The sequence below is a fragment of the Leptothrix toolikensis (SeqCode) genome (assembly GCF_057922285.1).
This window is the reverse complement of sequence record NZ_JBYSVC010000004.1, coordinates 1-57536: the sequence shown is the minus strand read 5'-3', so window position 1 is coordinate 57536 and position 57536 is coordinate 1. Positions and strand designations below refer to the sequence as shown.

54 protein-coding genes, 1 tRNA gene and 1 other RNA gene (1 of these 56 running past the window's edge) are annotated in these 57536 nt (G+C 56.6%); 27 read left to right on the top strand and 29 right to left on the bottom strand.

All coding sequences use genetic code 11. The features are described from left to right. Both AC3VI7_RS01475 and AC3VI7_RS01470 read right to left on the bottom strand, forming a co-directional pair. A protein-coding gene (locus AC3VI7_RS01475) for a c-type cytochrome (RefSeq protein ID WP_489668759.1) crosses the window boundary here: on the bottom strand, window positions 1-311 show its 5' end (the start). The gene continues 499 nt to the left of window position 1, outside the view; 311 of the gene's 810 nt are visible here — the first part of the coding sequence; its start codon is at window positions 309-311; its stop codon lies beyond the left edge, outside the window. A gap of 131 nt (window positions 312-442) precedes the next feature. Further along, window positions 443-1222 (bottom strand): c-type cytochrome, encoded by a 780-nt coding sequence (locus tag AC3VI7_RS01470; RefSeq protein WP_489668758.1) that lies wholly within the window; start codon window positions 1220-1222, stop codon window positions 443-445. 242 nt (window positions 1223-1464) lie between these two features. On the opposite strand from AC3VI7_RS01470, the gene AC3VI7_RS01465 reads away from it, so the two are divergent. After that, window positions 1465-2859: a hypothetical protein gene (locus AC3VI7_RS01465; RefSeq protein WP_489668757.1), complete on the top strand. Its 1395-nt coding sequence runs from the start codon at window positions 1465-1467 to the stop codon at window positions 2857-2859. 29 nt (window positions 2860-2888) lie between these two features. Further along, window positions 2889-3989, top strand: a complete 1101-nt coding sequence (gene nadA, locus AC3VI7_RS01460) for a quinolinate synthase NadA (RefSeq protein WP_489668756.1) — start codon at window positions 2889-2891, stop codon at window positions 3987-3989. 12 nt (window positions 3990-4001) lie between these two features. Here the strand turns inward: nadA and nadB are convergent, their stop codons facing one another. Next, window positions 4002-5681, bottom strand: a complete 1680-nt coding sequence (nadB, locus tag AC3VI7_RS01455; protein WP_489668768.1) for an L-aspartate oxidase — start codon at window positions 5679-5681, stop codon at window positions 4002-4004. A 108-nt stretch (window positions 5682-5789) separates the two neighbouring features. On the opposite strand from nadB, the gene AC3VI7_RS01450 reads away from it, so the two are divergent. Next, window positions 5790-7040, top strand: a complete 1251-nt coding sequence (locus AC3VI7_RS01450; protein WP_489668755.1) for a hypothetical protein — start codon at window positions 5790-5792, stop codon at window positions 7038-7040. A gap of 26 nt (window positions 7041-7066) precedes the next feature. Here AC3VI7_RS01450 and clpB read toward each other — a convergent pair whose 3' ends face one another. The 5 genes from clpB to AC3VI7_RS01425 are packed head-to-tail and all read right to left on the bottom strand — an operon-like array spanning window position 7067 to window position 13884. After that, a complete protein-coding gene (gene clpB, locus AC3VI7_RS01445; protein ID WP_489668754.1) occupies window positions 7067-9676 on the bottom strand; it encodes an ATP-dependent chaperone ClpB in 2610 nt (869 codons plus the stop codon). A 59-nt stretch (window positions 9677-9735) separates the two neighbouring features. After that, window positions 9736-10665, bottom strand: a complete 930-nt coding sequence (gene rocF / locus AC3VI7_RS01440) for an arginase (RefSeq protein WP_489668753.1) — start codon at window positions 10663-10665, stop codon at window positions 9736-9738. 12 nt (window positions 10666-10677) lie between these two features. Then, complete coding sequence (locus tag AC3VI7_RS01435) at window positions 10678-11619, bottom strand: LOG family protein (protein WP_489668752.1); 942 nt, start codon at window positions 11617-11619, stop codon at window positions 10678-10680. 31 nt (window positions 11620-11650) lie between these two features. After that, a complete protein-coding gene (locus AC3VI7_RS01430; protein WP_489668767.1) occupies window positions 11651-12403 on the bottom strand; it encodes a HesA/MoeB/ThiF family protein in 753 nt (250 codons plus the stop codon). A 20-nt stretch (window positions 12404-12423) separates the two neighbouring features. After that, entirely contained in the window at window positions 12424-13884 is a 1461-nt protein-coding gene (locus tag AC3VI7_RS01425) for a S41 family peptidase (protein WP_489668751.1), read from the bottom strand. 116 nt (window positions 13885-14000) lie between these two features. On the opposite strand from AC3VI7_RS01425, the gene mnmA reads away from it, so the two are divergent. Both mnmA and AC3VI7_RS01415 read left to right on the top strand, forming a co-directional pair. Beyond that, window positions 14001-15137 (top strand): tRNA 2-thiouridine(34) synthase MnmA, encoded by a 1137-nt coding sequence (gene mnmA, locus AC3VI7_RS01420; protein WP_489668750.1) that lies wholly within the window; start codon window positions 14001-14003, stop codon window positions 15135-15137. Between the two features lie 56 nt (window positions 15138-15193). Continuing rightward, a complete protein-coding gene (locus AC3VI7_RS01415; protein WP_489668749.1) occupies window positions 15194-17470 on the top strand; it encodes a helicase-related protein in 2277 nt (758 codons plus the stop codon). On the opposite strand, the gene AC3VI7_RS01410 is transcribed toward AC3VI7_RS01415, so the two are convergent. Continuing rightward, the gene (locus AC3VI7_RS01410) at window positions 17471-19474 is read right to left on the bottom strand and encodes a DNA topoisomerase IV subunit B (protein ID WP_489668748.1); all 2004 of its coding nucleotides are present in this window, start codon (window positions 19472-19474) and stop codon (window positions 17471-17473) included. A 132-nt stretch (window positions 19475-19606) separates the two neighbouring features. On the opposite strand from AC3VI7_RS01410, the gene AC3VI7_RS01405 reads away from it, so the two are divergent. Beyond that, window positions 19607-20329: a hypothetical protein gene (locus AC3VI7_RS01405; protein ID WP_489668747.1), complete on the top strand. Its 723-nt coding sequence runs from the start codon at window positions 19607-19609 to the stop codon at window positions 20327-20329. Between the two features lie 38 nt (window positions 20330-20367). On the opposite strand, the gene AC3VI7_RS01400 is transcribed toward AC3VI7_RS01405, so the two are convergent. Then, on the bottom strand, window positions 20368-21081 hold the full coding sequence (locus AC3VI7_RS01400; RefSeq protein WP_489668746.1) for a hypothetical protein: 714 nt from the start codon (window positions 21079-21081) through the stop codon (window positions 20368-20370). Window positions 21082-21224: 143 nt separating this feature from the next. Between AC3VI7_RS01400 and AC3VI7_RS01395 the strand changes: the two genes are divergently transcribed. The 4 genes from AC3VI7_RS01395 (at window position 21225) to bamC (ending at window position 24783) form a co-directional block, all read left to right on the top strand. Next, window positions 21225-22472 carry an MFS transporter gene (locus AC3VI7_RS01395; RefSeq protein ID WP_489668745.1) on the top strand — a complete coding sequence of 416 codons (1248 nt, stop codon included), beginning with the start codon at window positions 21225-21227 and terminating at the stop codon, window positions 22470-22472. Beyond that, a complete protein-coding gene (locus tag AC3VI7_RS01390; protein ID WP_489668744.1) occupies window positions 22469-22591 on the top strand; it encodes a hypothetical protein in 123 nt (40 codons plus the stop codon). The genes AC3VI7_RS01395 and AC3VI7_RS01390 overlap by 4 nt, the downstream gene beginning before the upstream one ends. Before the next feature lie 71 nt (window positions 22592-22662). Continuing rightward, window positions 22663-23553, top strand: a complete 891-nt coding sequence (gene dapA, locus AC3VI7_RS01385) for a 4-hydroxy-tetrahydrodipicolinate synthase (protein ID WP_489668743.1) — start codon at window positions 22663-22665, stop codon at window positions 23551-23553. A gap of 99 nt (window positions 23554-23652) precedes the next feature. Then, on the top strand, window positions 23653-24783 hold the full coding sequence (gene bamC, locus AC3VI7_RS01380; protein WP_489671370.1) for an NlpB/DapX family lipoprotein: 1131 nt from the start codon (window positions 23653-23655) through the stop codon (window positions 24781-24783). 104 nt (window positions 24784-24887) lie between these two features. Here the strand turns inward: bamC and AC3VI7_RS01375 are convergent, their stop codons facing one another. Both AC3VI7_RS01375 and AC3VI7_RS01370 read right to left on the bottom strand, forming a co-directional pair. Then, complete coding sequence (locus AC3VI7_RS01375) at window positions 24888-25094, bottom strand: hypothetical protein (RefSeq protein WP_489668741.1); 207 nt, start codon at window positions 25092-25094, stop codon at window positions 24888-24890. Between the two features lie 237 nt (window positions 25095-25331). After that, on the bottom strand, window positions 25332-26417 hold the full coding sequence (locus tag AC3VI7_RS01370) for a JmjC domain-containing protein (protein ID WP_489668740.1): 1086 nt from the start codon (window positions 26415-26417) through the stop codon (window positions 25332-25334). 173 nt (window positions 26418-26590) lie between these two features. Here AC3VI7_RS01370 and AC3VI7_RS01365 point away from each other — a divergent pair, with 173 nt between their 5' ends. Beyond that, the gene (locus AC3VI7_RS01365) at window positions 26591-27112 is read left to right on the top strand and encodes an FKBP-type peptidyl-prolyl cis-trans isomerase (protein ID WP_489668739.1); all 522 of its coding nucleotides are present in this window, start codon (window positions 26591-26593) and stop codon (window positions 27110-27112) included. A gap of 22 nt (window positions 27113-27134) precedes the next feature. Here AC3VI7_RS01365 and dut read toward each other — a convergent pair whose 3' ends face one another. The 3 genes from dut to clpS are packed head-to-tail and all read right to left on the bottom strand — an operon-like array spanning window position 27135 to window position 30158. Further along, window positions 27135-27587 carry a dUTP diphosphatase gene (gene dut / locus AC3VI7_RS01360; protein ID WP_489668738.1) on the bottom strand — a complete coding sequence of 151 codons (453 nt, stop codon included), beginning with the start codon at window positions 27585-27587 and terminating at the stop codon, window positions 27135-27137. A gap of 1 nt (window position 27588) precedes the next feature. Further along, entirely contained in the window at window positions 27589-29889 is a 2301-nt protein-coding gene (clpA, locus tag AC3VI7_RS01355) for an ATP-dependent Clp protease ATP-binding subunit ClpA (RefSeq protein WP_489668737.1), read from the bottom strand. Further along, on the bottom strand, window positions 29886-30158 hold the full coding sequence (gene clpS / locus AC3VI7_RS01350) for an ATP-dependent Clp protease adapter ClpS (protein ID WP_489668766.1): 273 nt from the start codon (window positions 30156-30158) through the stop codon (window positions 29886-29888). Before clpS ends, clpA begins: the two co-directional genes overlap by 4 nt. Window positions 30159-30456: 298 nt before the next feature. On the opposite strand from clpS, the gene AC3VI7_RS01345 reads away from it, so the two are divergent. After that, window positions 30457-30681, top strand: coding sequence for a cold-shock protein (locus AC3VI7_RS01345; RefSeq protein WP_489668736.1), 225 nt, complete (start codon window positions 30457-30459; stop codon window positions 30679-30681). A 55-nt stretch (window positions 30682-30736) separates the two neighbouring features. Here AC3VI7_RS01345 and icd read toward each other — a convergent pair whose 3' ends face one another. The 3 genes from icd to hemN all read right to left on the bottom strand — a co-directional run bounded on the left by icd (window position 30737) and on the right by hemN (window position 34351). Further along, on the bottom strand, window positions 30737-31990 hold the full coding sequence (icd, locus tag AC3VI7_RS01340) for an NADP-dependent isocitrate dehydrogenase (protein WP_489668735.1): 1254 nt from the start codon (window positions 31988-31990) through the stop codon (window positions 30737-30739). Between the two features lie 184 nt (window positions 31991-32174). After that, the gene (locus tag AC3VI7_RS01335) at window positions 32175-32951 is read right to left on the bottom strand and encodes a sulfite exporter TauE/SafE family protein (RefSeq protein WP_489668734.1); all 777 of its coding nucleotides are present in this window, start codon (window positions 32949-32951) and stop codon (window positions 32175-32177) included. Next, window positions 32951-34351 carry an oxygen-independent coproporphyrinogen III oxidase gene (hemN, locus tag AC3VI7_RS01330; protein WP_489668765.1) on the bottom strand — a complete coding sequence of 467 codons (1401 nt, stop codon included), beginning with the start codon at window positions 34349-34351 and terminating at the stop codon, window positions 32951-32953. Before hemN ends, AC3VI7_RS01335 begins: the two co-directional genes overlap by 1 nt. Before the next feature lie 212 nt (window positions 34352-34563). Between hemN and fnr the strand changes: the two genes are divergently transcribed. Continuing rightward, the gene (gene fnr / locus AC3VI7_RS01325; protein WP_489668733.1) at window positions 34564-35304 is read left to right on the top strand and encodes a fumarate/nitrate reduction transcriptional regulator Fnr; all 741 of its coding nucleotides are present in this window, start codon (window positions 34564-34566) and stop codon (window positions 35302-35304) included. Between the two features lie 54 nt (window positions 35305-35358). Here fnr and AC3VI7_RS01320 read toward each other — a convergent pair whose 3' ends face one another. From AC3VI7_RS01320 to AC3VI7_RS01285, 8 genes are all read right to left on the bottom strand, one after another. Then, window positions 35359-35640 carry a nitrogen fixation protein FixH gene (locus tag AC3VI7_RS01320; protein ID WP_489668732.1) on the bottom strand — a complete coding sequence of 94 codons (282 nt, stop codon included), beginning with the start codon at window positions 35638-35640 and terminating at the stop codon, window positions 35359-35361. A 43-nt stretch (window positions 35641-35683) separates the two neighbouring features. Continuing rightward, on the bottom strand, window positions 35684-37099 hold the full coding sequence (gene ccoG / locus AC3VI7_RS01315) for a cytochrome c oxidase accessory protein CcoG (RefSeq protein WP_489668731.1): 1416 nt from the start codon (window positions 37097-37099) through the stop codon (window positions 35684-35686). A gap of 117 nt (window positions 37100-37216) precedes the next feature. Further along, on the bottom strand, window positions 37217-38149 hold the full coding sequence (gene ccoP, locus AC3VI7_RS01310) for a cytochrome-c oxidase, cbb3-type subunit III (RefSeq protein ID WP_489668730.1): 933 nt from the start codon (window positions 38147-38149) through the stop codon (window positions 37217-37219). Next, complete coding sequence (locus AC3VI7_RS01305) at window positions 38142-38324, bottom strand: cbb3-type cytochrome oxidase subunit 3 (RefSeq protein WP_489668729.1); 183 nt, start codon at window positions 38322-38324, stop codon at window positions 38142-38144. The genes ccoP and AC3VI7_RS01305 overlap by 8 nt, the downstream gene beginning before the upstream one ends. 15 nt (window positions 38325-38339) lie before the next feature. Next, window positions 38340-38963, bottom strand: a complete 624-nt coding sequence (gene ccoO, locus AC3VI7_RS01300; protein ID WP_489668728.1) for a cytochrome-c oxidase, cbb3-type subunit II — start codon at window positions 38961-38963, stop codon at window positions 38340-38342. Window positions 38964-38982: 19 nt separating this feature from the next. Beyond that, a complete protein-coding gene (gene ccoN / locus AC3VI7_RS01295) occupies window positions 38983-40425 on the bottom strand; it encodes a cytochrome-c oxidase, cbb3-type subunit I (protein WP_489668727.1) in 1443 nt (480 codons plus the stop codon). A gap of 56 nt (window positions 40426-40481) precedes the next feature. Further along, entirely contained in the window at window positions 40482-40652 is a 171-nt protein-coding gene (gene ccoS / locus AC3VI7_RS01290; protein ID WP_489668726.1) for a cbb3-type cytochrome oxidase assembly protein CcoS, read from the bottom strand. Window positions 40653-40661: 9 nt separating this feature from the next. After that, entirely contained in the window at window positions 40662-43058 is a 2397-nt protein-coding gene (locus tag AC3VI7_RS01285) for a heavy metal translocating P-type ATPase (protein WP_489668725.1), read from the bottom strand. Between the two features lie 74 nt (window positions 43059-43132). On the opposite strand from AC3VI7_RS01285, the gene AC3VI7_RS01280 reads away from it, so the two are divergent. From AC3VI7_RS01280 to AC3VI7_RS01215, 14 genes are all read left to right on the top strand, one after another. Further along, window positions 43133-43606, top strand: coding sequence for a DUF192 domain-containing protein (locus tag AC3VI7_RS01280; RefSeq protein ID WP_489668724.1), 474 nt, complete (start codon window positions 43133-43135; stop codon window positions 43604-43606). Between the two features lie 83 nt (window positions 43607-43689). Then, window positions 43690-45423, top strand: a complete 1734-nt coding sequence (locus tag AC3VI7_RS01275) for a nitrite/sulfite reductase (protein WP_489668723.1) — start codon at window positions 43690-43692, stop codon at window positions 45421-45423. Next, on the top strand, window positions 45420-45947 hold the full coding sequence (locus tag AC3VI7_RS01270; RefSeq protein WP_489668722.1) for a DUF934 domain-containing protein: 528 nt from the start codon (window positions 45420-45422) through the stop codon (window positions 45945-45947). Before AC3VI7_RS01275 ends, AC3VI7_RS01270 begins: the two co-directional genes overlap by 4 nt. Further along, entirely contained in the window at window positions 45944-46669 is a 726-nt protein-coding gene (locus tag AC3VI7_RS01265) for a phosphoadenylyl-sulfate reductase (RefSeq protein ID WP_489668721.1), read from the top strand. Before AC3VI7_RS01270 ends, AC3VI7_RS01265 begins: the two co-directional genes overlap by 4 nt. 30 nt (window positions 46670-46699) lie before the next feature. Further along, the gene (gene cysD / locus AC3VI7_RS01260; protein ID WP_489668720.1) at window positions 46700-47671 is read left to right on the top strand and encodes a sulfate adenylyltransferase subunit CysD; all 972 of its coding nucleotides are present in this window, start codon (window positions 46700-46702) and stop codon (window positions 47669-47671) included. Window positions 47672-47682: 11 nt separating this feature from the next. Continuing rightward, entirely contained in the window at window positions 47683-48993 is a 1311-nt protein-coding gene (locus AC3VI7_RS01255; protein WP_489668719.1) for a sulfate adenylyltransferase subunit 1, read from the top strand. 112 nt (window positions 48994-49105) lie between these two features. Beyond that, entirely contained in the window at window positions 49106-49429 is a 324-nt protein-coding gene (fdxA, locus tag AC3VI7_RS01250; RefSeq protein WP_489668718.1) for a ferredoxin FdxA, read from the top strand. Window positions 49430-49444: 15 nt separating this feature from the next. Then, window positions 49445-50530: an NAD(P)/FAD-dependent oxidoreductase gene (locus AC3VI7_RS01245; RefSeq protein WP_489668717.1), complete on the top strand. Its 1086-nt coding sequence runs from the start codon at window positions 49445-49447 to the stop codon at window positions 50528-50530. 50 nt (window positions 50531-50580) lie between these two features. After that, window positions 50581-50656 (top strand) — tRNA-Asn (locus AC3VI7_RS01240). A gap of 81 nt (window positions 50657-50737) precedes the next feature. Then, window positions 50738-50836, top strand: an RNA gene (gene ffs, locus AC3VI7_RS01235) — signal recognition particle sRNA small type. A 191-nt stretch (window positions 50837-51027) separates the two neighbouring features. Continuing rightward, window positions 51028-51357, top strand: a complete 330-nt coding sequence (gene trxA / locus AC3VI7_RS01230; RefSeq protein ID WP_489668716.1) for a thioredoxin — start codon at window positions 51028-51030, stop codon at window positions 51355-51357. 154 nt (window positions 51358-51511) lie between these two features. After that, on the top strand, window positions 51512-52774 hold the full coding sequence (rho, locus tag AC3VI7_RS01225) for a transcription termination factor Rho (RefSeq protein WP_489668715.1): 1263 nt from the start codon (window positions 51512-51514) through the stop codon (window positions 52772-52774). 95 nt (window positions 52775-52869) lie between these two features. Next, window positions 52870-53130 (top strand): type B 50S ribosomal protein L31, encoded by a 261-nt coding sequence (locus AC3VI7_RS01220; protein ID WP_489668714.1) that lies wholly within the window; start codon window positions 52870-52872, stop codon window positions 53128-53130. A gap of 227 nt (window positions 53131-53357) precedes the next feature. Then, on the top strand, window positions 53358-54884 hold the full coding sequence (locus AC3VI7_RS01215) for a hypothetical protein (protein ID WP_489668713.1): 1527 nt from the start codon (window positions 53358-53360) through the stop codon (window positions 54882-54884). On the opposite strand, the gene AC3VI7_RS01210 is transcribed toward AC3VI7_RS01215, so the two are convergent. The 3 genes from AC3VI7_RS01210 to AC3VI7_RS01200 all read right to left on the bottom strand — a co-directional run. Beyond that, entirely contained in the window at window positions 54874-55782 is a 909-nt protein-coding gene (locus AC3VI7_RS01210; RefSeq protein WP_489668712.1) for a polysaccharide deacetylase family protein, read from the bottom strand. The two genes, AC3VI7_RS01215 and AC3VI7_RS01210, sit on opposite strands and share 11 nt — an antisense overlap. A 16-nt stretch (window positions 55783-55798) precedes the next feature. Then, window positions 55799-56842 carry a bifunctional UDP-4-keto-pentose/UDP-xylose synthase gene (locus tag AC3VI7_RS01205; protein ID WP_489668711.1) on the bottom strand — a complete coding sequence of 348 codons (1044 nt, stop codon included), beginning with the start codon at window positions 56840-56842 and terminating at the stop codon, window positions 55799-55801. Between the two features lie 12 nt (window positions 56843-56854). Beyond that, on the bottom strand, window positions 56855-57536 hold a 682-nt coding region (locus AC3VI7_RS01200), incomplete at its 5' end, for a formyltransferase family protein (RefSeq protein ID WP_489671369.1).

Sequence of the window (57536 nt, the reverse complement as noted above, 5' to 3'; positions counted from 1 at the left end):
GCCGCGATGAACGCAGCCACAGCGGTTAAGTCGGTGGCCGTCAAGGCCGTCAGATTGGGGCCGCGCATCACTGCGAACGAGGTGATCGCGTTCTGGAGCACGGCCGCACTGATGCCAAGTTGAATGCGACTGGCACCCGTCGCCGGCGATGCCCCATGGCACATCGCGCAATTGTTGGCGTAGAGCGTGGCCCCGGCTGGGGTCACAGTTTGTGCTTGAGACACCCCCACCCCACCGAGCCACAAGCCCACAGCAGAAAACCCAGCGGTCAGGGCACGGCGAGAAAAGGAGGGCGAGTTAAAAGGCAGCATGGTGGGCAGCTCGGGAAAAAATCAGCAAGAAGCAACAAAGGACAACGGGCCGAAGTGTCCATGCAGACTTCTTTTTTTTCCTGATTCTTCCCTTATGGGCCGCCGATAACTTGCTTACAGAAGATCCATGTTCACGCTTTGGTCGACCGCCGCAGACCCAGCACCCCAACGGCACCGGCCAGCATCAACAGCCACAGCGGGTCGGTGGGTTGGTCAGCGCGGCCCAGCGTGCAGCCGCCCGCCATCATGGCTTGTTCGCGGCTGAAACCACCCCGACCGCCGCCTTCGCCACCCCCATCACCGCCCCCACCTTCGCCATCACCGCCCGTGAACCCCGTCGTGACACCGACCCGTTGACTGCTGACGTAGGCCGCGATCTCTGAGGCCTGCGCGCTGCTCAGGCTCATACCGCGCATGGCTCCCACCCGCGCGATGGCATTCAAGATCGCTGAAGCGCTGGTGGCTTTGCCGATACCACTGCGGCCGCTGGCAGGGGTACCGTGGCAGCCTGAGCACATACCGTACAGCGCTTGGCCATTCGAAACGCCATTGGACGGCGCGGGGGTCGTGGTCGTGGGGGTGCTCCCGCCACCCGCCACATTGGCCGCGATGAAAGCGGCAAGGTCAGCGGCCTGGGTCGCACTCAAACTGATACCACGCATTGCCGCCACATTGAGCGTGGCGTTCTGGATGACCACCGCACTGGTGCCAAGCTGAATTTTGGCCGCCCCGGTCGCAGGTGTCGGACCATGGCAACCAGAACAGCTGGCATAAAGAGCTTGGCCGTTAGCGACGCTTTGCGCTGATGCCGTCCCACCCCATCCCGCCAAGATGGCCAAGGCCAAAGCGGCGGAGGCGGCTGAAGCGCTGGGAAAGTGGCGATGCCAAAAGGAAGCGGAAGATGCGCGCATGGATTTAGATGGGTGAGGATGGGGGCGGAGGGCATTCTTGCGTTCCAGCCATGAAGAATTCCTGAACGAGGGATGGTGGCGTCCCACCTTATCGGTACCATGGCGTCTTGTTGCCATCCTGTTGCCATCGAGCTGCTTTGATCCGTGGTGAGCTGGCAACGCTGAGAGGGCTTGAGCATTGATCGGCGGATCAAACGAGAGCCTCGCCTAGCGAGTTGGTCCTTTGCGTTGGAACCCCCGAGATGCTGCTGAAAACCCTGCTCTCTGAGCTCACCCCCAACAACCGCGAGCTACACCGCCCCTCCGTGGGCGAGGCGAGCGGTTTTGCGCCATCAGCCCCCCCGCCGGGGGGTTTGAGCAATGGCTCAGGCTACGCGTCGCAGTCCTTGGCGTCGGGTAGCGGATTTGCCAGCACCGCCATCCTTGAAGAAGCGGTGCGAGCGGTCCACGATGCCCCCGGTGGGGCGCAACCCCAACAGGTTTACGACCTGTTTGTCAGCGGCTCGCCCGCCCAAACCCTGCGCCTGCATCTGGCCCAAAGCCACGCTGAGCAAGCCCACCCCACCACTCAGCAACGCATGATCACGCTGTTTGATCCGGCGCGGGTCTGGGCTGGAGCGGTGGTGCGCACGCTTTCAGACGCCACCGGCCAGCCCGTGGACCGAATGCATGTGCGCGACCAAGGCACCTTCAAGTCGCTGGCCACCATCGAGCGCACCAGCTTGCCGCGCAACAGCGATGAGATGTTGCGTATCTATCACGCCGATGTGCCCGGCCGCAGCAGCGACATCGCCAGCATCCCGCTCACCTTGATGGAGCGCTCGGATTTGGGCGCGGTGGTGGTGGATCATCAGATGCACCCCTCCTCGGTCGATGAGATGCTGCGCATGCTGCAAACCGTCACCGCCAGTGCAGATTGGCGCTGCCCGCACCTGCTTTTTTTGCTACCCACCGGGGCGCACTGGATCGTCACCAAGATTGAACGCACCGTCTGGCCGCGCCATATCCAAGTTCAAACAGTCAGCGAGTCGATCAGCAGCGCCAGCGGGGTTTGGAACAAACTGCTCGGCCACTGGCAGCATGTTTGTCTTGCAGCGGCAGCGGGGACCGCTGGCAACGCAACACACGCCAGCCCCCCATCGGTCCATACCCCCATGGCGGCGGCGATGGCTCCGCAGCAGCAGGCGACGCCCCACCTCACGCCACGCAACACCCTGTCTGGCCCGCTCACCCTGATCACGCCAGACACCACCCCCGCCTCGCTGCCCGAGCTGTTGCGCACGGAGTGCTTATTGCAAGATCTGATGCAGGTGGATGGCCTGATTTATGTCGCCATCGCCGATGTGCGACGCGGCAATGTCTTTGCCGGCAGCGGCTACGGGCCGGACATCGACCGGGCCGTGCAAGCGGGCAGCGACATCCTGCGTGCGCACCGCGACTCTCTGCGCTCTCTGGGTCACTGGAAACCCAACGAGCCGGTGGAAGAAATCCTCGTCACTGCGGGCACGCGTTATCACATCCTGCGCGTCCTGCCGGCCCACCCCGAATACTTCCTGCTGGCGGTGCTCGACAAGCTGCGCAGTAACTTGGCCATCACACGGTTCCGTGTCATGGAAACCATCCAAGCCCTGGGCTAGGTGGCGGGCGGGGCTAGTAGGATGGCGGGATGAGCCAAATCGCCGCCTTCGACTACGACCGCCCCTCCGCTTCGGGCACCACCTGCATCGCCCATGCTTGGGCGAAGGTGCCCGCACCCCTCAACCCGGCTGAACGCCTCGCCCTCAAGGCTCGCGCCCGCCAACTGCTGCATGAACGCCAAGCCGTCTTGGTCGCTCACTACTACGTGGAGGGCGATTTGCAGGACTTGGCGCTCGAAACTGGCGGCTGCGTCTCTGACTCTTTGGAGATGGCCCGCTTCGGCCGCGATCACAGCGCTCAAACCTTGGTGGTGGCCGGGGTGCGCTTTATGGGCGAGAGCGCCAAAATCTTGTCACCGCACAAAACAGTGCTGATGCCCGATCTGGACGCCACCTGTTCACTCGATCTCGGCTGCCCAACGGATGACTTCACGGCTTTTTGTGACGCCCACCCTGATCGCACCGTGGTGGTCTACGCCAATACCAGTGCGGCCGTCAAAGCGCGGGCCGACTGGATGGTGACCAGCTCCTGCGCCTTGGCCATCGTGAGCCATTTGCATGCCCAAGGCCAAAAAATCCTCTGGGCCCCGGACCGTCACCTTGGGCGCTATATCCAAGAACAAACCGGCGCTGACATGCTGATGTGGAATGGTGCGTGCATCGTCCACGATGAATTCAAGGGCGGCGAGCTGGAGCTGCTGCGCCAAGAGCATCCGCTGGCCAAGGTGTTGGTGCATCCCGAGTCACCCGCTGCGGTGGTGGCCCAGGCCGATGTGGTCGGCTCGACAGCGGCGCTGCTCAAGGCCGTGATGGAGCTCGACGCGCCTGAATTCATCATTGCCACGGACAACGGCATGTTTCACCGCATGCGCCAAGCTGCACCCAACAAGCTGTTGCTTGAAGCGCCCACCGCCGGCAACAGCGCCACGTGCAAGAGCTGCGCCCATTGCCCGTGGATGGCCATGAACGGTTTGCAAGGGCTGGTGGATTGCCTCGAACAGGGCAGCGGGGCCATCGAGATCGACGCGGCCATTCAGCGCGACGCGCTGCGCTGCATCGACCGGATGCTGGGCTTCACAGCCGCGACCACGGCCGCCGCCGGCATGGTGGCCCACATCGGTGCGGCCTGAACCACAGAGAGATCAGCGCCCCTTGCCGATCGGCCAAACCGGCAGGGCATCTGCATCACCCAGTCGAGCGCTACGCGCTTCACGCATCAACACCGTGGGGAAACTCACCGGCAAAGTCTCGGGGAAGTCGCGGCTGAAATGCAGCCCTCGGCTTTCGTGGCGCATCAGGGCCGAGCGCACGATCAGCTCGGCGCATTCGAGCAAGTTGCGCAATTCCAGCAAGTCGCGATTGACGCGGAAGTTGGCGTAGTAATCGTCGATCTCACCGCGCAGCAAGTGGATACGGTGCAAGGCGCGCTCCAGCCGCCGGGTGGTCCGCACGATGCCGACGTAGTTCCACATCACCAAGCGCAGCTCGTCCCAGTTATGCGAGATGACCACCTGTTCGTCACCGTCCTCGACTTGGCTTTCGTCCCACACCGGCAAGGGCAGCGGTGGCTCTTGGGTGTGCGCCAAGATGTGCTCGGCACACGTCTGGCCAAGCACCACACACTCCAAGAGTGAATTGCTGGCCAGTCGATTGGCCCCGTGCAAGCCGGTATAGGTGGTTTCGCCCACGGCGTAGAGCCCCGGCAAGTCGGTGCGGCCATGCAAATCGGTCACCACCCCGCCGCAGGTGTAATGCGCAGCCGGCACCACGGGGATGGGCTGTTTGGCGATGTCGATGCCCAAAGCCAAGCAGCGCGCATGGATGGTGGGAAAGTGCTCTTTCAGGAAGACCTCGCCCAAATGGGTCGCATCAAGCCAGACGTGATCGACGCCGTGCTTTTTCATCTCGAAATCAATCGCCCGGGCGGTGATGTCACGCGGCGCAAGTTCGGCGCGCGGATCATGCGCGGGCATGAAGCGGGTGCCATCGGGCAAGCGCAGATACGCGCCCTCACCGCGCAGCGCCTCGGTGATCAAAAAGCTGCGATCTTGCGGGTGGTAAAGACAGGTCGGATGGAACTGGATGAACTCCATATTGCCCACCCGGCAGCCCGCACGCCACGCCATCGCGATGCCGTCGCCGGTGGCTGTATCGGGGTTGCTGGTGTAGCGATAGACCTTGCCCACCCCGCCACTGGCCAGCACCACGGCGCTGGCCGGCAGGGTCTCGACCCGGCCCGTGCTGATATCGAGGGCGTAAACACCGTAGCAGCGCGCCCGCTCTTGACGATGCAAATGCCGCGAGGTGATCAAGTCCACCGCCATCCACGGGTGGCGCAATTCAATATTCGGGTGCTTAGCGGCCTCAGCCAACAAGGCTTGATGAATCGCTCGGCCGGTGGCGTCGGCGGCGTGGGCGATACGCCGCACGGTGTGCCCACCTTCGCGGGTCAAATGCAAACCCAGTGGTCCCGTTGGATCGGGTGAAAACGGCACACCGCGCTCCACCAACCAAGCCACAGCACCCGCGCTGCGCTCAGCGATAAAGCGTGCGGTGTGCTCATCGACCAACCCGGCACCCGCATCTTGGGTGTCGCGCACATGGCTTTCGACACTGTCATCGTCACCATCAAAAACTCCGACGATGCCCCCTTGCGCCCAAGCCGTGGCCGCTTCGTCCAAGTGACGCTTGGCCAAGACAATCACCCGGCGATCAGCAGCCAATTGAAGAGCCACGGTCAGGCCGGCAAGGCCAGCACCAATCACCACCACAGGTAGGTGATTCTCAGGAGCTTCTTTGGGGACATCCGAAGGAAAATGCATTGCATCAATCGAGGTCATGGTCTTATCGCGCGTCGGCAAGTCGTGGATGATAGGATGGTTCGGCCCCTTCCCTGCCGCAGGACTCACGATGCAACCCTTGGAAATCGCATGGACCGCCTCTTCGACCTGAATAGCCGCCCCAGCGTGCCCACGCTCACTGAGCGCACTGACTCGACAAGCACCAAGCGGCTCGATGAAGACGGTGGCTATGCGACCCAGTTCGTGCGCAATGCCGACGACTATCTGCAAGAAAGCGGAGACATTGGCCGAGATGTTGGCAACGGCACGCGTGAGTTGTTCGTCTCTACGGATGCCGCCGAAGCGCTAGAAATCCAATTCGATCACCGCAAGCCGGTCTACATCGCCATCCATGATGTTGCCGCCAAGGCTTCGCTGAAAATGCTGGCGGGTGTCGCCGCCGCCGTGGACCGCGCTTGCGCTCATCTGGTGATCCGCCGGCAAGGTTTCGGCACCACCTTGGCCAGCATTGAGTACCTAGACTGCCCTGTGGAGGGCGATATGCGCGGCTTGCGTATGTACTCGACAGCCATCGATGCCGACACCGTCACCCGCACTCACCTGACCCGTGCTCTGTTTCGTTACGCCGCCTTTTGCGTGGTGGTGGTCGGCAACTTGCCCACGCACGCCATTGCGGAAGAACTGCGGACCTTACGCGAACACCTGGCCCAAGGATCCACCCCCAACAATTGGCGTTGTCGCGACATGCTCGTCATGCCCTTGATGGCCAACCCGGCACTGCCAGACATCGTCCGTGAGCTCACGGCCGGCACCTGCGTCAATGCCACCGTCACCGCCCCGGTCAAACGGCCGGTCGATGTCTGGCCCATCCTCAGCGCAGCATGGAATAAGCGTCAGGCTGAACTGCCCGAAGCCCTGCGGGGCGTTTGGCTCGATACCCAAAACGATGCCCTTTTGAGCGACTCCTTCCCCGCAGGGAACACGGCTCGCCCGGTGGCGCGGATGGTGGCTAACCCGATGGATCGGTTGGTGCAGGATTTGTCGGCTCAACCCGGTGTGATCAGTTGTTGCCTGTTTGAGATCGAATCAAGCCGAGTGATGGCGGCAGCGGGCACGCTGCACAGCGGACCTGACATGGCACGGCGCGGTACGCTTTTCTTGGCCGCAGCCCTGAACGGCCGCCGCCAACTCGGCCTGACCGCCCCCGTTGAGGAAGTCATCATCCTCGGGGGCACCCAAGCCTTGGGTCTGCGCACGCTGCAATCGCAGCGCGACTTGGCCGTGCATTTGATCTACACCCCCTCGGAGACCGATTGGCCGGTGCTGCGCCAACGTATCCACACGCTGGATGCAGCGGTGCCACGCAGCCCGGTCATCTGAGTGGATGCGCTTGGGCGCGCGCACGCTCAGTGCATCAAGGTGGTCGTCACGCGGCCAAAGTCGAAGCCACCCTCGGCAGAAAGTCCCACCGGAATCACATCCTTCGGCCCGAAACGTCCTTCAAGGATCAACTTAGCCACCGGATTCTCGATGCGGCTCTGAATGGCCCGCTTCAAGGGCCGGGCACCGAAAACCGGATCAAAGCCCACCTTGGCCAGTTCAGCCAAAGCCTCGGGCGAGACCTCTAAGCCCATGTCCATCTTGGCCAGCCGTGCGGCAAGACTCTTGAGTTGAATCTTGGCAATCGAGGCAATGTGCTGCGCATCAAGCGCATGGAACACCACGGTTTCGTCGATGCGGTTCAAAAACTCTGGCCGGAAGTGCTGCTTGACCTCGCCCCAGACGGCATCGCGAATCAACTCGCTGCGCTGTCCCGCCATCGCCATGATCAGGTGCGAGCCCAGGTTGCTGGTCATGACGATCACCGTGTTCTTGAAGTCCACCGTGCGACCTTGACCATCGGTGAGTCGGCCATCGTCAAGCACCTGCAACAGCACGTTGAAGACATCGGGGTGCGCTTTCTCGACCTCGTCGAGCAAGAGCACCGAATAGGGCCGCCGCCGCACCGCTTCGGTCAGATAACCGCCCTCGTCGTAGCCGACGTAGCCGGGCGGCGCGCCGATCAGGCGTGAGACGGAGTGCTTCTCCATGAACTCGCTCATATCGATGCGGATCATGTGCTCTTCGCTGTCAAACAGAAAACCCGCCAGCGCCTTGCACAGCTCGGTCTTGCCCACACCCGTGGGGCCAAGGAAGAGGAACGACCCAAGCGGCCGGTTTGGATCAGAGAGTCCCGCCCGCGAGCGGCGAATGGCGTCACTCACCGCCACGATCGCTTCACTTTGGCCCACCACCCGTTCGTGCAACTTGGCTTCCATCTTGAGCAACTTGTCGCGCTCGCCTTGCATCAGCTTAGCCACCGGAATACCCGTGGCACGGGACACCACTTCGGCGATTTCTTCAGCCCCCACCATGGTGCGCAGCAACTGCGGGCCTTTACCTAGGCCGCCCGCTGCCTTGCTGGCTTCTTTGGCTTGAGCCTCCTTAAGGCGCTTTTCCAGTTCCGGCAACTTGCCGTATTGCAACTCGGCCACCTTGTTGAAATCGCCTTTGCGCTTCCATTCCTCGATCTGGAACTTGGTGCGATCCATCTCTTCTTTGACCTGAGCCGAACCTTGGGCAGCGGCCTTTTCGGCTTTCCAGATCTCTTCCAGGTCAGCGGCTTCGCGCTCCAGTTTGCTGATCTCGTCTTCGATCAAGCCCATGCGCTTTTTCGAGGCGTCGTCCTTTTCCTTGCGCACCGCCTCACGTTCAATCTTGAGCTGAATGATGCGGCGGTCCAGCTTGTCCATCACCTCGGGCTTGGAGTCGATCTCAATCTTGATCTTGGCCGCCGCTTCGTCGATCAAATCAATCGCCTTGTCGGGCAGAAAGCGGTCGGTGATGTAACGGTGGCTGAGTTCCGCCGCTGCCACGATGGCCGGGTCGGTGATCTCCACCCCGTGATGGACTTCGTACTTTTCCTGCAAGCCGCGCAGGATGGCGATGGTGGCTTCGACCGTGGGCTCGTCAACCAGCACTTTCTGGAAGCGCCGCTCCAGCGCAGCGTCCTTCTCGACGTACTTGCGGTATTCATTCAGCGTGGTGGCACCGATGCAGTGCAACTCGCCGCGCGCCAAGGCGGGCTTGAGCATGTTGCCGGCGTCCATCGCGCCTTCGGCCTTGCCGGCACCGACCATGGTGTGCAGCTCGTCGATGAACAAAATGATGCGGCCTTCGTCCATGGCCACTTCTTTCAGCACCGCCTTGAGGCGCTCCTCAAACTCACCACGGAATTTGGCCCCCGCCAAAAGGCCCGCCATGTCGAGCACCAAGACGCGCTTGTTTTTGAGGCTTTCAGGCACTTCCCCGTTGATGATGCGCTGCGCCAAGCCTTCAACGATGGCGGTCTTGCCGACACCCGGCTCGCCGATCAAGACGGGGTTGTTCTTGGTACGGCGCTGCAAAACTTGGATCGCGCGGCGGATCTCGTCATCGCGGCCAATCACCGGATCGAGCTTGCCGAGACGAGCCCGCTCGGTCAGATCCAAGGTGTATTTCTTCAGGGCTTCGCGCTGGCCTTCAGCTTCGGCCGAATCGACCTTGGCCCCACCGCGCACCGCTTGAATCGCACTTTCCAAGGCTTTGCGGGTCAGGCCCGTGCCACGCAAGGCTTGGGCGAAATCAGTTTTGGCCTCGGTCAGCGCCAGCAACACCATCTCGCTGGCGATGAACTGGTCGCCCTGTTTGCCGGCTTCCTTTTCGGCCGTTTGCAGCAGGGCAATTAGCTCGCGCCCGGGTTGAAGCTGCGCGCCTTGCACGGCAGCGATCTTGCCCAGCGCCACATTCACCGCCTCATCCAAAGCACGCAACGCCACGCCAGCGCGCTGCAAGAGCGAGCGCGGGCCGTCGTCTTGTTGCAAGAGCGCCTTGAGCAAATGCGCGGGCTCGATGTAGGGATGATCGGCCGCCAAAGCCAAGCTCTGGGCTTCGCCAAGGGCTTGTTGTAGCAAAGTGGTGAACTTGTCGATACGCATGAGAGAGTCCTTCGGTGATCTTCAGCTCTGGCTTGAAGCTGAGGCTCGCGCCGGGCTTTTCAAGGGGCCGCGCGTATCAGTGTGCTCTTTCCAAACAAGCTCTCGACCAGATCGACCACCAGCTCGGCAGTGCGGTTGCGCACGTCCAGCGCGGGATTCAGCTCCATGATGTCCAGCGAAGCAAGCCGGCCGGTATCGGCGATCATCTCCATGCACAACTGCGCCTCGCGGTAGGTCGGACCACCGGGCACGGGTGTGCCCACGCCGGGTGCGATGTCGGGATCGAGAAAATCAACGTCAAAGCTCAGATGAAGGTGGGTATCGGGGGTATCGGCATCCACATCGGCCAAGACTCGCTGCATCACAGCCCGCATGCCGATTTCATCCAAGGTGCGCATGTCATGCACATCCAGCTGCTGGGCATGCACAAAGCGTTTTTCCTCAGGGTCCACGCTGCGCACCCCCACTTGCCGAAAAGCATCCATCGCTACCGCCGGGACGTGGCCCGCGAGCTGCACCAGCGCCTCAGGCCCAAAACCGGCCAGCACCGCCACCGGCATGCCGTGCAAGTTACCGCTGGGGGTGATGGTGGCGGTGTTGAAGTCGGCGTGGGCATCGAGCCAAATCACCCGTAATTTGCGACCTTGGGCGCTGCAATGACGTGCCACCGCGCTGATTGAGCCCATCGCCAAGCTGTGATCCCCGCCCAGCAACACGGGCACATGCCCCGCCGCCAAAGACGCCAACGTGGCCTCATGCACGCCAAGGCACCAAGCAAGTACCTCGGGCAAATGGCGATAGCCGCCTTGAGCCAGCTGCCAAGGGTTGGCGGGGCCGGTGACGTTGCCCATGTCTTGCACCCATAAGCCCCGCGCCCGCAGCCGCTGCGCCAAACCGGCCACCCGCAAGGCCTCCGGCCCCATGGAGGCTCCCCGCACCGAGGCCCCCACGTCGGTGGGTGCGCCGATCAGATCAAGGAGGGTCGGCATGGCAAGAACGCCTCAGACATCGACGGCGTATTCGCCGCCTTCATCGCACTGTGAGCCGTCCAAGTCGTACTCGGCCACGATGGCCGCCCAAGCCTCTTCGGCGGTTTCAACAAAATGGACCAAGTTGACATCGTTGGGGCTGATCATGCCGGTCTCGACCAAATGGTCGAGGTTGATGAGCTTTTCCCAGAAAGTGCGCCCAAAAAGATAAATGGGTCGATGGCGACACTTGCCGGTCTGGATCAACGTCAGGGCCTCAAAGAGCTCATCGAGCGTGCCAAAGCCACCGGGGAAACAGACCAAAGCGATGCTGCGCATCAAGAAATGCATCTTGCGCAGCGCGAAATAGTGGAACTGGAAGCACAACTCGGGCGTGATGTAGGGATTCGGTTCTTGCTCGTGCGGCAACACGATGTTGAGCCCAATGCTCTTGCCTCCCGACTCAAAAGCACCCCGATTACCAGCTTCCATCACCCCCGGGCCGCCGCCGGTGACGATGTGAATGGGTGAGACCAAATTCACCGAAGCCGTGGTCACCAATTCGGCAAAACGGCGTGCCTGCTCGTAGTAACGCGACATCTCGACTTGTTGGCGAGCACTGCGCTGGGCTTGCTCGTCGCCTTGGGCTTCGGCCGCTTGCAAGCGAGCATGGGCTTGCTCCGGGGCCAAGATGCGCGCACTGCCGAAAATCACGATGGTCGATTCGATGCCATGCGCTTGCTGCACCAAGTCGGGCTTGAGCAACTCCAGCTGCACCCGCACGGGACGCAACTCATCGCGCAGCAAGAATTCCGAGTCGGCAAAGGCCAGCCGATAGGCGCTGCCCGGCTTGTCGTACAGCGAGACGGGCTTGGGGAGCGCGGCGTCTTCTTCGGCACTTGGAAAGTTGCGGGCGGTCAACCGATTTGGCGGTGACCGACGATGGGGCTTGCTCGGTTTACTCGGTTTGCTCATGGGTCGCTTCTGAAAAAAGGCGGCCCCCAGCTTATCCCAGACCGTGGCAGACCGGGCAGTGCAAATCAGCCATCACGCGGATTTCGCGCCACTGCATGGCGCGTCCATCCAACATCAGCAAGCGCCCGCCCAGCGTGGTGAGCTTGGGCGCATGGATCAACGTCTTGAGCGCCTCGGCGGCTTGCGTGGCACCAATGATGCCCACCAAGGGCGCGAACACCCCCATCGTGGCGCAATGCAGCGCCGGCACCGAGGCGTCCGGGGGGAAAAGGCAGGCGTAGCAGGCTTGACCCGGTTGCCCCCACACTGCCACTTGACCATCCCAACCCACGGCGGCCCCGGAGACCAGCGGCTTGCGATGCATCACACACGCCGCGTTGATGGCTTGGCGGGCGGTGAAGTTGTCGGTGCAGTCCAAGACCAGATCGGCACGCGCCACCAAGGCGCGGATCGAGACGGCGTCCATCCGTTCGGTCACGCTATGGATCGTGATCTCGGGGTTGAGCGCCAAGAGTGTGTCCCGCGCCGACTCGGCCTTAAGCTGGCCGATGCTGGCTTGGCGATGCACGATCTGGCGCTGCAAGTTGGTCAGATCGACGCTGTCGTGATCGACCACCGTCAAGGTGCCGACCCCGGCCGAGGCCAAGTACATCAGCGCCGCCGAGCCCAGCCCCCCGGCACCAATCACCAGCACATGGGCAGCAGAAATCGCTTCTTGCCCTTCGACGCCAATGTCATCCAGCAAGACATGCCGGCTGTAGCGCAACAGCTGGCGATCATCCAAGCTCATCGTCACTGGGCTCGTCAGTTGGAACGCGGCTCTTCAACCTTGCGCTCGGTCTGGGTCTTGCTGACCATGACTGGCCGGCCCTTGAGCTGGTTCAACGCCTGCACCAGCGGGAAGTCTTCGGCCGTGCCGTACTCGGGCAGGCGCGGCACCGCTTTGTCGGTGCCCTTGGCAGCGTTGGCTTCTTCCATCTTCTTCAGGGCATCCTCGCGCGCTTTCTCACGCGCTTCATCCTTCTTCTCGCCCTTGTCGGCTTCGCCGGAGGCGGTCAGATGATGGTCGAGATCGGCTTCACGCACACGCAGCGCCGAGAACAGATTGCCCTGCGCGGTTTCGTCCACCAAGACATCGGGCACGATGCCCTTGGCTTGGATCGATTGGCCCGAAGGCGTGTAGTAGCGCGCCGTGGTGATCTTGAGCGAGGTGTTAGGCAGCGGCAGGCGCGTCATTTCGCTCTGCACCGAGCCCTTACCAAAGGTCTGCGAGCCCATGATGATGGCGCGCTTGTGATCCTTGAGCGCACCGGCCACGATCTCGCTGGCCGAGGCCGAACCTTCGTTGACCAACACCACGATCGGCACTGATTTGATCAGCGCCGACATGCCGCCCAAGGGATCAAAACCATCACGGGAATAAAACGCCGGCGAGGCCTTCAACAAGCTCTTCGACTCAGGAATTTGGCCATTGGTGGACACCACCACCGCATCCTTGGGCAAGAAGGCCGCCGAGATACCGACGGCACAATCGAGCAAACCGCCTGGATCGTTGCGCAAATCCAACACCAAACCCTTCAGATTGGGCTCTTGGCGGAAGATCTCTTTCATCTGCTCGGCAAAGTCACGCAGCGTCGGTTCTTGGAACTGGTTGACGCGCACCCAAGCGTAGCCCGGCTCCATCACCTTGGAGCGCACGCTCTTGGTCTTGATTTCCTCGCGGATGATCGACACAGGGAAGGTGCGGTTTTCGCTCTTGCGGAAGATCGTCAGGCTCACCTTGGTACCACTGGGGCCGCGCATGCGCTTGATCGCCTGATCCATGCTCAAGCCCTTGACGACGGTCTCGTCGATGCGGGTGATCAAGTCACCGCTGACCAAGCCAGCGCGGAAAGCGGGTGAGCCTTCGATGGGTGACACCACCTTCACAAGACCATCCTCCATCTCGATCTGGATGCCCACGCCGGTGAACTTACCGCTGATGCCCTCGCGGAATTCTTTGAAGCTTTGACCGTCGAAATACTGTGAATGCGGATCCAGCCCCGACACCATGCCGCTGATGGCATCACGAATCAGCTTCTTCTCATCGACCGTTTCAACGTATGAACGCTTGACCAGATCGAAAACAGCTGCAAGCTGTTGCATTTCTTCTAGCGGCAGCGGCGTGCTCGCACTGCGTGCCGTGGCCTGAAATTGCAGCGTCGTCAGCGCCCCGGCCACAGCACCCAGCGCTACCCAACTCGCAACCTTCAGTTTCGTCCCCATGACTGGCGATCCTCTTGATAAAACACGTCAAATTCAGCGCGACCCAACCCGGTCTGCATAGCCCCGCGAGTATAAGTTCCGACACCTATGGCCTCGCTGAAAAATAGAATACCCATATGTCTAAATGCCGTGTTGTCGTGGGTCTGAGTGGCGGGGTCGATTCCGCCGTGAGTGCGTGGTTGCTGAAACAGCAAGGCCATGAGGTGGTTGGCCTGTTCATGAAGAACTGGGAGGACGACGATGACTCCGAGTACTGCTCGTCGCGGCAAGACTGGATTGACGCCGCCTGTGTGGCCGACGTGATCGGCATCGACATCGAGCACGTCAACTTTGCCGCCGAATACAAAGACCGCGTTTTCGCCACTTTTTTGCAGGAATACCAAAGCGGCCGCACGCCGAACCCGGATGTGCTTTGCAACGCCGAAATCAAGTTCAAGGCGTTCCTCGATCACGCCATGCGCCTGGGCGCTGATCGCATCGCCACCGGCCACTACGCCCGGGTACGCCACAACCCCGTGCTGGATCAGGTTGAATTGCTCAAGGGCTTGGATCCGCTCAAGGACCAAAGCTACTTCCTGCACCGCCTCAACCAAGCTCAGTTGGCCAAGACGCTTTTCCCGGTGGGCGAGCTGCCCAAAACCGAAGTGCGCCGCATCGCCGCCGAGATCAAGCTGCCCAACGCCACCAAAAAGGATTCGACCGGCATCTGCTTCATCGGCGAGCGGCCGTTTCGTGAGTTCCTCGGCCGTTACCTCGCCAACCAGCCCGGTCTGATCAAGGACGACCGAGGTCGCGTCTTGGGCGAGCATGTGGGCTTGAGTTTTTACACCTTGGGTCAACGCAAGGGCCTCGGGATTGGGGGCGTCAAAGAGCGCGGGAGCGTGCGCGGTGGTGGCGAACACGACCCTTGGTTTGTGGCGCACAAAGACTTGGAGCGCAACGTGCTCTATGTCGTTCAAGGCCACGATCACCCTTGGCTGCAAGCCACCACCCTCAGCGCCAGCGACATCAGCTGGGTCTCTGGCAGTCCGCCACCCGCCGGCTTAGCCAACTCACTCAGCGCCAAAACCCGCTACCGCCAAAACGACGCCGACTGTCAGCTCAGGGTGTCAGAAGGCGATGGTCATGTGCGTTTGGACTTTCCTGTGGCCCAATGGGCCGTCACGCCGGGACAATCGGCCGTGCTCTATGACGGCGAGGTCTGTCTAGGCGGTGGTGTGATCCACGCTTGCAATGCCCCCACGCCCCGCTAAGCACCCCCACTGCACCCCGCCCTTTCGTTTCCATCCGCTTCGATACCGAGATTCATTTGCCTTCTTCTCTGCCCAAGTCTCCCGCTGCCCCTGGCGCAGCCCCCCGCCCGCGTGCCTTCAACCTCGCCAATGCGCGTCATCAGGATCGGCTGCCCAAGCACCTGAGCCCCGAGCAGGTGCAGCGCCTGCGTCAGGCCGCGTTCCAGTTGCCGCAAGCGGTCACGGCTGAGGACTTTCTCAGCGAACCAGCCACCTTCTGCGATACCGATCTCGACCAGCTCGGTCTGATCCTGCTGCAAAAAGCCATGCCGGGCGTGCGCCCGAGCAGATGGATTGCGCCCGAGCAGATGGATGCCGCGCTGGCGCACCTTGAGGGCTTGAACCTCAATCCGCAGACCCATGCGCTGATGCAAAACCGCAGCGCGACCCTCGAAGCCTTGGGGGTGCAGCGCAATGGTTTGCATTGGGAGCGGCGTGCGCGCCAGTCCTTGCAGCTCCAAGCCCAAGGCTGGCGCATCGCAGTGGCGTTCACGGTTCGACTGGACGAAGGCGCGATCTGGGCCTTTTTCCGCCACGGCGATCTGGCCGCTTTGCAAGCCTCCTTCGGCAGTGCCCCGGCTTATCCGCACGCCCAAGAGCTCAGCGCCCACCTCGAAACCTTGGTCGAGCGCGCCGGCAACCGCAATCCCGAGCACTTGAGCTCCTTGCTGCCCGCGCTGCAATCCGAGTGCGCCTTGATGCAGGACTTTGCCTCGCTCAAGCATGCCTGCCTGCGCGCCTTGGAACGCTGGGAGCACCGCGCCCATGAAATCAACACCCTCGAAGACCTGAACAGCGAGCTGGCTTTTCAGGGCTACCCGGACACCTTTGAGCGCGCTAGGCACCTAGAGCGCAAGGTCACCTTGCTGATCGGGCCGCCCAACAGCGGCAAGACTTACCAAGCCTTTGAGCGCCTCGCCAAGGCCGAAAGTGGCGCTTATCTGGCTCCGCTGCGCCTGCTGGCCCTGGAAGGCCGTGACCGCTTGCAAGAACGCGGCGTGCTGTGTTCGCTGCGCACCGGCGAAGAAAACGTGCCGGTTGAAGGCGCACGCATCACCTCCAGCACCATCGAGATGGTCGGCACGCGCGAGATCATCGACGTGGCCGTGATCGACGAAGCACAGATGATCTTCGACCCCAGCCGGGGCTGGGCGTGGACGCAGGCCATCGTGGCGGTGCCCGCGCGTGAGCTGTTCATCATCGCCTCCGAATACGCCGTCGAAACCCTCGAAGGCTTGCTGGGGCTATGTGGCGAAAGCTGCACCATCCAGCGCTTTGAGCGCAAGCAAGCGGTGCAGTTGCTGCCCGCGCCCGTGCCGCTCAACGCCTTGCACAAGGGCGATGCGGTGGTGGCCTTCAGTCGGCGCGATGTCTTGATGCTGCGCGATCAGATCTCCGCCCACGGCCATTCGGTGGCGGTGATCTACGGCGCGCTGCCGCCCGAAGTGCGTCGCCGCGAAGCCGAACGCTTTGCCCAAGGCGCGGTCTCGGTACTGGTGGCCACCGACGCCATCGGCATGGGCCTGAACCTGCCGATCCGCCGTGTGCTGTTCAGCACCATGACCAAGTTCGACGGCCAAGGTGATCGGCTGCTGACGGACTCGGAAGTGCATCAAATCGCCGGCCGCGCCGGGCGTTTCGGTCTGCACGAAGAAGGCTTCACGGGGGTTTTGAAAGAAGCCGAACCGTCGGCCGCCAAAACCTTGCGCCAGCTTCTGCCGCAAACACCGCGTGCGCCGCGCCAGTTCAAAGCGCCGGTGGCCCCGAACGGCTGGCACATCGACACCATCTCGGCGCGCTTGGGCAAAACCGGCCTGCACGAAGTGCTCAAGGTTTTCATGGACCAGCTCCAGCTCGACAGCGCCCACTTTGCCGTGGCCGAACTCGAACAAATGCTGACCTTGGCCGAGCAGCTCGACCAAAACGCCGCCAGCTTGAATCTGCGCCAGCGCTTTACCTACGCCCAAGCGCCGGTCGATACCCGCACCGAAGCGCAAGTGCAGGCCTTCTTGAGCTGGGCACGCAGCCACGCCGAAACGGGCATGGTCGCCAGCCCGTGGTTCCTGCACGAGGTGGATGAATACAGCCGCCTCGACCGCATGGAACAAGCCCTGCGCGCTTGCGCTCTGTGGCTCTGGCTGGACCTGCGCTTCCCCGGTGTTTACGGCGACGTCGCCGACGTCATCGACCTGCGCCACCGCTTGAACGACGGCATTGAGCGCCAGATCAAGAGCCACAAACCGCTGTGGCAATCAAGAACTGGCGGGCGGCCGCGCCAAGACCGCAACCGCTGATCAGATATCGATCTCCACCGCATCGCCGTGCAGCTCCATCAGCTCGCGGCGGGCGGCGGCTTCGCCTTTGCCCATGAGCTTGGTGAGCGACGCGGTGGTAGCTTCGACGTCAAGCGCGCCATGATCGACGCGCAACAAGCGGCGGGTATCGGGGTTGAGGGTCGTGTCCCAGAGCTGCTCAGCGCTCATTTCGCCCAAGCCCTTGAAGCGGCTGATGCTCAAACTGGCCGGGTCACGCACGCCTTCTTTTTTGAGCTTGTCGGTGACAGCTTGCAGCTCAGCGGCGTCCAAGGCGTAAATCTTGGTGGCCGGCTTTTTGCCTCGCGCTGGGGCATCGACCCGAAAGAGCGGCGGCTTGGCCACATAAATGTGGCCGGTCTCGATGAGCTTGGGAAAGTGGCGAAAAAAGAGCGTGAGCAGCAGCACTTGGATGTGCGAGCCGTCCACGTCGGCGTCGCTGAGGATGCAGATCTTGCCGTAGCGCAGGTTGCTCAAATCGGGCGTGTCCGCCGCCCCGTGCGGATCGACGCCGATGGCGACCGCAATGTCGTGGATTTCGTTGTTGGCAAAAAGCCGGTCACGATCCACTTCCCACGTGTTGAGCACCTTGCCGCGCAACGGCAGGATGGCCTGGGTTTCCTTGTTGCGACCCATCTTGGCGCTGCCCCCGGCCGAATCCCCTTCGACCAAGAACAACTCGTTGTCCGCTAGGTCGCGGCTTTCGCAGTCGGTCAGCTTGCCGGGCAACACCGCCACGCCCGAGCCCTTGCGCTTTTCAACCTTCTGCCCAGCCTTTTGACGCGCCTGCGCTTGGCGAATCACCAATTCAGCCAGCTTCTTGCCGTGCTCAACGTGCTGGCCCAACCACAGATCAAAAGCCGGCTTGACGTAGGCACTGACCAAGCGCAACGCGTCACGGCTGTTCAGGCGCTCTTTGGTCTGGCCCTGGAACTGCGGATCAAGCACCTTGGCGCTCAGCACAAAACTGGCACGACCAAACACATCGTCCGGCATGAGTTTGACGCCCTTGGGCAAGAGCGAGTGCATGTCGATGAAAGCTTTGATGGCATTGAAGAGGCCTTCTTTCAGCCCAGCTTCGTGCGTGCCGCCGGCCACGGTGGGGATCAAGTTGACGTAGCTTTCACGCAGACTTTGACCCTGCTCGGCAAAAGCCACGCACCACGCTGCGCCTTCGCCTTCGGCAAAGTTTTCGCTTTCATGGCTGCTGGCGTGATGCGCGCCCTCAAAAAGCGGAATCAACGGCTCGGCCAACAGGCTTTGTTGCAGGTAGTCGCGCAGGCCACCCTTGTAGAGCCACGTGAGGGTCTCGCCGGTTTTTTCGGTGCTGAGCGTGACCGTCACGCCCGGCATCAACACCGCCTTACTACGCAGCAGATGGATCAGCTCGGCACGCGGCAGCTCGGCGCTTTCAAAATATTTGGCGTCGGGCCAGACGCGCACCGCCGTACCACTCTTGCGCTCCGCACGCTCAGCCGGACGCAGCCTCAACGGCTCAATCACGTCGCCGCCCGAGAAAACCAGCTGCGCCACTTGCTTCTCGCGCCAGACCGTCACGGCGAGACGTGTCGCTAAGGCATTGGTCACGCTGACGCCCACGCCGTGTAAGCCGCCCGAGAAGCTATAAGCCCCGCCCGAGCCTTTGTCGAACTTGCCGCCCGCGTGCAGCCGGGTATAGACGATCTCAATCACCGGCACGCCCTCTTCGGGATGCAGGCCGAAAGGAATGCCCCGGCCGTCGTCTTCGACGCTGATGGAGCCATCAAGGTGCAGGGTCACCGCGATGCTGCGACCAAAACCCGCCAAGGCTTCGTCAGTGGCGTTGTCGATCACCTCTTGAATGATGTGCAGCGGGTTGTCGGTGCGGGTGTACATGCCCGGCCGCTGCTTGACGGGCTCTAGCCCTTTCAGAACACGGATGGAGGCCTCGCCATAGGCGGCAGCGCTGGGGGGAACGACGGCTTTCACGGGTACTTGACTAGACATATGGGCGCGGATTGTAGGGATGCGTAGGGATGCGCTTCAGCAAAGAGAGAATGATCCGGTGTTAGCCTATGCGGATGGTCACTTTGACCGTTGTGAACCGTTTACCTGCCAACCAAGATCAGGATCATTGCCATGAAGATGCGCCCTCTCCTCCTCGCCGCTGCCACCACCCTGAGCGCCTTCGGTGCCCATGCGGGCTCCATCAACGCCCTCAATGCACTGTCGCAGTCCGACTTCCGCTTGCTCAGCGAAGACTTGGGCGCAGCCGTGTCTTACAAGCCTTTGGTCCCGGCTGAGAGCCTTGGCATCATCGGTTTTGACGTCGGTGTCGGCCTAGGGGCCACCAAGCTGCAAAGCACAAACGTTTTGAACCAAGCCTCCGGAGGCTCGATCAATCTCAGCACCCTGCCTTTTGCCATGGTCCGCGCGCACAAGGGCTTGCCGATGAACATCGACGTGGGCGTGGCGCTGGGCACATTGCCGGGCACCGGCGTCAGCACCAAGGGCGCTGAGCTGCGCTGGGCCTTCTTGCCGGGCAGCATGGTGACGCCGGCGGTGGCGGTGCGCGGTGCTTATTCGAGCATGTCAGGTGTTTCGCAACTCGACGTCAGCACCACCAGCTTGGATGTCTCGATCTCTAAAGGCTTCTTGTTCCTCAAGCCGTATGCAGGCGTGGGTATCGTCCAAGTCAAATCGACGCCGAACGGCACGACTTCGCTTCAGGCTGAAAGCTTCACTCAACCCAAGACCTTCATCGGCCTGAACATGAACTTCATGCTGCTGAACTTGGCGGTTGAAGGCGACAAGACCGGCAACAACACCAGCTACGGCATCAAGCTGGGCGTGCGGTTCTAAGTTTTGACCAGCACGCTTTGCACGTGCTGGCCTAAAAATCACTGCCCTTGCAAAGGCAGCACTTTGAGACGGTAAGTCACGTCCAAACTGAACGTGCCTTGAGCGCCCCGGAAACGCAGCACGTGATCGCCGGGTGGCAGGGGTTTGAGCATCACGTAATAGCCGTCATCCACTGCGGGCGCATAGGTCGCCCGGGGCAAACCGCAGAAGAGATCGCCGTTGGGCGTGCTCACACTGAAGACGACCGACTGATGGCGGAAGCGCTCCAAGTGCTTGATTTCCACACCATCGACTTGAGCGCTGAGCTGCGCTCCTGTGACCCACGGAGCCACCAAAGCCCGCAAGTCAGCGACGGAGATACTGACCGAATCTTGACCACAGACCCCGGGCGAGTCGAAAGCAAAGGCGTTCAGCAACGGAAATAGCAAGGCTTTGCGCCCCGGAATCGTGCAAGAGCGCTCGGTCGCGCCCCCGAAGTTGCCGAACAAAAACCACACGGCTCCCCGTTGGCCGATGGCGCAGGCCTCGCCAGTCGAGTCAAGCACGGGCTGGACAGCGGGCGGCATAGAGGCCACAAATTGCCACCACTGTGCGGTCCATTCAGGAAACGACGTGCCGTAAGGGGCCGACGTGGGCGCAAAGTAGACGGTGTCTTCCGTGTCGTCATGGGCGACTGCGGGCGAGGCCCAAGTGCCCAAAGCCAAGGCGACAGCCAACACGCTTGTCAGCTTGGCGATTCTTGAGGTATTCATGATGGCGCTCCATCAAGAAAGATGACGCCGCCAAGGATGGCGAAAACTGGGGGTGCAGACCGGCCATCATGGACGGCGCACGCAAGATGGTGCGGCCAAAGACTGCGCCCGAAGCACGTTCATCCTAATCACAATGCTGACCCATGTCGAACCCACCTTTGCAGCACCCTACACCGCTATCCATACCCCAAGTTTTGCTCTTCAGCGGCTTGATCGTCACCTTGTCGATGGGTGTGCGGCACGGCTTCGGTCTTTGGCTGGCCCCGATCACCGGCACCCATGGCTGGAGCGTTGAGAGCTTTGCATTGGCTCTGGCTTTGCAAAACTTGGTCTGGGGTTTGAGCGGCCCCTTCACCGGCATGTGGGCGGACCGACAAGGCGCGTTGCGGGTGCTGATGACCGGCGGCGTGCTCTATGCGGCCGGCTTGGGTTGGATGGCGCAGGCCAACGATGCCCTGAGCTTCATCCTTGGCAGTGGGCTGCTGATCGGTCTGGCCCAGTCATGCACCACCTACGCCGTGGTCTACGGCATCATCGGTCGCAACATGCCGGCGAATCGACGTTCTTGGGCGATGGGTTTAACGGCAGCCGCCGGCTCGTTCGGGCAATTTTTGATGGTGCCGGTATCGAATCAGCTCATCAACACCCTCAACTGGCAAGGTGCGCTATGGGCCTTGAGTCTGTTGAGCTTGATGATCGTGCCCTTCGCTCTCGGCCTGCGCGAACCCAAGACGACTCCTTGTGAACCGCCATCGCCCGTGGTGACCACCACCACCACCGCCCCCCAAAGCGTGAAAGCCGCATGCAACGAGGCATTCAGAACCCCGAGTTTTCTTTGGTTGAGTGCGGGCTACTTTGTTTGCGGTTTCCAAGTGGTGTTCATCGGTGTTCATATGCCGAGTTTTCTCAAGGACCAGGGCTTATCCCCGGACGTGGCAACCACGTCCTTGGCCTTGATCGGCCTGTTCAACGTCTTCGGCACCTACGGCGTCGGCCTGCTGGGCCAGCATTGGCCCAAGCACTGGCTGCTCTCGGGCATCTATGCGAGTCGGGCTGTGGTGATCAGTGTCTTTTTGGCGCTGCCCATCACGGCGCTGTCCGTGCAGATTTTTTCCGCCGTGATGGGTTTGCTCTGGCTTTCGACTGTGCCGCCCACCAACGCGCTTGTCGCACAGCTCTTTGGTGTCAAACACTTCTCGATGCTTGGCGGTGTGGTCTTCCTCAGCCATCAACTTGGCAGCTTCATGGGGGTGTGGCTCGGTGGCAGACTGCATGACCTTAACGGCAACTACAACGGGGTCTGGTGGATCAGCATCGCCTTGGGCGTGATGGCGGCGCTTTGCAACTTGGCCGTGCGTGAAACCCCCAAGGATGGACGGATGCCAACATGAAGGGCCGCCATGTGCTTGGCTATCTCTTCGCGATCACCCTTCTGACGGGCGTTTTTCTCAGTTATGGCTCGTCGGATTTGGTCATTGATCTGAGCAATCGTCTCTGGGGCTGTGGTTGAAGGCAGATCACCGCATGATCGGTGTCGAGTGTCACAGTTAGAATCGCCCGATTCTGAGGACTGCAACCATCATGACACCCATCGTTGGCAGCATCGTGGCGCTTGTGACGCCCATGCACGAAGACGGCAGCGTCGATTTTGACGCCCTGCGCCGCTTGATCGACTGGCATATCGCCGAAGGCACCGCCTGTATTGGCGTGGTTGGAACCACGGGTGAATCACCCACCGTTTCGGTCGAGGAACACTGCGAAATCATCCGCGTTGCGGTGGAACAAGCCGCAGGCCGTGTTCCCGTGATGGCCGGCACAGGGGCCAATTCGACCCAAGAGGCGATTGAGCTGAGTCGATTTGCCAAAGACGTGGGTGCCACTTGCACTCTCTCGGTCGTGCCGTACTACAACAAGCCGACCCAAGAAGGCATGTACCAGCACTTCCGCGCGATCGCAGCGGCAGTGGATATTCCGATGGTGCTTTACAACGTGCCAGGCCGTTGTGGCGCGGACATGCTGCCCGAAACCGCCATGCGCTTGGCACAGATCCCAGGCATCGTTGGCATCAAGGAAGCCACGGGCAACATTGAGCGCGCTTGCTGGCTGATCCGCGAGGCCCCAGCTGACTTCGCGATCTATTCAGGCGACGACGGGACCGCTGTCGCGTTGATGCTCTTGGGGGGACACGGCAACATCAGCGTCACCGCCAACATCGCCCCACGCGCCATGGCCGACCTGTGCCGCGCAGCCTTGGCCGGTGATGCGCGGACAGCACGCGACATTCATTTGCGTCTGCTGCCCATCCACCGGCAACTCTTCGTTGAGCCCAACCCGATTCCTGTGAAGTGGGCCATGCAACGCTTGGATCACTGCGGTGGCACGATGCGACTGCCCTTGGTGCCCATGTCAGCAGGACTGGCCGCAGCGATGGATGCTGCGTTGCTCGATGTCGGCTTGCTACCCAAAGCCTGATTCATGGGGCCGACCAGAATGATCTCTCCCCCGCGAAATGCTGTACTTGCTGCGCTGATGACCCCCTCCATGTGGGTTGGGTGCGCAGCAGCACTCAGCATGGGTCTCAACGGATGTGCATCGGACACCCCGATCACGACCAAAGTGGACTACCGCACGGTCACGGTGCATGGCCCCGTCATCGAAGTTCCGCCCGATCTGACACAGCTCAACAACGACCCACGCTACCAGCCCCAAGCGGCCAGTAAAGGGGGGGCCATCAGCGCCAATGCGACCGGGGCAACAACCGCCCCCACCGATACCTCAGCACGGACGACAGCCAGCTTGACACGCAGTGGTCTGACCGTTGAACGCGCTGGAACGCAACGTTGGCTCGTCTCACCCCAACATGCGGATGAGCTCTGGCCCATGCTGCGCAGCTTCTGGCAAGAAAATGGCTTCAAACTAAGCTTGGACCGGGCCGATATCGGCGTCATGGAAACCGATTGGGCTGAAAACCGAGCCAAATTACCCCAAGATTTCCTACGCCGTGCGGTGCTTTCCAAAATCGCCGAAGACAGTTACGACACAGGTGAGCGAGATCGCTATCACACCCGCATAGAGCGCTTGGTTGGTGGAGGCACAGAGATCTACATCAGTCACCGAGGGATGGTCGATATCGGTGCTGGCGCAGGAGCCACACGGTTTCAGTCGCGACAAAATGATCCGCAACTGGAAGCAGAAATGCTTTCGCGCCTCATGTTGCGTCTGGCCAATCTGGATGCGGTGACACGTCCCGGTGAAACAGCCTCCGCGCAAGCGGCAGCCATGGTGAATAACGCTTCAGCGTCGATCGCACGAGCCCGGGTTCTACCGGGTTTGGCGGCCGCTTCGTTGCAAATCGACGAAGCACCTGATCGGGCTTGGCGTCGCCTGGGTCTGGCCCTGGACCGAGGTGGGTTTACGGTCGAAGACCGAGATCGGGGTCAAGGGATCTTTGATGTTCGCTATGTGGATCCCAAACTGGCGGGTAAGGAAGAGCCCGGACTGCTAGCACGGGTCTTCACCGGGGCAAAAACCGACGGCTACAACGGCGTGCGCTACCGGCTGGTACTTAAAGCGCAAAGCAACAAAGAAGCCACCGCACCCTCTTCATCGAGTGTGGTGGGGGTTTACGATGCACAGGGACTCCCACAAAACGACGACAACGCTCGCAGCATCGTGACAATGCTGGTCAACGATTTGCGCTAAACAAGAAAAGAAAAAAGAGAACCGCCCACAAAAAAACCGCTCGTAAGCGGTTTTTTTGTATCTCGCATGACAACAGCTTATCGCTGTTGTCGAGATGATCCGAATTACTTCGAAGCGGCAGCAGAAGCAGCCGGAGCAACAGCCGAAGCGGCCATTGCACCTGAAGCGGCGACGTCAGCCGATGCAGCTGCCGAAGCGGCAGGAGCCATCACGGGAGCCGGAGCCGGTGCCGGAGCGGCTTCAGGCTTCTTACCACAAGCGGCCAGAGCAGCAACAGCAATCAGGGAAGCGATCAGGAGCGAGTTTTTCATGGTTATCCTCAAGTCAAAGAGAGTCAGACAATTACCGGTAATTGAAGGGCCTCCACGACGTACGTGACATGTGCGACGTTCGCACCATCTGCGCTTCCTTGTAAGAAACGGCTCGCCGATCAGCCCCAGCGAAGACACGGAAGGCTCGAGCACTTCCAAGCCTAGCCCACGATTATACATAGGCAAAAGTTGAAAGCAGAAACGACCCTTCATTTGGGTGCGCTATGGTACCTGAAGTCACGAGGCCATCACACGCAACCAGCCGTCATCAACCCACTCTGCCAACTGGGCCTGAAGCTCTTCTCCAGAAGCGCAAAGCTCGGTCGCCGTCAAGCAACGCGCATCGGCCAAGCGACGCAGTAGCACAGCGTCTTCACCGCCCACTCGCCAAGACTCCCCATTGAGGTAGACGTACAGATCGTCGTAGATCATGCAGCTACCAGGATCAAGCATGACCCCAAACCCCGGAGTCCACGGCTCACCAAATTCGTAGTGGACCATGGCCTTGGGTTCACTCAAGTACTCCCCCAAGGCCCGAGCGATAGCACCCGGTTCGTCAATCAATCGACGCAAACCTTGCTCAGCGAAATCAACCAAACCCTGAGGCAATCGACCCGGCTCAGTCGTTGCAGCTTGGCCAGGATCCCGATAGATATCCGAGGAATCATCGTCCTCAACAGCGTCGGCCAATCGAAGGAAGGATTCTCGTGCCAGCTCAGCCCGGAACGGGGAGCGAAACCCCACGGAACAGGTCATGCACTCGCCACCGACAGCATCACCATCGTGGGCCCAGCCGGGAGGAAGATAAAGCATGTCACCCGGCTCAAGCACCCACTCCTCCTCAAATCGAAAGTTGGCGATGATTTTGACGGGCAAATCTGGGCGCAACTGGGCATCAGCCATCCGACCGATGCGCCAACGACGTCGCCCCTGCACCTGAATCAAAAAGACATCGTAAGAGTCGAAATGGGGGCCCACCCCACCGCCTTCGCTGGCCCAAGAAATCATCAAGTCATCAAGCCGGGCCTGCGGCACAAAACGAAATTGCTCTAAAAGCTCAGCCGCAGCGGGTACATGGAGATTGAGCCCTTGCACCAACACGGTCCAACCCGGTTGACTCAACGGCGGCAGACTACGACGTGCTATGGGGCCACGCACCAAAGTCCAGTCGGCATCAGCGTCAAGCCCCGACCGTTTAACCAAGCGAGATTCAACTTCCTCTGAGGCCAACAATCGAAACAGTTCAGCCCTTGCCACAGGAGGCTGGATACCCACAAAGGCTTGTCGCACCAACAAGGGTTTGCGCTGCCAATAGGTGCGCATAAATATCTCAGGACTGAGGCCGCCAAGCTGCGCGCAGGGTTGAGTCAACACGGGAACACCAGGAATGCAAGGCGTCACCATAGGATCAAGAGAAGGAGTGGATGTTTTCGACATGCCAGTATTGTGTGCTGGAGGCACCCGTACTCACCCGTACACATGCGAAAATTACGCCCATGCATATCCATAATCCCTGTGTCGTCACGCTGGTCTGGCGACTCGAAGATGCCCACGGACAGCTGATCGATGAACTTCCGGAGCCCTTGGATTTTTTCTATGGTGGCGAAGATCTACTCGCCAAAGTAGAAGAGGTTCTGCTCGGTCAACTTCCTGGATTTACCACCACGTTGCATCTCGAACCCGAGCATGCTTTTGGAGATTACGACGCTAATCTGGTTTTTTTCGAGGAACGCCACATCTTCCCAGAGCACTTAGAAGCAGGTATGCAGTTTGAAGGCCTGCCTGAGGGAAGTATCACCCCAGATCTGCCTGCGGACCTCCTGTACACCGTGACAGAGGTCTACGACACCCACGTCGTTTTGGATGGTAATCATCCTTTAGCGGGGATCGCTCTGGTGCTTCAACTCGAAGTCAAAGCTGTTCGATTGGCCACACCAGAGGAAACCGAACTACGCAGCGTGGGTGATACGGGCTTCAGCATGATCAGCCTTGCCCCTCCAGGCACGACCTTGCACTGACCACGTCAGAGACTGGCTCGACTTAATTTTTTCCAGTCGAGCCAAATCCACCCTCACCACGCCCACTATTTTGGACAAATGTGTCCACAGTGCGAAACTGCGCCTGCACCACCGGCACGATCACCAGTTGCGCCATGCGCTCCATGGGATGAAAAGTAAATGGGGTTGCACCACGGTTCCAGCAACTCACCATCAATGGGCCTTGGTAATCGCTATCGATCAATCCAACCAAATTGCCAAGCACAATACCATGCTTATGACCTAACCCTGAGCGGGGCAAAATCATTCCAGCCAACCCAGGATTACCAATATGGATAGAAAGTCCCGTCGGAATAAGTTCCGATTGGCCTGGTGCCAAAACAAGGGGAGCATCTAAACAAGCACGCAAATCCAATCCAGCAGATCCGGATGTTGCATAGCAAGGCAGATAATCTGCCATGCGTGGATCCAAAACTCTAACGTCAATGATATTCATATCAAACAATGCTTGATTCAGGTTTTGATTTATCACTTTTTTTGACATCAAAAATAAGTTTTACCTGATTATTATCATCAACATCGATGGTTATACGTCCACCACCGTCACTCAATCGACCAAACAATAGCTCATCAGCCAAAACACGTCTAATTGTGTCTTGAATAATGCGCTGCATAGGCCGAGCGCCCATTAATGGATCAAAACCATTCTTTGCAAGATAATCTCTTAGCCGATCAGTAAAGCTTACATCTACTTTCTTTTCTGCCAACTGAGATTCAAGCTGTAGTAAGAATTTATCAACTACACGAACGATGATGCTCATGTTCAACGATTTAAAACCGATGATAGCATCTAATCTATTTCTAAACTCTGGTGTAAACAACTTTTTTATATCAATCATTTCATCACCCGACTCACGGCCACCCGTGAAACCAATGACAGGTCGCTGCATTGTTTCAGCACCCGCATTGGTTGTCATGATAATAATTATGTTTCTAAAATCAGTTTTTCTTCCACTATTATCCGTCAAGGTTCCATGATCCATGACCTGAAGAAGAATATTGAAGACATCAGGATGAGCTTTTTCAATTTCATCCAACAAAAGAACACTGTATGGTTTTTTGGTAACGACTTCAGTCAGAAGGCCGCCTTGATCAAACCCCACATAACCTGGAGGTGCTCCAATAAGTCTACTAACGGTATGCCTTTCCATATATTCTGACATATCGAATCTGATCAATTCAATACCCAAAATAATGGCAAGCTGACGCGCAACTTCCGTCTTACCAACACCTGTTGGCCCAGTGAACAAATAAGAGCCAATCGGCTTATCTGGCTTGCCTAAACCAGATCGTGCCATTTTTATGGCACCAGCAATGGCATCAATGGCTGCATCCTGACCAAAAACGACATTTTTCAAATCTCTATCAAGATTTTTAAGTTTGCCTCGATCGTCACTAGATACAGTTGAAGGAGGAATTCTAGCAATTTTTGCCACAATTTCCTCAACTTCTATCCTCGTAATTGTTTTCTTCTGGCGGCTCTTTGGAAGAATTCTTTGTGCAGCACCAGCCTCATCAATCACATCAATAGCTTTATCTGGAAGATGCCGATCATTGATATATTTTGATGACAATTCAGCGGCAGCTTGAAGTGCCCCCAATGCATATTTTACGTTGTGGTGTTCTTCAAAACGAGATTTCAAGCCTTTGAGAATTTCAACGGTTTGTTCAATGGACGGTTCAACAACATCCACTTTTTGAAATCGCCTAGAAAGAGCCGCGTCTTTTTCGAAAATACCTCTGTACTCAGAGTATGTTGTTGCGCCGATGCATTTAATCAAACCCGAGCTCAACGCTGGCTTAAGAAGATTACTTGCATCTAAAGTTCCGCCCGATGCCGCTCCAGCACCAATCAATGTATGAATTTCATCAATAAATAAAATAGCATGCGAATGTTCTTTCAACTGTTTAATAACGAGTTTTAATCGTTGCTCAAAATCACCTCTATATTTTGTACCAGCCAAAAGAGAACCCATATCTAAAGAGAAGACAATGGCATCAGAAAGTATATCAGGCACATTACCATGAACAATCCTCCAAGCTAATCCTTCCGCAATAGCCGTTTTACCAACACCAGCCTCACCCACCAACAATGGATTATTTTTTCTACGCCGGCAAAGAACTTGAATAACACGCTCAACCTCTAAATCTCGCCCAATCAGTGGGTCAATATTACCCTCTTTTGCAGCGATATTCAGGTTATTGGTATATTGATCAAGGGGAGAGTTCTTTGTTTCAATATCTTGTTTATCGCCTTCCTGATGAGTCGAATGGTCAGGTGATTTAGCATCTGGACTATCCGATTTTTTTATACCATGCGCCATAAAGTTAACAACATCAAGGCGAGTAACGCCTTGCTGATGCAAATAATAAACAGCATGAGAGTCTTTTTCTCCAAAAATAGCAACGAGAACATTGGCGCCATTAACTTCTTTTTTACCGCTACCCGTTGACTGAACATGCATAATGGCACGCTGAATGACTCTCTGAAAACCCAAAGTTGGTTGCGTATCAACCTCATCAGATCCAGAGACAACAGGAGTGTTGTCAGAAATAAATTGAATAATACTTTTTCTGAGATCCTCGATGTTCGCCGAGCATGCTCTGAGAACTTCCGATGCCGACGGATTATCAAGCAATGCCATCAGCAAATGCTCAACCGTAATAAATTCATGACGCTGTTGTCTAGCCTCGACAAACGCCATATGAAGACTAACTTCAAGTTCTTGAGCAATCATACCGCCTCCATAATGCATTGCAACGGATGTCCAGCATTTTTAGATGCCAAATTAACTTGATCAACTTTTGTTGCTGCGACATCCCGTGAATAAACACCACAGATGCCACGACCTTCGTGATGAATTTTTAGCATAATTATTGTTGAAGTTTCTATATCCAAATGGAAAAACTGCTGAAGGATATAGACAACAAACTCCATTGGGGTGAAATCATCATTCAACAGCACAACCTGATAGAAAGGAGGCGGCTCAAGTAGAGAAAGGACAATCTCAGTTTGTGTGCTGCCCCCCCCGTCATCGGTTTTTGGGTGTCCCACTTGATGAGAAGCCGCAGTCGCCAAAACATCCAGAGAAATGAGCCCTTCTAAAGCTCTTTCAGAACATAAAAGCCAAGCCAGACTGGCATTTATGTTGGCCATAACGACCCATTTTTGAGTAGTCAACACTGTCATCCGCACATTCTAGAACGAATTGACCCTTGATTGCCTATTGGTGTCTTCCTCATTGACAGAATCGGCCTCTTGTTCTGAAAATCCATATTGAAAACATGGGTAACAGGAGACAAGCATGCCGCATGGAAATGTGAAGTGGTTTAACGATGTCAAAGGCTTTGGTTTCATCGAACCTGATGACGGCGGAGAGGATGTGTTCGCGCACTTTTCAGCGATTCAGATGGAAGGCTACAAGACCTTGAAACAAGGTGCTCGTGTCTCATTTGAGATTACCCAAGGTCCGAAAGGACGCTTAGCGCAGGCTATTTCTTATACAGACAGTCAGCCTGTCGAAATCTGATTTCTGAGAGACAAAAAATCGACCCCACAGGGTCGATTTTTATACTTTGCTCAGATTACATGTTTTCAATCATGACTTGACCAAAACCAGAGCATGAAACCTGGGTTGAATCTTCCAACAAACGCGCGAAATCATAGGTTACTTTTTTCGACAGAATTGATTTTTCCATCGAAGAAATAATGAGGTCCGCAGCTTCAATCCAACCCATGTGACGCAGCATCATTTCTGCAGAAAGAATTTCCGATCCTGGATTGACGTAGTCTTTTCCGGCATATTTTGGTGCAGTACCATGAGTCGCTTCAAACATGGCAATCGTGTCGGACAAATTCGCGCCAGGAGCAATCCCAATTCCGCCAACTTGGGCAGCTAAGGCATCGGAAATATAATCACCATTGAGGTTCAATGTTGCAATCACTGAATACTCAGCTGGACGCAAAAGAATTTGCTGCAAAAATGCATCTGCGATTGAGTCTTTTATAGTGATATATTTTCCATTTGTTGGATTCTTTATCTTGGACCAAGGACCGCCATCAATTAACTCAGCACCAAATTCATTTTTGGCTAACGCGTAACTCCAATCACGGAAACCACCTTCAGTATACTTCATGATATTACCCTTGTGAACAATCGTCACACTGGGCTTATCATTATCAATTGCGTACTGAATTGCTTTGCGAACCAATCGTTCCGTGCCTTCTTTAGAAACTGGCTTGATACCAATTCCAGAAGTTTCTGGAAAGCGTATTTTCGTAACACCAAGCTCTTCAATCAAAAACTTAATAAGTTTTTTTGCCTTGTCAGATTGTGCTTCGTATTCGATGCCAGCATAAATATCTTCCGAATTCTCACGGAAAATAACCATATCTGTCTTTTCTGGCTCTTTCACTGGTGATGGAACACCCTTGAAGTAATGCACAGGACGAAGACAAACATATAAATCAAGCTCTTGGCGAAGCGCCACATTCAGTGACCGAATACCACCGCCTACAGGCGTAGTTAGAGGGCCTTTAATGGAGACAACATAATCTTTCAATGCATGCAATGTTTCTTCTGGAAGCCAGACATCTGGTCCATAAATGCGGGTCGATTTTTCACCTGCAAATATTTCCATCCAATGTATTTTTTTCTTACCAGCGTAAGCTTTTTCGACCGCCGCATCGACCACCTTGATCATCACGGGGGTGATGTCATAACCCGTGCCATCTCCTTCAATGTATGGAATGATGGGCTGGTCTGGAACATTCAGGGAATTGTCAGAATTGACCGTGATCTTTTGCCCGTCATGGGGGACTGTGATGTGCAGGTACATGTAACCGACTCCGTGTTTCTACATTGAGAACTAGATAGGAAGACACATTCTACGTTAACAGGAAAAAAATGGAACTTACGCTTCATTTTTCTCAATACCAAATTAGGCGATGCACCAAAAAGATATCAGCGCATCAAATGAGTGCATCACATATACCTTCGACGCGAAGATGCCGATCAAACAATCAACCACACTGAACACCAGGAGAGGCCGCCGCTGACAGCATATTAAACAAAGACCAAGCACCGGCACCGACGACAGAAGCGCCAGCCAGTCTAAACGACATCAGGCCTCTCTGCCATGCACCTGCCACCCCCCTCTGACTTGGCGATGGTGCAGGGTTACTTTCAAGGAACATCCGCCAAAGCCATCCACCAGCATAAAGAGAAACCGAGCTAGCCAAGCCAAAAGACAACATGACAAAAGCACCATCTATCGGGCCACTGGATAGCGACGCAATCAAAAAAACGGAGTGCAGCACACCGCAAGGAAATAAGGCCCACATAGAACCTATACCTAAAGCTTGAATCCAAGACCTCATCATACTCAAAGGAGTATGATCAATTGAATTGTTCTTGGGTATCTTCAAATATTTAGATATACGTTCAATAACACTTTGGATGCTTTCTGGAAATTTACCATCCCAAAGCATCCATAGTCCAACAAAAACAATAACCAACTGAACGACAAGCCACAAAGGCTTTAACAAAGCCACCTTATTAAATAATGAAGCCGCACTAGACGTAATCATGCCGAATAAAGCACCGGCAATAGCATAGGATGCTAATCTACCCAACAAGACGGGAAGATATGATAAAAAATGGCTTGCAGAAAAACTATTATTGGCATTTGATCTACATTTTTTAGCTGTTTTCTCACAGAAAGCCCCACACATTGCAATGCAATGCGGTGAGGCTGTAAAACCAACTAAAGCTGCACTGATGTACAAACTAACAGTCATTACACGACCTTGGAAAATCTTTCGCGTACTCTATCAACTTGTAGGTATCTATCAAACACCATAGCTACATATCTAACAAAATACCAACCAAGGTTTGTTAATTGGAAGCCATCCTCATTGAGGATAAGTAATCCATCTTTGGCCAAAGTGTTGATTTCTTCTAATTCAGATTGGAAGTAGCTCTTGAAATCGATCAAGTGAGCTATCTGAATCGATTCAAAACTTAACCGGCCATGGCACATGATCGCCATAATCACAGATCGCCTCAGAACATCATCACGACTCAGATTAAATCCTCGTACGGTAGGCAAGGCATTTCTTGAAATAAACCCATAATATTCGTCTATATTTTTTGCATTTTGCGTATACGTAGAGCCTATCTTACTTATCGCAGAAACACCAAGGCCAATCAAATCACAGTCTGGCTGAGTACTGTACCCTTGAAAATTTCGATGCAAAAGACCTTGCCTCTTGGCAATAGCTAGCGGATCATCTGGAAGTGCAAAATGATCCATGCCAATATAACGATACCCTTTGGCTACAAATCCATCTAATGCAATTGACAACATGCCTAGGCGATCAGTACCTTTAGGCAAACTTTCTGTATGAATTCTTCTCTGAGGCTTAAATCGTTCTGGCAAATGCGCATAGCCATACATGGCAATACGATCTGGCCGTATTGAAGCCACCAAATCAATAGTGCGAGAAAAACTTTCAGGTGTTTGAAGTGGCAGGCCGTAAATTAAGTCAACATTGATTGATTGATACCCAATATCACGCGCGACCTTCATAAGCTCTTCAACCTGCTCAAAAGGCTGTACACGATGAACAGCTTTTTGAACATCTTGATCAAAGTCTTGAACGCCAAAACTTATTCTATTAAAACCTATTGCCTTAAGATTGATTAGCCGTTCTTTATTAACTGTTCTCGGATCAATTTCAATAGAGAACTCACCACCTTTTTCTAAATCAAATTTGGACCTTAGCATATCGAATATATGCGATATTTCAGAATCCGTAAGAAAGGTTGGCGTACCGCCACCAAAATGAATTTGACTAACGATTTCTCTTTGCCCGATGTGACCAGTGACAAGTGCCAATTCTTTTTCTAAAGCAACGAGATATTCTTTGCTTTTAGACCGATCTTTCGTGACAATTTTATTGCATGCACAGTAGTAGCAGACAGACTCGCAAAACGGTATATGAATATAAATAGACAGTGGCATAGCCACCGAGCCAGCGCTTAGGCGACGCTGCCTCAGTGCCAAAGCATGGAACTCATCTGTAGCGACCTCCCCAAAGCGATCAGCTGTTGGGTAAGAGGTGTAGCGAGGCCCAGGGATATCCATCTTCCGAAGAAGTTCCTCACTGAAATGGGGAGCTTCTTCATGCCCAGTCATAGGGGCATCATGGCTGCCAGAAAGGCAATCAGCGTTCAAAGGTGCGTTCATCCTGTGACTTTGCCTTGCAATAGCTTACTGACTTTGACTTAGCTCAATCTTTGACTTGTGACCATTATGGATCAGTCAGCCAACGTGAGGATGCGACTGACGCAACGCCCGCATGACTTTGGTTGATGTCGCCATGCACTGGACGGATAATCCGCCACATCATGCAAGAAGCCACTCCACCCTCTTCCCGAATCGACCCCTTGAAGGTCGCGTGCTCAGCCTGTAATTTAAGAGAGCTGTGTCTGCCTGTCGGCATGTCTGAGCAAGAGCTAGCGACCTTGGATAGCCTGGTCAGTAACCGACGGGTTGTGCGTCGTGGTGAGGTGCTCTTTCACGCTGGAGACTCGTTCTCAGCGCTCTATGCCGTTCGAACTGGCTTTTTCAAAACCATCGTCTCAGCGATTGATGGACGCGAGCAAGTCACGGGTTTTCAAATGGCTGGAGAATTGATTGGCCTCGATGGCATCAGCACAGACCGCCATTCTTGCGATGCGGTTGCACTGGAAGATGCCCAAGTCTGCATGATCCCTTACGCCCAACTTGAGACATTATCTAGAGAATTTACGCTGTTACAGCATCAGTTTCACAAAATCATGAGTCGTGAAATTGTCCGTGACCATGGTGTCATGTTGCTCCTAGGTAGCATGCGAGCCGAGGAGCGCTTAGCCGCTTTTCTGCTTAATTTGACACAGCGACTGCAAGCACGAGGTTTTTCTCCTTCAGCATTGGTCTTACGTATGACAAGAGAAGAAATTGGCAGCTATCTAGGACTCAAGCTAGAAACGGTCAGCCGTACTTTCTCAAAATTCCAAGATGATCAAATTTTGGAAGTCAAGCAAAGAGACATAAGAATACTCAACCAAGAGGCTTTACAACAAGTCGTTAATAGCGCTCAGTGTTGATTTTACACATAGAAAAAAGGCACCTATTTAGGTGCCTTTTTTATGCCTTGATGGCTACTTCATGCCGCCTGTCGCAGAATGATTTCTTCCTTCAATAGCAGGCCGATAAGATGGATTGTTCTTTTTCGAAGGATCAACTTGTAGATCTTCTGGTCCCGTAACCAAAACCGGATCTTGCCCTCGAATTGCAACCACGGCTGTAGTTAGTGCCGCGACGACGACAATCAGCGGACCAGCGATGACCAACCACATCATCTTCACCTGCCACCAAGGCACAGGTTGATGATTAACCTGTGGCCCACTTATATTCGAAGCTTTGGTTGTTTGATGATTCATTTTGTCCTCATTAAAAATACCAAGTGGTCAATGATCATTAGGATCAACGGGGGATCATAAATGTTGACTTCTCATGAACGATAACATCCTCGCCCATCCCAGCACTGCTGACGCGATGAACATCAAACTGGACTGGCTTGACACCTGAACCTTCTCGTTTTGCCGCGTCAAAAGGCAGTTCAATCGTCACTGTGAGCCACTCAGCTTCAGTGGGCGCAACCTTGATCAAATCATCGGGGACGACCTTGTAGCCTTGCAGGCCAGAGACCGCAATGCGATAGGTCTGCTTTTCCTCGGTGGCATTCATGATCTGAAGGCGATAGACGTTCTCAATACCGCCATCACCGTTGATTCTGGCCAATGTCGTGCGATCCCGAACAACATCCACCTTGAACGGCTCACGCGTCCAGACAGCGTAACCCAGTGCCATCACAATAACGACCAAGATAACGCTATAGATCAAGACGCGAGGTCTAAAAATCCGCATCAGCGATTGCTTATCGGTCAGATGCTGTTCCATGCCATGTTGAGTGGCATAACGCACCAAACCTTGTGCATAGCCCATCTTGTCCATCACACCATTGCAGACATCAATACAAGCGGCGCAACCGATGCACTCATACTGCTGACCCTCACGAATATCGATACCCGTGGGACAAACATGCACACACAAACCGCAATCAATGCAATCACCCAAACCAGCTGCTTTGGGATCAACTTTCTTACCCCGTGAACCACGAGGATCACCTCGTTGCGTGTCATACGTGATGATCAAAGTATCATGATCAAACATAGCCCCTTGGAATCGTGCATATGGGCAAAGATACTTGCAGATTTGTTCTCGCATGGAGCCAGCAAATCCATACGTTGCCGCGCCATAGAAGAAGATCCAAAACCATTCCCAAGCGCCAAAATCAAAGCTAGTTGCCTCAATCAGCAAATCACGAATGGGCGTAAAATAAGCCACAAAGGTAAATCCTGTCCATAAAGAAAGAATAATCCAAGCCGCTTGCTTACCTGTCTTTCGAATAATTTTATTATTATTCCAAGGGCCAGAATCTAGCTTGATACGCGCATTGCGATCACCTTCGAATCTATTTTCGATCCACATGAATATCTCAGTATATACGGTTTGCGGGCACGTATAACCACACCACAAACGACCAGCAACCGCCGTAAATAGAAACAGAGCATAAGCAGAAATCATTAAAACCACAGTAAGAAATATAAAGTCCTGCGGGTACAAAACAAGATCAAATATGTAAAACCGGCGAGATTCAAGATTATATAAAACGGCAGGTCGATTATTCCATATCAACCATGGCATGCCATAAAAGACAATTTGAGTCGCCCACACCATGAGCCAGCGAATTTTGGAGAAATAGCCGCTAACCTCTTTGGCATAGATCTTCTTATGAGGAGCATAAAGGGTGTTTGTGGGTCGCTCTGAGGTTGTCATGATGATATATAAGCAAACGTTGATTTAATCAAGCTAGAAAAGGAGGGAGTTGCCCCCCTCCTTTGATTGATGGAACAACGTTTAGTTCCATCAATCACTGTCAATCACATCACAGTGTTAGGACTTTGTTGAGGTCCCAGCCACTTGCTTGTGCGACAGGCTCCAGATGTAAGCCGCCAAGACACGGATCTGATCCTTGGAGAACTTGTAGCTCCAAGAAGGCATCACGTTGGTCTTGCCATTGTTGATGCGCTCAATGATCGCAGCTTCACCAAAGCCGTGCAACCAGATCTTATCGGTCAGGTTGGGCGCGCCCATGGCTTGGGTTCCCTTCGCATCAGCGCCGTGACAGCCTGTACAACCGGCACCCTCGAACTTGGGTTTACCCCGCTGTGCAGCCGCTGCATCGTGCGGACTACCCGAGAAGCTGAGCACGTAGTTGGCCAAGTCTTTGATCTCTTCAGGCGTACCCACCGCAGCACCCATCGGCGGCATCATCCCTACGCGACCATTGGTAAGGGTTTCGATGATGGTGTCATGCGAACCACCATAGAGCCAGTCATCGTCAGTCAAGTTAGGAAAGCCCTTGCTACCCTTCGCATCCGAGCCGTGACACACGGCACAGTTGTTCAGGAAGATACGCTGACCGATGCCCATCGCTTGCTGGTCTTTAGCCATGTCTTCAGCCGACATGGGTGCAAAACGCGCATAGATCTTGGCTTCTTCTTCCTTAGCCTTCTTCTGCTCGGCCTCTAATTGACCCTTGCTGGACCAACCCAACAGCCCTTGATAGGTGCCAACACCGGGGTAGAGCGTCCAATACAAAATCCCGAAAATGATCGTGATGATGTAAAGGCCAACCCACCAACGCGGCAGCGGGTTATTGAACTCCCGCAACGTCTCGTCCCAAACGTGGCCAGTCGTACCATCGTCAGCCGTATTCGGCTTCATTTGGAAATTCAAATACAGCAAGCCAGCGCAGTAAACGATTGCCCATATCGCGATCGCTGCTACGTAAATTGCCCATCCTGTGGAGATGAAATCACTCATTAGAGCCTCCAACTTTCTTGCGTTGCCCCGAACTCAACTCTTCACCATCGAAAGGAAGCTTGCCTGCTTCCTCAAGATCGTGTCGATTTGAGCGCGAGTAAGCCCACACGACAATACCCACGAATGCCGTGAAGGTTGCCACTGTGAATATGCTTCGAACCGTATTGATATCCATCGAAGCACTCCTTGATTACTTCCGCGCCGTACCCAGAATTTGCAGGTACGCGATGACAGCTTCCATTTCGGTCTTGTCCTTGACTTCATCGCCAGCCTTGGCGATTTCATCATCGGTATAGGGCACGCCAACCTTGCGAAGTGCAGTCATCTTCGGTGCCAAATCTGCCGGGTCAAGCACAGCCTTTTCCAACCAAGGATAGGCCGGCATCACCGATTCAGGCACCACATTGCGTGGATTCATCAGGTGGATGTAATGCCAGTCATCGCTATACCGACCGCCCACACGGTGCAAGTCCGGACCTGTGCGCTTGGAGCCCCACTGGAACGGATGGTCATAGACGAACTCACCAGCCAGCGACGGCGGGCCGTAACGCAGCACTTCCGCACGGAAGGGACGAATCATCTGCGAGTGGCAGTTGAAGCAACCCTCGCGGATGTATACGTCACGACCAGCAAGTTGCAAGGCGGTATAGGGCTTGACACCCTCGATCGGCGTTGTGGTTGAGTGCTGGAAGAACAGCGGAACAATTTCCACCAAACCACCAAACGAAATCGTGATCAACGTCAGAACGATCAGCAGGAAATTGCTGGTTTCGATCCGTTCGTAACCTTTGGGAGAACTGTTGTGATCAGCCATTTTTATTGCTCCATTCACTTCAGGCGTGGGCGGCGACAGCCGGAATACGCACAGGCTCAGCCTTGCCATTGCGGATCGTCATCACAACGTTCCAGCCCATGATGCACATACCAACGACGTACATCAAACCACCCACCAAACGCAAGGCGTGGAACGGCACAGTGGCTTTCACGCTTTCAACAAAGCTGTAAACCAATGTCCCATCAGGATTGATAGCACGCCACATCAGGCCCTGCATCACACCAGAAATCCACAGTGCAGAGATGTACACCACCACACCAATGGTTGCGATCCAGAAATGCATTTCGATGGCACGGACGCTGTACATCTCGGTGCGACCAAACATGCGCGGGATCAGGTAATACAGCGAGCCGATCGAGATCATGCCCACCCAACCCAAAGCACCCGAATGCACGTGACCCACGGTCCAGTCGGTGAAGTGCGACAGCGCGTTCACGGTCTTGATGGCCATCATCGGGCCTTCAAACGTGGACATACCGTAGAACGACATCGCCACAATCATGAACTTCAGGATCGGGTCGTCGCGCAGCTTGTGCCAAGCACCGGACAACGTCATGATCCCGTTGATCATGCCGCCCCAAGAGGGAGCCAACAGAATCAGCGACAGAACCATACCCAGCGACTGGGTCCAGTCAGGCAGAGCCGTGTAGTGCAGGTGATGCGAACCAGCCCACATGTACGTGAAAATCAATGCCCAGTAATGGACGATCGACAGGCGATACGAGTACACCGGACGCTGAGCTTGCTTGGGGATGTAGTAATACACCATACCCAAGAAAGCAGCCGTCAAGAAGAAACCCACCGCATTGTGGCCATACCACCATTGCACCATGGCGTCTTGCACACCGGCATACACCGAGTAGCTCTTCGTCAGGCTGACAGGAATCGCAGCGCTGTTGAAGGTATGCAGCAAAGCCACAGCCAAAATGAACGCAGCGAAGAACCAGTTGGCCACATAAATGTGACGCACCTTACGTGTACCAATGGTGCCAAAGAACACCACAGCGTAAGAGATCCAAACCACTTCGATCAGCAAGTCAATCGGCCATTCCAGCTCGGCATATTCCTTGCCTTGCGAAATGCCCAATGGCAGAGTGATCACGGCCAAAATCAGCGCAAGGTTCCACCCGATAAAGGTGAACATGGCCAGTTTAGGCATGAACAAGCGGGTTTGACAGGTCCGCTGAACCACGTGGTAGCTCGTTGCGAACAACGCACAACCACCAAAAGCAAAAATCACCGCGTTGGTATGTAAGGGTCGCAAGCGACCAAATGACAACCATGGGACGCCGAATGTTAATTCCGGCCAGACGAGCATCGACGCCACAAAGGCCCCGACTGTCATCCCAATGATGCCCCAAAACACGGCAGCCACGGCAAAAAGCCGGACTGTCGTGTCGCTGTAAACCGACTCTGTGGTCGGCAGTGTGTTACTCGCCATCGATCAACTCCTCGGAAGGTTCTCCATCCTTGTGCGGCTGAATTTTCTTCAGCCCCTTATAAGCGAGGTTGATTCCCATCAACTCCGCCATCATTACTCCACAAGATTCGCTCGCCCTCACGCTCAAGGTCATCGAATTGGCCGCTTTTGACAGCCCATGCGAAGACACCCATAACGATCAGAACCAGCAAAACTGAGAGTGGAATGAGCAAAAACAAAATATCCATCAGGACCTCTCACACCGATTGAGGCCTTGAAAGGCCCGCAACATCGATATCTTGGGACGGCGACACCGCCGCCGCCACATCGGCGTCAGAAGAAGATCGTGCTAAACGCAAAGCGTTGAGCACCACTCCCAACGAACTGAGGGCCATACCCACACCGGCCAAAAAGGGTGACAACCACCCCACCATGGCCAAGGGCACCCCAATCAGGTTATAGGCCAGAGCCCAGCGCAGATTTTGCCGCACGACTCGTATCGTTTTACGTCCGGCACGCACCAAGACGAGGACATCCAACAGGCGATTCGACAGCACAACCACATCGGCACGGGCTTGAGCCAATGCAGCCCCCGAACCCATCGCGACAGAAATATTCGAACGGGCCAAAACTGGGGCATCGTTGATGCCATCACCGACCATCACCACGACAGCACCTGCCGCTTGCAATTGCTCAACGCGCTCAAGCTTGGCCTGCGGGGTACAAAGGGACTGCACCCGATCAGGATCAGTGATCCCCAACTTGGCGGCCATCGCATCCACACATCCTTTGTGATCTCCAGACAACAGATGCACTGCCAATCCAGCTTGACTCGCTCGCTGAACCAGTTCTATCGCATCAGGCCGCAAGACTTCATCGAATTCAAAGCGCGCCACAGGCACCCAAGATCCTTCGATTGGCTCAGAAGCCATGGCCAACCAGACTGAAGGACGATCCAACAGCTCTTGATGCGACCCGCCACACCAAGCCATGGACCCCAGCCGCCAATGAAGACCCGAACCAAGACGTGCTTGTAAACCACAGCCCGGCTCTTCACGCACATCAAGCCAAAGCTGCGGATCAACATCGGCACAAACCACTGAACTTAACGCCCGTGATAGCGGGTGATGGGAATATGCCGCCAACTCAGAGGCCAAACGGGTCACGGCTGCTTGATCCCATCCAGCATGCAACATGGCAACAGGCCCCAAGGTCAGTCGATCCTCGGTCAGGGTGCCGGTTTTATCAATCACCAAGTGAGTCGCCCGCGACAACACTTCCAAAGCATCCAGACGTTGAACCAAGATGCCGCGCCGTGCTAGCTCGCCGGTGGCCGCCAACAAGGCCACAGGTGCGCCCAAGGACAAAGCACAAGGACAAGTCACCACCAAAACAGCCACGGCCACCCAAACGGCTCGGGTCGGGTCAACGGTGTGCCAAATAGCCCACGCCAAAGTGGCGGCCAGAAGAACACCCCACAGAAAAGGCCCCGCCAAGCGTTCGGTGCTCTGAATGAATGCAGGCCGCTGCATCAAGGCCCGTTCAACCAACTCAACGATCTGTTGATAGCGGGTATTGGCCCCTAACGCCCCGACGCGCATCACCACGGGCGAGCCCAGATTCAAACATCCAGCCGCCACATCTTGGCCAGGACCACGCTCCACAGGGACGGACTCACCTGTCAGCATGGACTCGTCCACTTGTGTCCGGCCTTCAAGCAAGACACCGTCAGCGACAAAGGCTTGGCCCACTTGGATGCGCAGACGGTCGCCGATCATGAGGCGACCCGAGGGCACCAACTCACTCTGCCCGGCCACATCCAAGCGCTCTACCGTATCCGGCAACCGACGCATCACGGCATCCAGAGATTGCGCGGCACGATGCCGTGCCCGTGTTTCGAGCACGCGCGCGCCGAGCAAAAACGCTACAAACATGGCCAAAGAGTCAAAGTAGACCTCATGGCCCATGACCCCTTGGGGATCAAAGGTAGCGATGGAACTGGCCACAAAGGTGACAGCGATCCCGATGGCAACCGGCACATCCATACTGATGTGCCGCTGAAGCAGCGAGCGCCAAGCGCCTTGAAAGTACGGCCCAGCTGCAAATAGCATCACCGGCAGCGTCAGTACCCAACTGGCCCAATGAAGCAATTTGGCGGTATCTGCGGCGATCTCATCCGCACCGCCCACATAAAAGGGCGCAGCGTACATCATGACTTGCATCATGCAAAATGACGCAACAAACAAGCGCCAAATGGCCTGCCGAGCCTCGCGCATGGCCAAAGAAACCGCTTCCGCACCGGTATCCGGGAAGGCACCATAACCGGCGCTACGGACAGCCTTGATCAAAGCGGAGGGCTGTACGGTGGCGGGAGCCCAAGTCACGATGGCGCGCTGAGCAGAGCCACTCACCTCGGCAGCAAGAACACCCGGGAGTCGCATCAAGGCGGACTCAATCAGGCCCGCACAAGCGGCACAATGCATGCCACTGATGAGCAGTCTGGATTTGCCGACGCGCTCACCACTCTCGGCGGTTTGCCATTGCGTGTACGCCTCCAAGCTTGCTGCGTCGTCCAACGCCGCCACTTGGGTGGGCGTGAGCGGCTCAGGCAAGAGGGTAGCTGTGCTATCTGAAGGGCAACCTTGTATCGTCATGGATGCGGCAGGAGCCGCCCCACGCGGTCCACCCGAGATCGGTATTCTTTGGTAATTTCTTACGATTCAGGATGATGCGGATCAATACCACCCAACTTCGTTGCATTGTCACAACATTCTTGTGGGCATTCGCTCTGGAAGCGGCCGCTCAAGGCGACCCCACAGCCCACCCAGCAACCCCAATGCAAACAGCCCGACTCAGGGCGGGCATGCACTTGATTCAAGCCGAAGTCGCACAGTCTCCCGAGGAACGGCAAAAAGGGTTGATGTATCGACCGCAGCTAACGGCCAACAACGGCATGCTCTTTGCTTTTGAGTCCGATGGCGTCCATTGCTTTTGGATGAAGAACACCTTGATTCCTTTATCCATCGCGTTTCTTGGCTCGGACGGCACAATCATTAACGTGGCCGACATGCAACCCCAAGATGAAACGTCCCACTGCCCAAAACACGCTGTTCGTTTTGCCCTAGAGATGAACCAAGGGTGGTTCAAGCGTAAGGGCTTCAAAGCTGGCGACAAGCTTGATGGCCGCATCTTTATGCCTTAAAAGTATATCCATCTCAGAAATCTGTATTTCTCAAACATAAGACTCCTTCGTACAGTGGTGGCACCCCACACAGTGCCCACCAGATGTACCGCTACACCGACTTCGATCGACACTTCGTCCATGCGCGCGCCGCTCAATTTCGCGATCAACTTGAGCGCAATCTCAGCGGTGCCCTGTCTGATGACGAATTCCGGCCGCTTCGGCTCCAAAACGGCTGGTACGTCCAGCGCCACGCACCCATGCTGCGTGTGGCAGTGCCTTATGGTGAAATTTCCAGCCAGCAACTGCGCACGCTCGGACGGATCGCCGCCGAGTTTGATCAAGGGTTTGCGCACCTCACCACGCGTCAGAACGTCCAGTTCAACTGGATCCCCCTGAATCGCGCTGCTGACGTGATGGATCGTCTTGCCGACGTGGACATGCACGGCATTCAAACCTCGGGCAACTGTATTCGCAACACCACCAGTGATGCCTTGGCCGGTATTGCGGTGGACGAAGAGGTCGATCCACGTCCTTACTGCGAGTTGCTGCGTCAATGGAGCACGCTTCACCCCGAATTTGCCTTCTTGCCCCGCAAGTTCAAAGTTGCGGTCACGGGGGCGAGCGAAGACCGAGCGGCTATTGCTTGGCACGACATCGGCCTGCAAGTGCGCCGCAATGAGGTGGGCGCGGTCGGTTTTCGTGTTTTGGTGGGCGGCGGCATGGGTCGCACACCCATCATCGCCAGCGAGATTCACGCTTTCGTGCCCTGGCAGCAAATCCTCGTCTTCATCGAAGCGATTGTTCGGGTCTACAACCTCTACGGTCGGCGCGACAACGCTTATAAAGCGCGCATCAAGATTCTCGTCAAAGCCGAGGGCCAAGCCTTTGTCGATGCAGTCAAGCTCGAATTCAAGCAATTGCTGATACAAGATGGCGGCGCGCATCTCCTGAGCCAACAAGAACTCGACCGGGTCAGCCCGTCGTTCCTACCGCCAGTGGGCCTGCATGTCACCGCCGACAGCGAAGCGTCAGCGACCACCACCACCGCCACCCCACAGCTGACACGCTGGCTGAGCCGCAACGTCCACCCCCATCGCTGGGCAGGCTATCGAGCGGTGACGCTTTCGCTTAAATACCCGGGCCAAGCCCCGGGCGATATCACGGCGGAACAAATGAACGCAGCCGCTGATTTGGCGGATCGTTTCAGTCACGGCGAACTGCGCATCACGCATGATCAAAATCTGCTGCTACCGTGGGTGCGAGTCACGGATTTGGCGGAACTCCATGAAGCGGCCCGGGCCCAACGGCTGGCACACCCCAATATCGGTTTAATCACGGACATGATCACCTGCCCAGGTGGTGACTTCTGCGCCTTGGCCAATGCACGTTCCATCCCTGTGGCCCAAAGCATCACAGAACGCTTTGAAGATCTGGATACCTTGTTCGACCTCGGCGACATTGATCTACACATTAGCGGCTGCATGAATTCCTGCGGCCACCATCACACCGGCCATATCGGCATTTTGGGGGTCGATAAAGATGGCAGCGAGTGGTATCAAATCACTTTGGGCGGCTCGGATGGATCGACCCTGTCGGGCGCACCTGTGCCCGGCAAGGTGATCGGACCCTCCTTCGCCGCCGAAGAAGTTCCTGATGCCATCGAAGCCTTGCTAGAGGTCTACCGTGACCGACGCAGCCAAGGCGAAACGTTCATTGATACCTTACGCCGTATAGGCAGTGATGAATTCAAGCGCCGTGCGCACACGACGCGGACCGTGACCACGGCAGCCACGACCCTTGCCTCTCCACGCCCCACCGATCTCGTGACGCCATGAAGTACATCCACGCCACCACCGATGCTTGGTCCCCTGCTGCTGGCGAAGATGGCCCCATCTCGCACCCCAGCCCAGCACCCCACCGACTGCTGACTGCCGCACAGTGGCACGCGGTACGCGAGGATTGGCCCACCAGCGTCACGACGGGCTTGAGCCTAGACAACACGTTTGACGTTCTCAGCCTCGCTGCTGATGTCAGCCGCATCGCCTTGGTGGTCCTGAACTTTCCCAAGTGGATGGATGGTCGTGCCTACAGTCAGGCTTATCTGCTGCGCACCCGACTTGGCTTTCAAGGTGAAATCCGTGCCACGGGCGAGGTTTTGATCGACATGCTGCCCCTGTTGCACCGCACCGGCTTTGATGCGGTGCAATTGCGCCGTGAAGGCGACCAAGCTGCGGCGGAGCGCGCACTGTCCTTCTATATCGAACATTACCCGCAGCATTACCAGAACGATGCGTGGTCCCATGCGGCGGCCTTTGCCTCGAAGGACAAAGACGATGCATCCAAAGGGGCGCAAGCATGAGTGCCATTGAGCTGTACGCCCGCCCCACGCCCGGATTCGAAGAGCGCCTCGCTGCCACGACCACCACCCTCCAGAAGGCTGCCAAGCAGTTCGGCGGCAGCATCGTCCAAGCCACCAGTTTGGGGGCCGAGGACATGGTGATCACCGACTTGATCGCCCGCCATCATCTGCCTATTGCCTTGGGCACCTTAGAAACCGGGGCGCTACACGCCGAAACGGTGGCCTTGATCGGGCGCATCGAAGCGCGCTACCAACTGCCCGTCGAGGTCTATCGCCCGATTGAAACGAGCGTGATCGAGTTCGTGCAGAAGCATGGCGAGAAAGCCATGTACCACAGCATCGCGCTACGCAAAGGCTGCTGCGGTGTGCGCAAACTGGAGCCGTTGGCGCGCATGTTGCAGGGCCGCAGTGCTTGGGTCACGGGTTTGCGCCGCGAGCAATCGAACGCACGCGGTGAGGCCAAAGCCATGGAAACCGATGATCATGGCCGTGCCAAAATCAGCCCCTTGGTGGACTGGAGCTGGAACGATGTCTGGCACTACATCTCGACGTTCGAGGTGCCCTACAACCCGCTGCACGACCAGTTCATGCCCAGCATCGGCTGCGCACCCTGCACCCGCGCCATCGCGGTGGGTGAAGACTTCCGCGCCGGACGCTGGTGGTGGGAAGACGAAGCGGCCAAGGAATGTGGCCTGCACGTCGCCCACGCGTCCCAAGGCTGAGGCTCGACTCGGCAACCGATAGAACAAGATATGAATGCCTCGACACCCATGACCAAACTGCTCCCTGACGTGGATCATCGCCACCTCGACGCCCTAGAAGAAGAAGCCATCTTCATTCTGCGCGAAGTGGCTGGTGCCTTCGAGCGCCCCGGCTTGCTCTTTTCCAGCGGCAAGGACTCCTGCGTCGTGCTGCATCTGGCCGAGAAAGCCTTTAAACGCAAGATATCCAAGGTGGGCGAGCGTCCCACCTTCGCTGGCAAACTGCCCTTTCCGTTACTGCACGTCGATACCGGCCACAACTTCCCTGAAGTCATCACCTTTCGCGATGCTCGCATCAAAGAGATGGGCGAACGCTTGGTGATCGGTCACCTCGATGACTCCATCCAGCGCGGCACGATTCGCCTAGCTCACCCGCTGGAGTCGCGCAATGGTCACCAGACTGTCACCCTGCTTGAGGCGATCGAAGAGCACCGCTTCGACTGCCTGATTGGCGGAGCACGGCGCGACGAGGAAAAAGCCCGCGCCAAGGAACGCATCTTTAGCCACCGTGACAGCTTCGGTCAGTGGCAGCCTAAGGAGCAGCGCCCGGAACTCTGGAACCTGTTCAACACCCGCATCAAGCCGGGCGAAAACTTCAGAACCTTCCCGATCAGCAACTGGACCGAGCTCGATGTGTGGCTCTACATCGCCCGCGAAAACATCCCCCTGCCCAACATTTACTACACCCACCCGCGTCAAGTGATGCGCCGCAAGGGCCTGTTGGTGCCATTGACTGAGGTCACACCGCCCTTAGCGGGTGAAACCATCGAAACCGTTGATGTGCGCTTTCGTACCGTCGGTGACATGACATGCACTTGCCCGGTCGAGAGTCTGGCCCGTAACACCGCCGATATCGTTGCCGAAACGCTGCAAGTCACCGTTTCAGAACGCGGGGCCACCCGTATGGACGACCGCACCTCTGAGGCCTCGATGGAGCGCCGCAAGAAGGAAGGCTACTTCTGATGAGCACCTTGATGAATACCTCCGAACAGTCAGCACAACATCTCGATGCCAACACTGAGCTGGCTCACAAGGCGCTGCGTTTTCTGACCGCCGGCAGTGTTGATGACGGCAAAAGCACGCTGATTGGCCGACTGCTGTTCGACAGCCGAGGCATCTTGGCTGATCAGCTTGACGCGCTCGAAAAGCGCGCGGCCGGCGCGCCGATTGATCTGTCCCTGCTGACCGATGGATTGGAAGCCGAGCGTGAGCAAGGCATCACGATCGACGTGGCGTACCAGTATTTCGCCACCAAGAAGCGCAAGTTCATCATTGCCGATGCCCCCGGTCACGAGCAGTACACCCGCAACATGGTGACCGCTGCGGCCGGTTCGGATGCCGCCGTGGTGCTGGTGGACATCACCAAGCTCGACACCCGCGTGGCCGAGGTACTGCTCCTGCCGCAGACGCGCCGCCACAGTCTGCTGGCGCGCCTGCTGCGCGTGCCGAGCATCGTCTTCGCGATCAACAAGCTCGACGCCATTGAGGTGGGCACCGAAGGTGCATTCAACGCTGTGGCCACAGCACTGACCAAGTTTGCGGTCGAAGCGGGCATCACGGTCAAAGGCATCGTGCCAGTGTCGGCGCTGCGCGGCGATAACGTCGCCACACCCTCCGCCAACTGGCCTTGGTACAGCGGCCCAACGCTGTTGCAAATTTTGGAAGGTTTGCCGGTCACCGATGAAGCGCACGACGGCAATCTGCTGGTACCCGTGCAATATGTCGCCCGCGACGACGGTGAAGGTACGGGTCATCAACATCGCGTTATGTGGGGTCGTATCGCCCACGGCAGCGTCAAGGCCGGCGACACCGTCGCTATCTTTCCGAGCGGCGAAACAGCCATCGTCGCTGGCGTGCGCCACGCCGGTCTTGACGTGGACAGCTGTGAAGCGGGCCAGTCGGCCGGCATCGTGCTGGACCGTCAGGTGGATGTGTCGCGTGGCGACTGGATCTTCACCCCCGGCAGCGCACCGACGACGCAAGAATTTGAGGCCACCTTGGCTTGGCTTGATACCGAACCCGCTGTGGTAGGGCGCAAGTACTGGGTGCGTCATGGCAATCGCTGGGTGCAGATGCGTATCACAGCGATCAACCATCGCCTTGACATCCACACCTTGAACAAAGTCGAAGCCCACCAACTTGCGGTCAATGAGATCGGCCATGTGCAGATTCAGACTCAGCAGGCCCTACCTGTCGAGGCGTATGCAAGTAACCGCATTGGCGGCGCATTGATCGTGGTCGATCCAACCACCAACCGCACCAGTGGCGCGTTGCTGGTCGCTTGACCTACATCAAATCGATGCCCGGTGCCTTAGCTCGTAGAATGGCATCCTCCTTTTATTGGCGCAGGTGCGAATTCCATGTATTCGCGCTTGCTTATTTTTTGAGAGTCCTTTCATGACCCACGTTGTCACCGAAGCATGTATCCGCTGCAAGTACACCGACTGTGTGGATGTTTGCCCCGTCGATTGCTTCCGGGAAGGTCCCAATTTTCTTACCATCGACCCGGATGAATGCATTGACTGCGCGGTGTGCATTCCCGAATGCCCCGTCAATGCCATCGTCCCCGAAGAAGATGTGACAGCTCAACAAAAGCTCTACATCCAGCTCAACGCCGATCTGGCCAAGACATGGCCCAGCATCACCAAGCGCAAGGCGGCCTTGCCAGATGCAGACGCTTGGAAAGACAAAACCGGCAAACTCAGCGAACTGATTCGCTGATCTCGTTGGATCGACATGGCAGAACCAGCCGGCTCGATCATCGAAACCGATGCTGTCATCATCGGGGCCGGGCCGGCAGGGCTGTTTCAGGTTTTCGAGTTGGGCCTCCTCGGCATCAAGGCGCATGTCATTGATGCGCTGGAACAACCCGGTGGACAGTGCTCAGAGCTGTATCCGGACAAGCCTATCTATGACATTCCCGGCATCCCCGCATGCACCGGTAACGAGCTGATCGCCCGCCTGCTAGAGCAGATCAGGCCTTTCAGCGCCCCTTTCCATCTCGATCAGACGGTGACCACGGTCACACATCAAACCGATGGTCGCTTTTACGTCGAAACCAGTCGAGGGTCCCAATTTCTAAGCCGGACCCTGTTCGTGGCTGCGGGTGTGGGTGCCTTTGAGCCGCGCAGACTCCCTGTCGATGGCCTAGAAAAACATGCCAACACCCAACTGTTCTATCAAGTACCACTGCGGCCTACCTCGCTTTTCGCGGGCCAACGACTGGTGGTTGTGGGCGGGGATGAAGAAGCGCTCGACTGTGCCTTGCGTTTTGCCCAATCGGGTCCCGAACAAGCCGCTTCGGTGACCTTGATTCATCGACGCCATGACATCAAGGCCACACCAGCCAAGCTACTCCGCATGCAAACCGTGTGTGAGCAACGGCAGATGCAGTTCATGGCGGGACAAATCACGGGATATATCGAACACGAGAACCGCCTCCAAGATCTGATCGTCACTCAGGCGGATGGAACTGACACCGTGCTTCCGATCGATCATCTGCTGGTACGGCTGGGGCGATCACCCAAGCTGGGCCCGATCGCCCACTGGGGGTTGAACCTAGATCGCAAGCAGATCCCTGTGGACACAGCGCACTTCGAAAGCAGTACCGCAGGTCTGTTCGCCATTGGCGATATCAGTACGTATCCGGGCAAAAGGAAGCTGATCCTGTGCAGCTTCCATGAAGCCACCTTGGCCGCCTTCGCTGCGATGCGTTATGTGTTCCCGCATCAGGAACCAGCTCCCCTGCTCTACACCACGTCCAGTCCTAAACTTCACATGTTGCTGGGCGTCCATGCGACTGATCTTGAAAAAGATGCTTGATTCGCTTGACAAGGCTCCATTATCGCAAATACAATCAAATTCTTAATTGATCCCTGATAGCTCAGTCGGTAGAGCGACGGACTGTTAATCCGCAGGTCCCTGGTTCGAGTCCAGGTCAGGGAGCCAAATTTATAAAAGCAGCCAAGGCTGCTTTTATTTTTTGCCTTAGTGGCAAATATTTGTTTGTTTACCGTTAAAATGCCGCCTGACGGGCCCCCTCGCATGGTGGCGCGGCCAATCGGGTCAGGTCGGGAACGAAGCAGCCCTAACTGATAGCTGTCAGTGCCGAGGTTAAGGCTCGTCAACCCACAAAATTCATCGGTCTGCAAAGAGTTTCAGTCTCATTCGCACAAGAATACCAAACCGTGCATATTTTTCGGCTTGTTTGGTTTCGAATCCACTGAAGCACCTTCGGATCCGTTTGTTCGTGCCACAATCAAGCACGCACAGGGGCTGCTGCGTCTTGCGGCCTGTGTTTATCCACGGAAATTAAACATATGAGCAGTGATCTCATCAAGAACGTCACCGACGCCACTTTTGACGATGAAGTCATCAAGTCCGGCCTACCCGTACTGGTAGATTACTGGGCGGTTTGGTGTGGCCCCTGTAAGCAAATTTCTCCCATCTTGGACGAATTGGCGGGTGCCTACAAAGATCGCGTTAGCATCGTCAAAATGAACGTCGATGAAAACAGGGTCATCCCCTCGAAATACGGCATTCGCGGTATTCCGACTTTGATGGTCTTTAAAAACGGGGCCTTGGTAGCAACGAAAGTTGGAGCCGTGACCAAAGCTCAGCTCTCCACGTTTATTGATAGCAATCTTTAAATTGCCATCAACGCCCCTTGATAAAAAATCAAGGGGCGCTTGTTATTTAACATATTTTCATCCTCTGATCTTCTAAAGATCTGTCCGCCATCAAATAATCACCTAAAGATATTTTCTGTGATACGCAGTTAAGTTCTTTGGAATCGATCAGTCTATGCACCTTTCAGAACTCAAGGTCAAACACATCTCCGAACTGGTCAGAATCGCTGAACCACTAGAGATTGAAAACACAGGTCGTCTGCGCAAGCAAGAGCTGATGTTTGCCATCATGAAAAAGCGCGCCAAGCAAGGTGAGCAAATTTTTGGCGATGGTGTTCTCGAAGTTCTTCCCGATGGATTTGGATTTCTTCGTTCGCCAGAAACAAGTTTCTTGGCGAGTACCGATGATATTTATCTTTCGCCCAGCCAAATTCGACGTTTCAATCTCCACACTGGAGACATGATTGAAGGCGAAGTCAGGGTGCCCAAAGATGGGGAACGTTATTTTGCTTTGGTTAAGGTGGACCGTGTTAATGGTTTAACGCCCGAGGAAAGCAAAAACAAAATCATGTTCGAAAACCTGACACCGCTCTTCCCACAAGAGCAGTTCAGACTCGAACGTGAAATTCGTAATGATGAAAATATCACCAGCCGCATCATTGATTTGATTGCGCCCATCGGCAAAGGCCAGCGCGCTTTACTCGTGGCACCGCCCAAAAGCGGTAAAACGGTGATGATGCAGCACTTGGCTCATGCCATCACGGCCAACCATCCCGATGCACACATGATCGTGTTGTTGGTGGATGAGCGTCCCGAAGAAGTCACGGAAATGCAACGGACCGTGCGTGGCGAAGTCATCAGCTCCACTTTTGATGAGCCCGCAGCACGTCACGTTCAAGTGGCCGAAATGGTCATTGAGCGCGCCAAACGGTTGGTCGAGTTGAAAAAGGATGTCGTCATCCTGCTCGATTCCATCACCCGCTTGGCTCGCGCCTACAACAACGTGCTCCCATCCTCCGGCAAAGTGTTGAGCGGTGGTGTGGATGCCAACGCCTTGCAACGCCCGAAACGCTTCTTCGGTGCCGCACGCAATATCGAAGAAGGGGGCTCTTTGACCATCATCGGCACCGCCCTGGTCGATACCGGCAGCCGCATGGATGAAGTCATCTACGAAGAGTTTAAGGGCACCGGCAACTGCGAAATCCATTTGGATCGTCGCATGGCCGAGAAGCGCGTCTATCCGTCGATCCTGCTGAACAAGTCGGGTACCCGCCGCGAAGAGCTGCTGCTAAAGGCAGAGATCCTGCAAAAAACGTGGATCTTGCGCAAGCTGCTGTATCCCATGGATGAAATTGCAGCGATGGAGTTCATCCTTGACAAGATGCGTTCCACCAAAACCAACCACGACTTCTTCGACATGATGCGTCGTGGTGGCTAAGAATCTTTGCCGCGTATAATGCGCGGTTTTCCGCTATCGGCAAGTGCGATGCATTGGGCATCGTGGCTGTTGGCTACTCAGCGTGAGGCGACCCCATGAAAGACGGAATTCATCCTAATTATCGCGACGTTTGCTTCGTCGATCTGTCCAACGGTTTCAAGTTTGTGACGCGTTCGTGCGCGCACACCCGCGAAACAGTCAAGATGGAAGACGGTCGCGAACTGCCGCTGTTCAAGCTGGAAACCACCAGCGAAACACATCCCTTCTACACGGGCACGCAAAAGAGCGTGGACAGCTTGGGCGGACGTGTCGAGAAGTTCCGCAACAAGTTTGCCCGCATCAGCATCAAGAAGTAACCCGGACACCATCTGGTTATTGCTTCAAAAGGCAGCCTCTGTGGCTGCCTTTTTCATTGAACCCCTTGATGAGTGTGAACACACTTCCTAATCCAGCTGTCGTTGGGCAACGAGCCGCTCGTCAACTTCCGCGTGTGGCGCTGTACCTTTTGTGTTTGGCCTATGTGGTTCCTGGCCTGTTAGGTCGCGACCCATGGAAAGCGGCGGACATCAGCGCGGTGGGCCACATGCTGGCCCTCTTAAAGGGTGAGACATCGTGGCTTTCACCCGCCATCGTGGGCTTTCCTTCAGACGGCAGTGTCTTGCCCTACGGCCTGGGTGCGCTATGCATGCAATGGCTGGGGCCAATGCTGGGTACGGCCTTTGCAGCGCGGCTGCCATTCGCCTTACTGCTGATCGCCACCCTCACCCTCACGTGGTACGCCACGTACTACCTAGCCCGCTCCGAGGCGGCCCAACCCGTCGCCTATGCCTTTGGTGGCGAAGCCCATCCCATTGATTACGCCCGAGCCATTGCCGATGGCTCAGTACTGGCCTTGATGGCCGCTTTGGGCTTGTTGCAATTGGGGCATGAGACCACGCCTGAGTTGATGCAGCTTTTCGCTGTGGCGCTCTTGCTCTACAGCTTGGCCGTCAGCCCCTACCGACCCATGGCAGCGCGGTGTACCTTGGTCGCGGCACCCGTTATTTTGGCAGCCAGCGGAGCCGCCTCCACCGCTCTGTTGCTGACGCTGGGCAGCGCAGTGATTGCCTGGAAATCCAGTGCCGCTCCTTTGCAAAAGCTTCTGCCTTGGATTGCTATCGCGGCCCTTGCCTCCTTGGGTACCGCCACGCTGTGTGGTGCGTGGATCGTGCGCTTGGCCATCACACCTACCACGGTGATGGCTTTTCCAAAATTGCTGATCTGGTTCGCTTGGCCCGTTTGGCCGCTGGCCGCGTGGACCCTCTGGCGCTGGCGCTTTCAGCTCAACCGCCGCCATATTGCCCTGCCTTTGGTGGTGGTGTCCATCATGCTCAGCACCAGCTTGAGCATGGGCAATTCAGACCGAGCGCTGATGTTGGCGCTGCCCGGCATGGCCGTGTTGGCCGCATTTGCCTTGCCAACCTTGCAGCGCAGTGTTTCGGCCGCTATCGACTGGTTTTCGGTTTTCTTCTTCAGCTTTTGTGCGCTAACCATCTGGGTCATTTATCTCGCCATCCAGACGGGCATTCCGAAGCAGCCGGCGGCCAATGTGGCCCGATTGGCCCCTGAATTCATCAGCCAATTTGAGCCTTGGTCACTGATCTTGGCCTTGCTGGCCACGGCCACTTGGCTCTGGTTGGTGCGCTGGCGCACCGGGCGACATCAGGAAGCCCTTTGGAAATCGCTGGTTCTGCCGGCCTCGGGGGTGGCGCTCAGCTGGTTGCTACTGATGACCTTGTGGCTGCCACTGCTCGACCACGCACGCAGCTACCGTATGCTGATTGAGCGGGTGGCACAGCACATTCCGGCCCATGCTTGTGTCGTCGCCCTTGACCTGACACGTGGGCAGACCGCCGCCTTGCAATTCTTCGGCCCCGATTGGCATGTGGTCGCCCACTCAAGCGTCGAAGCAGCCCAGTGCCCGTGGCGCATTCAAAGCGTGTCCATGCGCCACACCTTGGCCGCCGCCCCCACAGGTTGGCGATTCGTCCATCGGGAGCGCCGCCCGACAGATGATGAAGAATCCTTGGCCATTTATCGTCACTCGACAACGTCCCACCCTACACGCTGAGCGATAAGGGTACCGCCAGCACGCCACTGCGCCCCAGTACCTGACCTTGTCCCACCTGACAGCGCGGCAAAGTCTTGGGGTCAAGGGTCGATGCAAGCTCACCGAGCGAGGTCAAACCATGGCCTTGTACCTGCCATCCTTGGATCAGACGTTCAAAAATGGGCAGCCACTTCTGCCCTTCCAGCTCGGCGTGCAGGGTGTAGACCTGATCTTGCTCTCGGTCTTGGGTCAAGCGCAGCAAGGCACGCTCAACGTTGCTCACATCCCAACCATCCCGGCCGATCAACTCGTCCAGCGTCGGCAAAGTGGTCGGCAATTGCATCGGCCCGATCACCTTGCCCGCAGCATCCACCGGCAGAAATGGGGCTGAACCCCGGGTATCGGAGGCCAACGTGATGCCAAAGTGGCTCTCCAGGCGATACGCTGCTTCGTTCATTTGCCAACCCGCCGCGCCATGGATGTGCGCCGATTCACCAAAGATCTCGGCATAGCGCTGCGCTGCATGACCCAGCTCACGGTGCGTCCAAGCTTCATTGGCCGCCGCTACGCCATCCTGCCAACGCACGTGATCCCACGTGTGGATGCCGGTCTCAAAGCCGGCACGGGCAACGCTGCGCAGCAAGGTCGCCTCGCGGCGACCGATGTCGGGGCCCGGCAGCAGCGTGCCGTACATCAAAGTACGCCAGCCGTAATGCTCAACCACCGACGTGCGTGCCACCTTGCTGAAAAACCCGGGCCGGAACACTCGCCGCAACGCCCGTCCGGTGTGATCGGGACCCAGACTGAACAGAAAAGTGGCTTGAACGCCTCGGCGCTCCAACCACTGCGCCAAGGCCGGCATGCCTTCGCGCGTGCCACGCCACGTATCGACATCAATCTTGAGTGCGATCCGTGCCATGCCGCCGTCTCCCGCCTCAGTCGTTCAAATGTGAAGCAGCTTCGAGCTGATCACGATAATGGTCGAAGATCCGCACCAAGGCCTCAGCCATCGACACCTTGGGCGACCAAGCCAGATCAGCACAGGTGTTGTCGATCTTCGGTACCCGGCGCGTGACATCTTGGTAGCCGGCACCGTAATAGTCCCCTGAAGATATTTCGACCAAGGCCACCCGCGCGGCTTGCTCTTGATACTCGGGACGTTGCACCGCCAAGGCCAGCATCATGCCCGCCAGCTCACGCACCGAATGGTTGTTGCCCGGATGACCAATGTTGTAGATCTGGGCACAGGCCTTGTTCTCCGGGTTGTGCAAAATGGTCATCAAGGCATCAATGCCATCGTCGATATACGTAAAACAACGCTGTTGATGCCCGCCATCGACCAATTGGATCGGTTCACCCCGCACGATATGGCCTAAAAACTGGGTGATGACCCGGCTTGAACCTTCCTTGGCGGTATGCAAACTATCCAGGCCCGGTCCGATCCAATTGAAGGGTCTGAACAAGGTGTAATTCAAGCCTTCTTGCTGACCATAGGCATGAATGACCCGATCCATCAATTGTTTGGCCGAGGCATAAATCCAACGGGGTTTATTGATCGGGCCACAGACCAGCGGTGAGGTGTCCGGATCAAAAGCCTCGTCTTGGCACATGCCATAAACCTCGCTGGTGCTCGGAAAAACCAGCCTTTTCTTGTATTTAACGCATTGCCGAATCACCGGCAAGTTGGCTTCAAAATCCAACTCAAACACCCTTAATGGCTCTCGAACATAGGTCGCAGGTGTGGCAATGGCCACCAAGGGCAACACCACATCGCACTTTTTGACGTGATATTCGATCCACTCCTTGTTGATGGTCAGATCACCTTCAAAGAAATGAAAGTTCGGATGGTTCAGCCACGGTGTCACGCGGTCTGAATGCATATCCATACCGTAGACGTGCCAGTCGGTGGTTTCGATGATGCGACGGGTCAGGTGGTGTCCGATAAAACCGTTGACACCCAAAATGAGAACTTTCAGCATGGGTGGGATTATCTATCCTGCCCATGCAGTGAGTCTTTTGTGCGCGCCCCAACGCCGCAGCCCATACGCTGCATCCCAAGGCTCACCATCGAGCGTGCAAGCCAAGACCTGCAATCGCCCACCATCCGCCGCATCCAAGATGAGACCCCGTGCATCATCCGTGGCCCAGCCGACCGATAGAGCGGGTTGGCAAGGCCCAGCACCTGCGGGCGCAAGGATGTGCGTGCGCAACACCATGAGACGCCGGAGCTGGCTGCTCACGGGGTCCAAGACATCCACGAAGGCCCCCGGATACGGCGGGGCCACCGCACGCACCAAGTTATGCAAAGCTTGTGTGCCCGCATCCACAGGCAGACGACCATCCTCCGGGCGACGCCCGCCGAAGTACGCCCCTTGGCGCAGGTCTTGGGTTTTCAGCACAGCGGTTCCAGCCAACAAAGCCGGCAAAGCGCGCATCAGCACCATCTCCGCCACCACCACCACCTTGTTAAACACCTGATGCGCGGTGTCATCCCTCAAGATGGGGACCGCCATTTGATCGACGATCGGGCCGCAATCCGGCTTGGAGTGCATGAGATGCAGCGTCGCCCCGGTTTCGTGCTCACCGTGCAGCACCGCCCAATTGATCGGCACCCGCCCACGGTACTTCGGCAAGAGCGAGCCGTGCATGTTGTAAGCCCCCAGCCGCGCCAAA

Excerpts from the sequence above, each read along its gene's own strand:
- AC3VI7_RS01470 (WP_489668758.1), bottom strand. The coding sequence starts at position 1,222 with ATGCGCGCATCTTCCGCTTCCTTTTGGCATCGCCACTTTCCCAGCGCT.
- AC3VI7_RS01465 (WP_489668757.1), top strand. The coding sequence starts at position 1,465 with ATGCTGCTGAAAACCCTGCTCTCTGAGCTCACCCCCAACAACCGCGAG.
- nadA (WP_489668756.1), top strand. The coding sequence starts at position 2,889 with ATGAGCCAAATCGCCGCCTTCGACTACGACCGCCCCTCCGCTTCGGGC.
- nadB (WP_489668768.1), bottom strand. The coding sequence starts at position 5,681 with ATGCATTTTCCTTCGGATGTCCCCAAAGAAGCTCCTGAGAATCACCTA.
- AC3VI7_RS01450 (WP_489668755.1), top strand. The coding sequence starts at position 5,790 with ATGGACCGCCTCTTCGACCTGAATAGCCGCCCCAGCGTGCCCACGCTC.
- clpB (WP_489668754.1), bottom strand. The coding sequence starts at position 9,676 with ATGCGTATCGACAAGTTCACCACTTTGCTACAACAAGCCCTTGGCGAA.
- rocF (WP_489668753.1), bottom strand. The coding sequence starts at position 10,665 with ATGCCGACCCTCCTTGATCTGATCGGCGCACCCACCGACGTGGGGGCC.
- AC3VI7_RS01435 (WP_489668752.1), bottom strand. The coding sequence starts at position 11,619 with ATGAGCAAACCGAGTAAACCGAGCAAGCCCCATCGTCGGTCACCGCCA.
- AC3VI7_RS01425 (WP_489668751.1), bottom strand. The coding sequence starts at position 13,884 with ATGGGGACGAAACTGAAGGTTGCGAGTTGGGTAGCGCTGGGTGCTGTG.
- mnmA (WP_489668750.1), top strand. The coding sequence starts at position 14,001 with ATGTCTAAATGCCGTGTTGTCGTGGGTCTGAGTGGCGGGGTCGATTCC.
- AC3VI7_RS01410 (WP_489668748.1), bottom strand. The coding sequence starts at position 19,474 with ATGTCTAGTCAAGTACCCGTGAAAGCCGTCGTTCCCCCCAGCGCTGCC.
- AC3VI7_RS01405 (WP_489668747.1), top strand. The coding sequence starts at position 19,607 with ATGAAGATGCGCCCTCTCCTCCTCGCCGCTGCCACCACCCTGAGCGCC.
- AC3VI7_RS01400 (WP_489668746.1), bottom strand. The coding sequence starts at position 21,081 with ATGAATACCTCAAGAATCGCCAAGCTGACAAGCGTGTTGGCTGTCGCC.
- AC3VI7_RS01395 (WP_489668745.1), top strand. The coding sequence starts at position 21,225 with ATGTCGAACCCACCTTTGCAGCACCCTACACCGCTATCCATACCCCAA.
- AC3VI7_RS01390 (WP_489668744.1), top strand. The coding sequence starts at position 22,469 with ATGAAGGGCCGCCATGTGCTTGGCTATCTCTTCGCGATCACCCTTCTG.
- dapA (WP_489668743.1), top strand. The coding sequence starts at position 22,663 with ATGACACCCATCGTTGGCAGCATCGTGGCGCTTGTGACGCCCATGCAC.
- bamC (WP_489671370.1), top strand. The coding sequence starts at position 23,653 with ATGGGTCTCAACGGATGTGCATCGGACACCCCGATCACGACCAAAGTG.
- AC3VI7_RS01375 (WP_489668741.1), bottom strand. The coding sequence starts at position 25,094 with ATGAAAAACTCGCTCCTGATCGCTTCCCTGATTGCTGTTGCTGCTCTG.
- AC3VI7_RS01370 (WP_489668740.1), bottom strand. The coding sequence starts at position 26,417 with ATGCGCACCTATTGGCAGCGCAAACCCTTGTTGGTGCGACAAGCCTTT.
- AC3VI7_RS01365 (WP_489668739.1), top strand. The coding sequence starts at position 26,591 with ATGCATATCCATAATCCCTGTGTCGTCACGCTGGTCTGGCGACTCGAA.
- dut (WP_489668738.1), bottom strand. The coding sequence starts at position 27,587 with ATGAATATCATTGACGTTAGAGTTTTGGATCCACGCATGGCAGATTAT.
- clpA (WP_489668737.1), bottom strand. The coding sequence starts at position 29,889 with ATGATTGCTCAAGAACTTGAAGTTAGTCTTCATATGGCGTTTGTCGAG.
- AC3VI7_RS01345 (WP_489668736.1), top strand. The coding sequence starts at position 30,457 with ATGCCGCATGGAAATGTGAAGTGGTTTAACGATGTCAAAGGCTTTGGT.
- icd (WP_489668735.1), bottom strand. The coding sequence starts at position 31,990 with ATGTACCTGCACATCACAGTCCCCCATGACGGGCAAAAGATCACGGTC.
- AC3VI7_RS01335 (WP_489668734.1), bottom strand. The coding sequence starts at position 32,951 with ATGACTGTTAGTTTGTACATCAGTGCAGCTTTAGTTGGTTTTACAGCC.
- hemN (WP_489668765.1), bottom strand. The coding sequence starts at position 34,351 with ATGACTGGGCATGAAGAAGCTCCCCATTTCAGTGAGGAACTTCTTCGG.
- fnr (WP_489668733.1), top strand. The coding sequence starts at position 34,564 with ATGCAAGAAGCCACTCCACCCTCTTCCCGAATCGACCCCTTGAAGGTC.
- AC3VI7_RS01320 (WP_489668732.1), bottom strand. The coding sequence starts at position 35,640 with ATGAATCATCAAACAACCAAAGCTTCGAATATAAGTGGGCCACAGGTT.
- ccoG (WP_489668731.1), bottom strand. The coding sequence starts at position 37,099 with ATGACAACCTCAGAGCGACCCACAAACACCCTTTATGCTCCTCATAAG.
- ccoP (WP_489668730.1), bottom strand. The coding sequence starts at position 38,149 with ATGAGTGATTTCATCTCCACAGGATGGGCAATTTACGTAGCAGCGATC.
- AC3VI7_RS01305 (WP_489668729.1), bottom strand. The coding sequence starts at position 38,324 with ATGGATATCAATACGGTTCGAAGCATATTCACAGTGGCAACCTTCACG.
- ccoO (WP_489668728.1), bottom strand. The coding sequence starts at position 38,963 with ATGGCTGATCACAACAGTTCTCCCAAAGGTTACGAACGGATCGAAACC.
- ccoN (WP_489668727.1), bottom strand. The coding sequence starts at position 40,425 with ATGGCGAGTAACACACTGCCGACCACAGAGTCGGTTTACAGCGACACG.
- ccoS (WP_489668726.1), bottom strand. The coding sequence starts at position 40,652 with ATGGATATTTTGTTTTTGCTCATTCCACTCTCAGTTTTGCTGGTTCTG.
- AC3VI7_RS01285 (WP_489668725.1), bottom strand. The coding sequence starts at position 43,058 with ATGACGATACAAGGTTGCCCTTCAGATAGCACAGCTACCCTCTTGCCT.
- AC3VI7_RS01280 (WP_489668724.1), top strand. The coding sequence starts at position 43,133 with ATGCGGATCAATACCACCCAACTTCGTTGCATTGTCACAACATTCTTG.
- AC3VI7_RS01275 (WP_489668723.1), top strand. The coding sequence starts at position 43,690 with ATGTACCGCTACACCGACTTCGATCGACACTTCGTCCATGCGCGCGCC.
- AC3VI7_RS01270 (WP_489668722.1), top strand. The coding sequence starts at position 45,420 with ATGAAGTACATCCACGCCACCACCGATGCTTGGTCCCCTGCTGCTGGC.
- AC3VI7_RS01265 (WP_489668721.1), top strand. The coding sequence starts at position 45,944 with ATGAGTGCCATTGAGCTGTACGCCCGCCCCACGCCCGGATTCGAAGAG.
- cysD (WP_489668720.1), top strand. The coding sequence starts at position 46,700 with ATGAATGCCTCGACACCCATGACCAAACTGCTCCCTGACGTGGATCAT.
- AC3VI7_RS01255 (WP_489668719.1), top strand. The coding sequence starts at position 47,683 with ATGAATACCTCCGAACAGTCAGCACAACATCTCGATGCCAACACTGAG.
- fdxA (WP_489668718.1), top strand. The coding sequence starts at position 49,106 with ATGACCCACGTTGTCACCGAAGCATGTATCCGCTGCAAGTACACCGAC.
- AC3VI7_RS01245 (WP_489668717.1), top strand. The coding sequence starts at position 49,445 with ATGGCAGAACCAGCCGGCTCGATCATCGAAACCGATGCTGTCATCATC.
- trxA (WP_489668716.1), top strand. The coding sequence starts at position 51,028 with ATGAGCAGTGATCTCATCAAGAACGTCACCGACGCCACTTTTGACGAT.
- rho (WP_489668715.1), top strand. The coding sequence starts at position 51,512 with ATGCACCTTTCAGAACTCAAGGTCAAACACATCTCCGAACTGGTCAGA.
- AC3VI7_RS01220 (WP_489668714.1), top strand. The coding sequence starts at position 52,870 with ATGAAAGACGGAATTCATCCTAATTATCGCGACGTTTGCTTCGTCGAT.
- AC3VI7_RS01215 (WP_489668713.1), top strand. The coding sequence starts at position 53,358 with ATGCTGGCCCTCTTAAAGGGTGAGACATCGTGGCTTTCACCCGCCATC.
- AC3VI7_RS01210 (WP_489668712.1), bottom strand. The coding sequence starts at position 55,782 with ATGGCACGGATCGCACTCAAGATTGATGTCGATACGTGGCGTGGCACG.
- AC3VI7_RS01205 (WP_489668711.1), bottom strand. The coding sequence starts at position 56,842 with ATGCTGAAAGTTCTCATTTTGGGTGTCAACGGTTTTATCGGACACCAC.